We start from the raw sequence: 57,671 nt of genomic DNA on the forward strand, positions 1-57,671 counted from the left end.
GCCGCGACGGTCTTGACCGCCGCGGCGGCGGGTCCGGGCACCGGCGCGACCGAACCGCGTGAGGGGGCGGGTCCGGCGGCCGACACGGCGGCGATGGTCCCGGCGGCGACGAAGGCCGCGAACGCCAGCACGGGCGGGGCCCACGCCCAGCGCCGTCCGGCCAGATACAGCAGCGGTAGCGCCACGGCGACCGGTCCGGCGGCCACGGCGAGGACGACGGTGCCGCCGACGACGACGGCCCACGGGCCCCACGGCTCGGCCGCGCTCGATGGCTCGAGCCCGTCCCAGCGCCGGATGCCGCCGGCGAGCATGGCGAACCCGGCCAGCAGGGCGGCTACGGCGATGCCGAGAAGCAGCGTCAGCCGGTAGCCGGTGGCCGGTGTGTAGGTCAGGGTGACCAGGCCTCCGGCGCCGGCCGGGATCAGATAGCCCTGCTGCCAGCCGTCGAGCCGTACCGGCGTGAGCCGGTGGCCGTCCAGGCTCGCGGTCCAGCCCTTCGCCTGGTTCTCATGGACTTCGAGGTACGCGGCGTCGCCGGGACCGACGTCGAGGGTCCGCCGCTCCGCGTCCCAGGAGGCGATGTCTACGCTGCGCGGCTGGGCGCCCGTGGCCGGCGTCGAGGTGGCCGGCTCGGCCCCGGCGGCGGTCGTGGAGAGCGTCAGGTCACTGACCGCCAGCGATCCCCCGAACCCGGGTGCGGCGATCCGGTGCGTGCCCGCGCCCAGCTTCAGGGAGGCGTTGTCAGTGCACAGACGCACAGTCACGGGAGTCCGGTAAAGCAGGTCACCCAGTGTGCCGGACGCGGACGTGGGGTAGTCCCGGCCGTCGATCGTGATGGCCGGCCCCTGACCGCACGGCAGCTGGAAGGGCATGGACACGTCCGTCGGCGCCAAGCGCAGATCCGACAGCGCGGGGATGTAGATCTCTGACAGGCCGAGGGGCAGGTTCCGGTCGGCGCCGGCCACGGGGTCATAGAGCTGCACGTTCGCGATGGACGGGAAGGTGATGTCGATCCGGTCGGTCCGCAGGGCCGGGAACGTCACCGTGCCGTCCGGGCCGACCTGCGCGTCCCGGGTCCCCGCAGGGCTTTCGATATGCACGCTCAGCGGCGGCGCGGCATATCCCGCCGGGCTGATCAGCGTCATCTTGTCCAGAGTGCGCTCGTCCGGCCACGCCAGGTGGACCGCGGGGTGGTCGTCTCCGGCCAGCCATCCGGTCAGGTAGGAGCCGTCGGCGAGGTTCTCGGGCCGGAACGCCGGCAGGTCGCCGAGCGCCGGGCTGGTGGTGATGCGCAGGCCTGGGCTGCTGGCGAGCCCGAGCCTCGTGGTCCCGTCCAGGAACGCGTCCAGCGCCGGCCCGGCCGCCGAGACCGCGGCCAGCGACGTGCTGAACGTCGCCGGCGCGTCGAGGGTGAACTGCCGGTACAGCCCGGTCTCCGGATCGCCGGCGGAGTACAGCGTCTGGCCGATCGTCTGCCGGTGGAACGACAAAGTGAGGTCCCGTCCGGCCGTGGTGGTGTCGTGCGGCGCCTGGATGTACCGCGTGACGTGCACGCCGGGGACAGTGAGGTCGGTGATGCCCGCGCCGAAGCCGCCGGGGACGCCGCCGCGCGCGGCGTCGATCGTCACGCGCAGCCTCGTGGTCCGGCCCGGCGGGACGGCCAGCGGCTGGCTGTCGGGGGTCGCGGTCACGTCGTCGGTGACAGACCCCTGATCCGTGGTGACCCGCAGCCGGGTGGCGATCGGGCGCAGGACGCTGTCGTCGAGGAGCCGCACCCCGATCGGGGCCGACAGGTCGATCGGATGGTCGAAGGTGATCTGGAGCCACTGGCCGTCCGGCGTGCTCGGATCGCCTTCGGCCCAGGCGGTCCCCGGATCCGCGTCGAAGGCGTTGACCGGGTCGTACTGCGGGGATTGGAGCAGCCACGAACCGAACGTCGACGCCTGCACGGACGCCGCCCCGTCGAGCACGGCGGTGCTCTGATGGTCGATTCCGGAGAACGGCAGGATCTGCCGTGGCGGTTTGCCGGCGCTGCCGTCCTGACGGCCCGGCGGACTGGTCTCGGTGGCGGTGTAGGTGTAGGAGATGTTGTCGCGGGCCAGGCCGAACGTCGTGTCGGCCCGCCTCAGGCCGTCGGTGACCAGCAGCGGGGCCTGTGCACCGAGCGGGTCGGCCCCGGTCACGTCGCCGGTGAACCGGACCGCGCGGCCGTCGATCAGGCCGCTGTCCGCGGTCTGGAGCAACGATTCCGGTCCGCCGCTGGCCTGGACGGTGGCCGCCACCGGGAGCAGGCGCGCCGGCTGCGCCGGCCGGGCGGCCGGATCGGCGGCCTGGTAGATCTCGACCGCGTAGAACCGCTCGACGGTGGCGGCGACGCCCAGCGGCGTCCCCGGCTGGATCGGCGCGGCCGGCAGCACCGGGCCGAAGTGCGCCACTTGCACGAAGCCCGACAAGTCGAGCGTGCGGTGGATCAGGACCGGCGAGATGTAGTCGAACTGCTTCTGGTCGAGGTCGGAGCGGACCACGACGTACCGGATGCCGGCCCGGGCCAGGTAGGCGGGCAGCCCGGCGATCCTCTCGGCCGAGGCGAAGGAAGCCTCCAGCCCGTCGAGCATCCGCTGCCCGCCGGGGCTGCCGATCGGCGCGATATAGCGGTGCACCCAGGGCGAACGGCCCAGCGGCTCCAGCGGCTCGTCGATCGGCGAGCCCCAGCTGTAGAAGCCGTGCGAGGCCGCGGGTTCCAGGAGCGCGTCGGTGCGGGGGCTGTTCGCGGCGAGGAAGTCAGCGGTCTGTTTCCAGTAGTCCGGCACCGCCTTGAACGAACCGGATTCCAGGACCCGGCCGGACAGATACGGCAGTGCCGTCCCGCACAGCGCGGCCGCCGCGACAAGGGCGGCCACCAGCGACATCCAGGGGCGTACGCGGGGCGTTTCGACAGCGGCGAGCACATGAGCCGCGCCAAGGGTGAGCACCAGGCCGATCAGCGGCTCGAACTTGTAGACGTTGCGGAAGGGCGCGGCGGGGCCGTCGAGCAGACGCTGGAAGGCCCCGTGGAAGGGGCCGCCGAACGATCCCGCGTAACCGGCCAGCGCGACCAGCGCCGCGACCGCGAGGCAGGACCGCAGCCACCGGGCCTCCGGCAGATCGCCCCGCGCCACGCCCGCCAGCCCGGCCGCGGAGACCACCGCGGCGCCCAGGATCGCCGCCCACGAGGCCACCATCACCCAGCCGGCGATCAGGAACGGCGATCCGAAGTGCAGATAGGCGGTCCAGTTGCCCGCGCCGCGCAAAGCCGCCGTGGCCGACATGGTCCGGGTCGAGGTGCGTGCGGTCTCGATGTAGGGCAGGAAGTTGAATCCGTAGCGGCCCATGTAGAGCAGCGGGGCGAGCCACCACAGCACCGCGGCTCCGACGCAGGGGATCCACCAGATGATGAGGACCCTGCGACGTCGTCCCGGGGTGCGCGTCACGAGGAACAGGAACGGGGCGATCAACGCCAGCAGCGTGATCACACCGTTCACGCCGCCCATGCCCAGCACCGCCAGAGCCGAGCGCGCCGCGGCGGCGACCGGGTTTCCGCCTTGTGAGCCCTTGACCAGCGGAAGGACGGCCCACGGCACCAAAGCCACCGGGAGTACCGCCGCCGAGGTGGAACCGATCAGGATCGTGAACGTCGGCCACAGCGCATAGCAGACTCCTGCCACAAGCCGACCGCGCGGTGCGCCGATGCCGAGGGCCTCGGCGAGCCGCACCAGGCCCCAGAAGGCGGCGGCCAGGATGAGCGACATCCACAGCCGCTCGGTGATCCAGACCGGAAGGCGGATGAGCCGGGCCAGGCCGTAGAACGGCGCCATCGGGAAGGCGTAGCCGACGTACTGGTCGTCGAGCCGGCCCATCGACTCCAGCGGGTTCCACAGATGCCACAGCCGCCCGAGGAAGCCGGCCGGGTCGATGTCCACACCGAGCTTGGTGTCGAACACCATCCGGCCCGGCGCTTCGGCGAGCAGGGCGACGAGGGCGGACAACCAGGCGGCGAGCAGCCAGCGGCGGCCGGCCGGGCGGTCGCCCGGGTCCGGGGTGGCCGCACTGCCCGGCCGGGACAGGACCGTGCCGCTCGCGACGCTCATGCTCGTTCCTCTCGTAAGGACCGCGCCTGGAGACGCTATTGTCGTGTTGACACTTCGTCAATACGCTCGCTCGTATGAGTGCTGCGAAAGTTTCAGGGGCCCGGAGCACCCTGATCCGGCTGGCCCTCGCCGCTGTGGCCGGCTCCGCCGCGGCCTGGGGCGCCGCCGTGCTGATCGTCGCGGCCGGCGACCCGCGGCCGCAGGACCACCACGACCCGTTGTTCAGCTACCAAGCCCCCCGGTGAACCGTCTCGAGGACCGCGGCGGCGATGGCGTCCGGGCGGTCGATGGGCATCAAGTGGGCCGAGTCCGCGATCTCGCGGTGCTCGGCGGTCAGAAGCGCCGCCAGGTCGCGCTGGTGACGCCGCCAGGCGTGCACCGCTGTGGGATCGCTGCGCGGACCGGTCGCCGACAGAACATACGTCGGCACATCCGGCATCGGATGGGTCCGGCGCAGGCGGCCGAGTTCGGCGGACATGTCATAGCAGGTGACGCGTTCGATCATCGCCGCGGTGACCGTGGCGCCGTGGCAGAAGGCACCGTGGGCGTGCGCGGCATCGGCGGTCTCGACGCCGCGCCGGGACTGGGTCCGCACGCCGAGTTCCCTGAGCGTCGGGCCGAGGAACTGGCTCGCGCCGACGCGCTGTGCGATCGCGCCGCACGTCCGCGCGGCGCGCAGCTTCAGCTCGCGGTGCCGCCCGAACTCCTCGACCGGCTCACAGGCGGACTCCGTGAGCACGAGCCCTGCGGTGAGCTCGGGATACAGCCGGGCGAACGCCTCGCCGAACAACCCGCCGAGCGAGTGTCCGACCAGGATGTACGGTCCCGGCAGGCCGAGCCCGCGCAGCAGCGACCGCATCCGGTACGCCTCGCGCGCGGCGGTCGGCGCCCTCGGGTCGGGCGCGCTCCACCCGAGCCCCGGCCGGTCGAAGCGCACGACATGGCAGCGGCCGGCGAGCAGCGGCGTCACCGTGTCCCAGCTCAGCCACGCGCCGCCGAGTCCGGAGCACATCACGACGATCGGGCCGTCGACCGGGCCGGAGCGCACCACGTGCAGCACGACGCCGTCGATCCTGATGAACTCGCCCGGCGGCCGCGGCGGCCGGACCGGCTCCGCCGACACCTTCAACAGAAACGCGAGCATGGCCAGCAGTGTGACGGCATTATTGACGAATCGTCAACAGCGTCGTACGTTTCCCACCACTGTTCAGCGCAGTAGGACCGCCACCGACCGCACCGACCGCCCACCGGGAGTTCCCGTGCGCCGCCGATCCTTCGCCATCACAGCCGCCACGGCGATCGCAGCATTCTCCTTCACCCTCGTGCCGCTGCTGCGAATCTGGGTGCTGCCGCGGGTGGAACTGGCGCCGCTGGACATCGACTCCACCGATGTCAGCGTCGGAACCGGCACGTATCTGGACCCCGCGACCGGCAAGGAGGCCGGTCCGGCGCAGATCACGATCACCCGGCACGTCCTCGGCGACGTCGCCGACGGCGAGCACACCGGCTACGCGGTCTGGGACGTGGCCACCCGCACCGACACCCCGGCCACGATCTCCGCACCCGATCCCCGGCAGGCCTTCAGCTTCAGCGTGGACCGCTGGGTCTTCGACCGGCACACCGACGCCCCGAAGCCCTGCTGCGCCGATACTGTGCCGATCCCTGACCTCCCGGCTGCCGGGACCGCCTACCTGAAGTTCCCCTTCGAACTCGGCAAACATGACTACGAGGTCTGGGACGCCACCGCCAAGCAGTACTACGTCGCCCACTTCGACGGCACACAGACCGTCGACGGGCGCCTGCTGTACCGGTTCGCCGGCACGGTGCCCGCGGTCCGGATCGGCTCGATCTCCGTACCCGGCGGCGTCGTCGGCCTGACCACCTCGGACGTCGTGGCCGCCGACGAGTACTACGCGAATCCCCGCGAGATCACCCTCGTCGACCCCATGACCGGTGCGCCCATCGAGGGCAGCAGCCATCTGCGCGTCACCCTGCGCGCGCCGGGCGGGACCGCCGACGCGGCCGTCGCCCTCGACGTCGACGTCTCCTCCACCGCCGCCACGATCGCGGCCACCTCCGACCGCGCGGACCGGGACGACGCCAGGCTCGCCCTGGTCACCACGACCCTTCCGCTCGCCGCGTCCGGACTGGGCACCGCGGCCGTACTGACCGGCGTCGGGATGGCCGTGCGCGGCCGCTCCCGCCGACCGGACCCGCTTCCCGAACCCGTCGAAGGACTCGTCACGCCATGACGATCACCACCCGGGCGCCGGTCGCCCCCGCCCCGCCGCCCCCGGCCGTCGACCGCGTCACCCGCGCCGTCGCGACCCGCATCGCCGCCGCCGCGACCGGCCCCCTCACCCGGGTCCTGGTCGTCGGCGCGGGCGGACGCGCGGCCGTCGAAGCCCTGCGCGCCGGCGGCCGGGACAGCCGGGTCCTCGAACTGGCCCTGCGCCACGACGGCGGCCCGCAGCACGCGCCCGACGTGCTGGCGGACGGCTGCTGGCTGCCGCTGCCGGACCGCGTCGTCGACCTCTGCGTCTCCCGAACCCGGCTGGCGGCCGGCCCGGACCCGCTCGGCTATCTCGCGGAACTGATCCGAGTGACGCGGCCCGGCGGCCTGGTGGCCGTGATCGGCGATCCCGACGAGGCCAAGAGTCTGGGACGGCACCTGAAGACCCGCGACGACGTCGTCCGGATCCCCGGCCGCGGCCACGGCGCCCACCTGCTGCGCAGGCTGACATGAGGATCGCCTTCACTCCCGTCGACGAACTGGGCCGGGTCTTCGAACGGCGCGCCGAACCGAACACCATCCACTTCGAGGTCCAGGTCCCCGGCTCGATCGACGCCGACCGGCTGCGCCGCGCCGTGCGGGAGGTGCTGGCCGCCCACCCGCTGCTGCGCGCACGGCGTCATCCGGCCGGGCCGGCGCGCCGCTCCTACTGGGAGATCGCCGAGCACGCCGACCTCGATCCGCTGGCCGTGTGCGGCGGGAGCATCGACGCCGAGCGGGAGCGGTTGTTCGCCGAGCCGGTCGACCTCCGAAACAGCCCTCTGATGCGGCTGCGGCTGATCAAGACACCGGAGCGGGACGCCGTGCTGCTTGGCGCGCACCACGCACTGTTCGACGGCGTCTCGTGTCTGAGGCTGATGCGCTCCATCGTCGCCGCCTACTCCGGGGAACCCGATCCCGTGCCGCCGATCGACCCGCTGACCGTCCGCACCGCCACTGCCCCGCACGAGCAGCAGGCCGGTAAGCCCTCGCACACCCCGGTGGCCCCGCACCGGACGGCGAGGATCGCCGGCGACACACACTCCCCCGGCCCCGGCTACGGCTTCGCCCTGCGCGTTCTCGACCCTGAGCCGACCGCGGCCCTGAGCGCCGCGCGATGGCACGGGGCGTCGGTGAACGACGTGCTGCTCGCCGCGCTCTTCGAGACGGTCGCGGCTTGGAACCGGCGCCACGCGTCCGCCCACGACCGGATGACGATCACGATGCCGCTCAACGCCCGGCCGGCTCAGCATCGCCTGGAGTTCCTCGGCAACCTGTCGCGGATCGTGTCGATCGGCGTGACGGACGCCGACCGAACCGACTCGCGGCGCCTGCTCGATGCCATCACTCGACAGACCGATGAGGCGAAGCGGCACGCGAACCCGCGTCCAGCCGGGCTGGTCGGCGCGGTACTCGGCGCGGGCCGGCTGCCGTACACCCTCCGGCGCGCGCTACTGGCGGCGGGCCGGGTCGCCGCCGGTGCCGTCACCGACACGACCTGTCTGTCGAACATCGGGCGCATCCCCGGCTCCTTCTGTTTCCAGGGCGCCGGCGAGATCGATCGGCTGTGGGCCTCGCCGCCGGCGCCGATGCCACGCGGCCTTTCGGTCGGCGCGACCACGTACGGCGGTCGGCTCCACCTGACAGTCCGCCACCGTCACGCTCTCCTCGACACGTCCGCGGCCGACGAGTTCGCGACGCTGCTCGTCAGCAAGGTCCACAGTCTCGCCGCCGAGATCGCCGCCGTCACCGAAGCCACCGGAACGACCGGAGCCGTCGCATGACCATGACCACCCTGCGCGCCCTGTATGAGGACCCTGCGACCACCATCGCCTCAGGCCGGGATCGCACCGTTCGGCAGATCAGCATGCTGACCGAGATCGTCCGCGCCACCGGCCGCCCGATGCGGATCCTCGACGTCGGCTGCGGCGACGGAGCAGCCACCGCACAGGCCGCACGGGCCTGCCCCGGTCACGAGGTGATCGGGATGGACTGGTCCGCCGAGGCCGTGAAGCGGGCCCGCTCCCTCGGGCTCACCGTCATCCAGGGCTCGGTGGACGCCCCCGGCCTGCCGCTCGCCGACGCGTCGGTCGACGTGGTCGTGTTCAGCGAGATCATCGAGCATCTGATCGACACCGACGCCGCCCTCACCGAGCTCCTGAGGGTCCTGCGACCGGGCGGCACCCTCCTGCTGTCCACCCCCAACCTGGCCGCGTGGTTCAACAGGAGCCTGCTCCTCCTCGGCATCCAGCCACTGTTCAGCGAGGTGAGCCTGCGCGCCATCCACGGCCGCCCCGGCAGCGAAGTGGTCGGCCACCTCCACCTGTTCACCCGCCGCGCCCTGACCAGCCTCCTCACCACCAACGGCTTCCACGTGAACCGCATCGACGGCGCCACCTACCACGACGTGCCGCGCGGCTTGAAGACGCTCGACCGCATGTTCCGGCGCCGGGCGTCCACAGCCGCGATCCTGCTCATCGCCGCGACCAAGCCGCACCGCCCGGCCGACCCGCTCAAGTCCGGCCACCGCTAGACGACGGATAGGTGCCCCATGCCCCTGGACCCCGACCTGCTAGCCCTCCTCTCCTGCCCGATCGACAAAGGCCCACTGCTCTACGTGGAATCAGATACAGCCCTCTACAACCCGCGTCTGCGCCGCCGTTACCGCATCGTGAACGACGTTCCGGTCCTCCTGCCCGACCAGGCGCTCCCGGTCGACGACGCCGAACACGCTCGCTTGATGCGAGGTAGCAGCCTCAGGTGACCAGTCCAGGTGACCGCACTACAGTCCCGACGTGCCGTCAAAGCCGTCCCCGGGCATGAGCCCAGTGCGATTCAGCCCTCTTCGGCAACGAGCACGTCCAACATCGTGGCCACCTCATCCATCCACACCAGCACGCGATGTTCGGCCCAGGTAGCTGCGCAAGTTGTCGCGGCTGGTGGAGGCACCGAAGGCAAGCGTCGGCAACAGCGGGTAGCGAATCTGCGGACCAAAGCCTGTCGCGTAACCCCAGGGCGACGCATCGCCTGACCAGGAGGATCGCGATCGACACCGAACGGACCGCACTCCCGAGGACACGATATGCTGATCACATTGAGCACATGTGCCGCCGCAACAGACTCCTGACGCTCGCGTGGACGGCAACGACGCGAAAGGCCAGGCTATGGCCCGGGGGGACAGGCAGCCGCGCGGCCTGCGGGAACCGTCCAGCTGCACTGCGACAGGCTCTACTGGGTCAGAAGACGAATCCGACCAGCACATCGTCCTTCGGTTCGCGGAGGAGAACTTCCCAGATTGCTTCGCGCTTTATGGGAACCTCCTGTCCTGGGACACCGCATGGAAAACGGTCCTGGAACCCGGCTCGGAGTACTGGACATGGTTTGCCGGGGGCCAGCTCAATGTCTCTTTCAACTGTGTGGACCGCCATCTGGCACACGACCGGAACAAGGCCGCGTTCATTTGGGTGCCGGAGCCCGAGAGCGACGGCCCACGCGCGATGACGTACCAGGTGCTATTCCGGAAGGTCAATGAGTTCGCCGCGCTCTTGCGCGACACGTTCGGGGTGACCGCCGGCGACCGCGTCGCGATCCACCTGCCGACGGTTCCGGAACTACCGGTCAGCATGCTCGCCTGCGCGCGGCTCGGTGCGATCCATTGTGTCATCGATCCTGAAACGGATCCCGAGGGGTGCGCGACGCAGATCACCGATTCAGGCAGTCGCGTGGTGGTCACCATGGACGGCAAGTACCGGGCGGGCGAGCTGTGCGATCACAAGGCAGTCACCGACGATGCTCTCCGCATTGCGCGCACGCGTGGTCACGCGGTAGAGAGTGTGCTGGTCTGGCGGCGCTGGCCGCGGGAGTACAGCTCACGTGCAGACATGGTCGAAGGTCGCGACTTCTTTTGCAATGACGCAGTGACAGACCATCGTGGCAAGACCGTCGAGCCCGTCCCGATGCCTGCAGAAGCGCCGTTGTTCCTGCTGTATGCCGACACGGTCGCTGGACCGAGCGGGTATCAGTACAGCACGGCGGGCTACCTCGCGTATGCGGCAGGGATCTGCAAGTACTACTACGACATACACATACCCGACACGCACTGGTGCGCAGCCGACCCAGGTGGCCTGACCGGTCATACGGCATTGATATACGGGCCATTGGCTCTCGGCGCGACCAGCGTGCTCTATGAGGGGTCTCTCACCTATCCCGACGCCGGTCGACCCTGGCGGATCGCCGAACGGCATGGAATAACAGCCTTCCATGCGGATGCCGACGCGGTCGAGCTTCTCCGACGACTCGGACCCGCGGAGCCGGCAAGGTACAGACACGATTTCAAGCACATCGGAGTCTTCGGCACGCAACTGGCGCCAGATACCCGGCGTTGGTTCGACGAGACCGTCGGCCGGCGCCGTGCCGCACTGACCGAAACGTGGTGGGAGCACGAGGCAGGCGGCCTCCTCGGCGGTGTGGCGCCCGCGTTGCATCCGGTCTCTCCCGAGGACCATTGGCCTCTGGCTCTCGGCCTGTACGGCGCCGTCTACGACGACCAGGGACGGATGATGGAACCGGGCTCCGGCCTGGTCGGCGACATCTATATCCGTAGGCCGTGGCCGGGCATGCCGCAGACCATCTGGGGCCGACCAGAACGGTTCCGGCAGATGCACCTCGGCGGTGAGCGCCACGAGCGGTTCTTCACGGGACGCCGCGGCACGCAGGATTCGGGCGGCTGCTATCGCATCGTCCCAGAGTGAAGGCTACGACCTTGGGATACACACCTGATGAGAACCGTTACCGACGGAGTCACTATCGACGTTGCGGCGCTTCCGGCCTGAAGCTTCCGGCGCTGTCGCTCGGACTCTGGTACAGCTTCGGCGACGACTTCGCACTGGACAACCAGCGCAGCATCATCTGCCGCGCGTTCGACCTCGGCATCAACCATTTCGACCTCGCCGACAAGTACGGCAGGCCGGACGGCTCGGCCGAGGAGAGTTTCGGTCGCATTCTGCGGACAGAACTCGCCGCGCACCGTGACGAACTCCTGATCTCCACCAAGGCGGGGTACCCGATGTGGCCTGGCCCCTACGGCGGTGGAGCATCACGAAAGCATCTCCTCGCCGGCCTCGATCAGAGTCTGCGCCGACTGGGCGTGGACCACGTCGACGTCTTCTACTCTCATCGCCCGGATCCGGACACCCCGATCGAAGAGACGATGCTCGCGTTGTCCACCGCGGCGCGTCAGGGGAAGATCCGCTACCCAGCGATCTCGTCCTACTCGCCGGAGGGCACCCGCCATGCGGCGCAGATCCTGCACGAGCTGGGTACGCCTCTGCTGCTGCACCAGCCCGAGTACTCCATGCTCAATCGCGGGATCGAGCGCGATCTCCTTGACACAGTCGCCGAGCTGAACATCGGCTGTGCGACGTTCTCTCCGCTCGCCCAAGGCGTCCTGACTGGCAAATACGGCGACGGAGTACCCGATGGGTCTCGTGCCGGGCAAGGCAGGTCGCTGTCGCTGCAGAAAGTCGGCGATGAGACGCTGGCCCGCGTTCGTGCTCTGCGCCACGTCGCGTCGCGTCGTGGGCAGAGCCTGGCACAGCTGGCGTTGTCGTGGGCCCTTCGTGACGACCGAATAACAAGCGTGATCATGGGCGTCAGCAGCGTGCAGCAGCTCGACGAGAACTTCGCAGCGCAGAAACGGGCTGAGTTCACCGATTTGGAGCTGAAGGAGATCGACGACTGTCTGAGCGCTCCGTCATGAGCGAGGCTTGCGCAGAGTCTGGATGACAAGCCGGTTCTCGATCGTCCGAACGTCGTGCTGGCGCAGGAAGTCGGCGGCCTCGGCACCGTAGACGAAACCGAACACCCGGGCGGCCTCGTCCCCGTCGGGGAACTTCCAGTCGGCACGGATGGGAGTCGAGACGAATCCGAATTCGTCGCTCATCCAGCGGATGAAACGCAGTTTGCCCCGGCTCCACTCGGCTCCGTCCGCTCCGAGAACGATCTCGCTGAGCTCACCACCGTAGTTGTCAGGCGCGGGGGTGAGCGAGAACAGCCATCCACCCGGTCGCAGCACCCGCAGCAATTCGGTGACTGCGAGAGCGCGCTCGGCGAACCTGCTCTCCGACACGTCGGCGGAAGCGTGTCCAGGCGTGCTGAAGTCACGCGCGGCGATCGCCGAGATCGAATGCGCGGCGAGGACGACATCGACAGTCGCATCGCCCAGAGGGACCTTCTGCGCTTCGGCCTGACCGGTAACGATGTTGGTGGCGCCGAGTTCGCGAGCACGGCGTTCCGCGACCTCGATGAGAGGCAGGCAGGGATCGAGGCAGTGGACGAGTGCGGCTTCGGGGGCGAGGCAACGCGCGTACTTTCCGGAGCCGCCACCGATGTCGAGAACGACCTTTCCGGCGAGATCGACGTGGCCGCTTACATGAGCCATCGTATCTGTGGGGTCCTGAGCCTCGGCGAATTCGTCATATCGCTCAGGAAACTCATTATAGAGGCGATTCCAGTCACGCTCGATCGTCGTCACGTTCTCGATCGGCATCATGCCCTCCAATGTCATGGTTGTCGACGGTCATCCGGCTGGCTGTTCCGCCGCCGGATGCCGCTCGAGATGGTCGAAGGCTTCGGCCGCCGACGCGGCCCAGGAGAGGACGTTCATCGACGCGGTGCGGGAGAACCCCAGGTCGACCAGGCGGACGACGAAGTCACGCAAGGGTGCGAAAACTCCCTCGGCGTCCACAACCGCGATCGGCTTGTAGTGAGTGCCCAGCGTGCGCCCGCTCCACACTTCCAGTAATTCCGTGAGAGTACCCAGACCACCGGGCAGGACCAAGAACGCATCCGCGCGGCGGCCTATCTCCCGCTTCCACTCCCAGATGTCGTCTGTCACGAGTGCGTCATCCGGCAAGTCGTCGAGGCAGCTCCGCTCCATGATGACGCGGGGAACGATCACGTCCACGTGCGCACCACAGTGTCGTGCCGCCTCGGCGACGGCGCCCATGCAGGAAACCAGCCCACCGCCGACAATGACGGAGTACCCGCGTAGGGCGGCCTCCCGACCGACACTTGCGGCCTGCCGGAGATGGCGATCCCCGATGCCGACGTTCGAGCCACAGAACACACCGACAGTGGGCATCCTCCGGCGCCCCCTCTCTCCTGAGCGAATCTTGTGTCACCTGCGGGCGATTCCGCGCCAGACTCGTTTGAACGCCTGGCCCGTATCCGGGTCCAGGATCTCGACAAGCGCCAGCTCCACGTCTGCCCAATCCGACAGCAGCTCGCGCAGGTAAGCTTGCGAGAAGAAGCGGACGGTCTGTCCGGATTGCTCCAGCACGTAATTCTCCTCGAGCTCGCGCGCCACCGGCCGCCGGGCTTCGCGCAGTTGACGGTCTTCGACGGCATTCACATGGAACAGGAACAACCCGCCTGGTCGGGTCACTCGGCGCACTTCGGCGAAAATGGCACGAGTCACCTCGTCGCCGAACATGTGCAGCGCGACGTTGGACATCACCGCATCGAACTCGTCGCCGACAAAAGGAAGACCGCCAGAGATGTCCATGGCCATGAAGTCGACCATCGAGCCGTATCGTTCCCTCGCCCACCCGATCGCCTCGGTGGAGAGGTCGACTGCCGTCACAGCGATGTCGTGCTGTGCGATCCGCATCGCGTCGTTGCCGCTACCACAACCGAGCTCAAGCAGGCGGCGAACATCGTGGTCGCTCAAGGGGGCGATGAACGGCGCGACCCACTCCTCGCCCCAGTCCAGATCATCGCCCGCTTGTCGCAGCTCTCGAAAATACGAGTTCCAATAATCAACCCCTGCATGTGTCATGCCGATACCCTACCGTGACGGCGAAGACGCCCTCCGGCCGAGGACATCCACGCGTGGGTGAAGTCCACAGATAAGTGTCCTGCGCCGGAAATCCGCTGCGGAAATCGACTCCAGGAACGACCTTGGCGGCGCCGGTGCCTCGACCGCCGCGCGGCCAAGCTGAACAGCCACGACCAACCAGGTCGAGGCAGTTCATCCGACTTGCCAGGCCCGCCCCTGAAGCCGATTTCCATCACCTTCACACCACAAGCTCGCCTCAGCCGTCGGGCACCGGATTTCCGGCGCAGGACGCTAGAGCAGGTATCCACGATTTGCCGCAAGCAGCTTTGGCATCGCGTCATTCACGAATCCCTCGATGAACTCACGTCGCCTCAGCGACTCTGTTTCGGACAGGACGGGACCGTTGCGCCTGTCCAGCAAGGCCATGCTGGCATCCCGCAGAGGTGGCAAACTGGCGCTGCCCACATCGCCGAGCAGCCTGAATTGCATGACCACAAACGGGCGGTCTTTCTCTGATGGGCTGGAGCACAACGCGATGGAGTAGTCGAGTCCCGCCAGTGTCAAATGCCGCGCGGCCGCCACCGCGTCCGAACGGAAGAGCAGCATGTCCGCTTCGGATACGTCACGCAGGCGCGATACGAGTTCGTGCACGAGCCGACGAGTATCGCTTCCCAGCCATGCGATCCGGCCGAGGCTTTCCCAGATGGCCGCCGGATCGAGCAGCTTCTCGCGCTTCCACTCGCTAGGGACGTGAGGCCGGCCTGTCACGGCCGTGTAGATGGCCTTGTACGCGTCCTCCGCCGACGTGTGCAGCCGCCGAAGCAGCCTGTCGAAGCGGGCCTCGCCAAGCGAATGCCATCCGTCGAGGCGCACCTTGAGTCCGGGCGGCAGCCGCCTGTCGATGTCGAAGCCGACATCGACAGGCATGACCTTGTAGCCGTCGGCCTCCGCTCCCAGGCGATCGCGCATGATGCGCGGTCCCAAGTAGGCCAGAGGATCGAGCATTCTGCGGCGCGTGTAGACATCTGCTATCGACCCGAGGGGCACCGGCTCGATGCCGGCCAGATCACTACCCGGCCAGCAGTTCATGTGGAGATGAAACCGCTTGTCATAGAACTGTCCGTTCTCGCGGTCCACCGTGTCCCTCGAATAGTTGAAGACCTGGTGGACCTCGGCTTCGGCGAGCTGGAAGCGGTGACTGATCTCGGGTCTTGCGATGTACTCGCGGAACGATGAAGCCAAAGCCCAGACGACGCCCGAAGTCTGGTCGTCCAGATCGGCGCAGGAACCGCGGACCTCGTCGTTGGCCACCAGGAGCATGATGTCGAACCGGCTGTGCGGAAAGGCCTTGTCGATGATCGCGACCGTCTCGTCCGTGCCGCGCACTCGGATCCGCGCCACTACCCGGTTCGTGTAGTAGCTCGCCACCGTCCTGCGGTTGAGTTCGCGCACGGGTGGGTCCGGGACGCGCGGCACGGGAAAGCGCGGAACCACCGGCAGCGCCTCGACTCCGAGCGGATGAACCGACGAGAATGTGTCCGGCAAGGCATCTACCTCCTATGGGTTATGACCTGGACGTCCCTGGCCGATTCCTGTGAGCTGAGAAGCGTCGTCAAACCCGAGATCATGGTCGAGAACTGGATGCCGGTGACGTGACCGGCCTGGGCCTGCAGATCTAGATGAACACCGCCGCCGGCGGCGGACTGGCGCACATCGAGCACAACGGGGAACTTGGGCACCGGCGCCGGATCGACGAGCGGCGGGAAGACCTCACTGCCCAGCCGCAGCACGGGCAGTCGTCCCACTGCCAGCATCGCATCCGGCGGCTGCCGGTCGGTGGTGGCAGTGGCACGGAGATGACGGACAACCGAGCGCAACGAGGGCGCTGACGGGCCCAGCCACCGGCCCAGCCAGCGCATTGCATCCCGGGCTGTCGCCAGGACATCGCCTGGATCGCCGACATGGAGTCGCAAGAGTGCCGTGTCGATGCCGTACCCGCTGACACGGAAGTCCTCGGGTCCCAGCCTCCGGGATCGTGGTAAACCGATGATAGGAGCCTGGCCGGGCCAGCACTGGTCGAGGATGATCGCGAGCACTGCGGCGTACATCGCCACGTCGGTCACGCCCTCCCGCCTCCACCAGGCCGTCTGTCGGTGGTGATCGGCGGCGGGAATGTCCAGCAGCGCCCGATGGTGTGATCCGACGTCGTCGACGTCAGGCCCCCACATCGTCGGCAGACCGCCCTCGGCCAGTTCCGTCGCGAAGGAGCGCGCCGCTGCCGCGGATTCGGCCGTACGATCGGCGACCGTCAGGTCAACGGCCAGGTCGCAGAAGGTGCGGCCGCCATAGCCCGCCGCCGTGTCCGGGGTGGCACCGGCGAACGCCGACTCGACGTCGGCCAGGAAGAGCTCGACCGAAACGTCGTCAACCACCAAATGGTGCCAGGCGAGCACGAGGAACAGTCCCTCAGCTGCGCAATCGACGATGCGCATCTCACACAGCGGTGCCCCTGGCGCGGCGAGCCGCAGCTTGACTTCGTCGATCGAGGTCCGCAGAGTCCGGCCGGTCATGGGCAGGATGGGCACCGGATGTGCGGCAAGGATGATGTCCGGGCCGGCCTCACCCATCTCAAGACGCGCACCGAAGACCGGGTGCGCAGCTGCAGCGGCGTGGAGTGAGGCGACAAGCCGCTCGCGGTTCACATCAGAGGGTAGAGCGAAGCACACCACCTCCAGGTACATGCCGCGATCGCCCGTGATCTGCTCGTGCGCCCAGATACCCATCTGACCGGGGTGCAGCGTGGAGCGCATCGCACCTGGCTTGGTGTAGTGCGCAGGCACGTCAGCCATTCGCAAGCCGACGAGATCGTCGACCCCCGCCGCGCTCAACACGTCGGCGGCGGTGATGCTGAGGCGGGTCTCAGCCCGAATCAAACTTGCCAGCTTCATCGCGTCCAGAGACGTCCCGCCCGCGGCGACGAAGCCGAGTCCGTCATGGCCGGGGCCGAGAACGTCGCACCAATGCCGAGTGATGATCTGCGCAATGCCCTCTCCCGGCCGTGGCAGCTGTCCCGTCCGGCGGGACGCAAGATGGGCAAGCGCGGTACGCCGCAGCCCCTCTTCGTCGATCTTCCCGGCATCGGTCTGAGGCATGTCCGTCAGCGTGATGATCCGGGCAGGGATCGCATACGGCGGGAGGCGGTCGGCCAATGCCTCCCGCACTGAGGCCTCGTCGAACTGAGCCGCCGGAACCACGAACGCCACAAGCACCGTTCCGGTGGGGTCGGCAACCGCCATGACGTGCGCGCCGGTGAGCCCCGCGACCCGATGCAGAGTCGTCTCCACCTCGGCGGGCTCGAGCCGATAGCCGCGGATCTTGATCTGCCGATCTCGCCGACCGACGAACATCAGGTTCCCGTCCGGGTCGCGGACCACGACGTCCCCTGTGCGGTATGCCGGGCGCCCCGCCCACTCTGTGAATCCGCCCAGTTCACCGTTCAGGTATCCACGCGCCACCCCACGGCCGACGACAACGAGTTCGCCCGCCACGCCGTCGGCTACCGGCAAGTCGTCCTCGTCGACGACGAGAAGCTCGCTGCCGGCGATCGCGGTACCGATAGGCGTGCGCTCTCCGGGATCAGGCGACCAGGCCGCCGTGACCAGAAACAGACTGCAGCATACGGTGGCCTCCGTCGGTCCATAACCGTTGATCACTGCGAGCTGTGGCCGCGCCTTCACCAGGGACGCCAACAGGCGACCATCGATGGGCTCCACGCCGACCAGAGCCCGTCGCAGTCCCTCAGGAAAGACGAGGCCGTCGACCGCCCGGTCAGCAAGCGTGCCGACGAACGCCGCAGGAACGAATGCGCTCGTGACTCCCACCTGGGCGAGGTGGTCGAGGAATGCATCAGCGTCCAGCCGGGCGCGATCTGGCACCACCGCGACACAGCTGCCACCGGCGATTGCGCTCCAAACCTCCCAAACGGAGACGTCGAACCGCGGGCTCGTCCACCAACTCGACACAAGTGGGCGTGGACGGCCCGCACGCTCGTCGACGGCGTCAAGGAGGTTGAGGATCGCCGTGTGTGTCACCTCGACGGCCTTCGGCATCCCAGTACTGCCCGACGTGAAGGCCGCATACGCGACATCATCGGCCCCTGAAGCCCTCGCGCGATCGATGCCGGACAGACATGACGGTGAGAGATGGTCGGTCTCGCCGGGAACGTCGACGTACACCGCGAGCCCTTCCGTGACGCCTTCCGCATCAGCCGCGACGACGACGGCGGCCGGCCGACACAGTTCCACCAACAACCGTCGGCGTCCAGGAGGATCGGCAGGGTCGATATGGACGTAGGCCGCGCCGCACGCCATGGCCGCCAGGTAGTACGTCACAGCATCGGCACATCGCGACAGGATGACGGCAACCCGGTCACCGGAGCCGACGCCACTGTTTGCCAAGCGTTCGGCGCGGACCGCCGCCGCCGCGCTCACCTGGGCATAGGTGAGTGTGCGACCGCCCTCACGGACGGCCGGGGCGTGCGGCTGGCACGCAACCTGAATGAGGAACCTGTTAAGAAGTGTGTTCGAAACATGACAGGGCTCGTCCATCGATCCTCCCCGTTCCTGCGCGTGTCCCCGCGCACGGATGCTCGTGACTTCGGGGGCGAGAATTTCAAGATCGATCTCCGGGAGTATACATCGCTGCGTCGTACGACCGGCCCGCAGCCGACCCGACCACCACGGTGATGACAGCGCACTGACAGTAACGGCACTGCCCCGCAATAGGACTTGATCGCCTGCCGTGCGCTGCCTAGACTCAGATGGCTGTTTCAGCGGTGTGCGTCAACACAGTTGGCTGCGACCGCAGGAGCCGGGGGGAGTGGAGCAGGCGCGATCGACAGGCCCGGCCATATGCAGCGACGTTGACCACGACGGCAGGCATACGGGAACCGGACGGATCGCCATGGCATCTCTGCTGGACAACCATCCCGCACACTTCCGCACCGGTATGTCCATGAGAGCCGTTGCTCTGGAGTTCCTCGGCCTCGACGACGGCCGGAGTTTCGATGCGCTCCTCGCTTCGATCCCGGGGCATCGAGTCCGCCGCCTAGACCTGCTCGACCGACGGATCGGCAGTCCTCACGCCAGTCTCCGAGACCGGGCTCGGGCGCTCATGCCGCACATGGACGGTGATGGGCGGGTACTCATCATGGCGTACTGCAGCGGAGCCGGCCTTGCCCTCACCCTTGCCGACGAGCTGGGCGCGGACCTGCTGGCCGGAGTCATGCTCATCGACCCACAGGCCGTCACACTCGACGACGTCACCTCGGCATCGGCCAATCTGGCGATCAAGCTGGGCGCGGCCGACGCGCCGGAAGTCTCCGTGGGCGACTTCGAACCCTGGCTCGACTCGCTGATCGCGCAGTACTGCGATTTCCACGACCTTCGTGACGACGAGCGCGATCTGGTGGCCACGGAGCTGCGCAGCCTGTACGTATCCTGGCTCGGGTTCCTGTCGTCCTCCGTAGCGCCTCAGACCATTGCGCTCGCTGCGCCGGTACACGTTGTACATACTCGCGATGACGTCGACCTCAGTTCTCTGTTGGATCCCGGAACACCGGTCATCCGCCATTTCCAGCCCCCCGACCCACGCGGCCCGATGGGCGGTGACGTCGTCCGAAAGGTGCTTCGAGAAGCCGTGGATGCGGCAGACCTCCACACCGGCGATTCGGGCGCGGCATGACCGTTCCAGCCCCCATCAGCCGTCCAGCGGCGCGCGACCTCGCTGAGCAGATCACCGCCGCGTACTTGACGGATCGATGGGTCGAGCAGACCCCCGACGCCGTGGCAGTGGTCGCGGACGGGGCGACGATGACCTACCGAGAGCTGGACGCACGTGCCAACCGGCTTGCCCGGTTCCTGCGCGACCACTCCGGCGTACGCCGCGGCGATGCGGTGGGCATCGCCGTATCCACCGGTCTGGGGGTGCCGGTGGCGATACTGGCTGTGCTTCGCGCCGGTGGGTTCTACGTGCCGTTGGACCCCGTCTATCCCCGTGACCGGTTGAACTTCATGCTCGCTGACAGCCGCTGTCGGGCTGTGCTGGCGCAAGACACCGGTCTTGACTGGATCGACCCGAGTTCGGCACGGGTGATCCCCATCGACGCTCCCACTGTCGCCACGTGTTCCGCCGAACGACTGCCGGAAGTCGCTGAGGCCGACGACCTCGCCTACGTCATCTACACCTCCGGGTCCACGGGAATCCCCAAAGCGGTGGCAATTACGCACCGCAACCTCGTCTACTCGACGGCCGCCCGCGTCGAATATTACGGCTCTGGACCGCGTACCCTCGCCATGACCAGCTCGATCGCGTTCGACTCCTCGGTGGCCGGGATTTTCTGGACCCTCGCCGAAGGCGGCGCGCTCTTCCTCCCTCCGCGCAGGCCCACATCGATCCCCCACTGGTTGGATGTCGGCGTAACCGGGCTTGCGGTCACCGATCTGATCGCTGTCCCCTCCGCCTATCGGATTCTGCTGGACGGCGCACCGGAGGCGGCACTAGGCGAGCTCCGTCGGGTGATCGTGGCTGGTGAGCCGTGCCCGCCGCGACTCGTCGCCGATCACTATCGCGTGACCGCGCAATCAGACCTCTACAACGAGTACGGACCCACCGAAGCCACCGTCTGGGCGACAGTCCACCTCTGTACGCCTGCGGCGCCGGATCCCACTCCGATCGGCCGCCCCATTCCAGGCACGACGGTTCATGTGCTCGACAGCGAGCTGCGCCCTGTCCCTGAGGGCGCCATCGGAGAGCTTTTCATCAGTGGCCCCGGGCTGGCCCAGGGCTATCTGCACCGTACGGAACTCACCGCCGAACGCTTCTTGGACGCCCTCGGCGAATCTGCCGCAAGCGTTCGCACCCGGCTCTACCGCACCGGTGACCTCGTCCGAGAGCGAGGTGGTGAGCTGGAGTTCGTCGGTCGTGCCGATCACCAGGTGAAGATCTCGGGATACCGGGTCGAACTCGACGAGATCGCCGCGGTCGTCGCCCGAGAGCTCGCTGTGGACGAGACCGTCGCCGTCCTGGTGCATGACAGCGAGGTCGTCTGTTTCGTTCGTGGAGCCGGCCCTGTGCCGGCTGACATCCGTCAGGCCCTTTCTGAACAGCTGCCCGGCTACATGGTTCCATCGCGCCTGGAGTTCCTCCCCGACCTTCCTCACCTGCCCAACGGCAAGACCGACCGCGCGGCACTGAGCCGACTGGCCTCCACCCTCCCGGCGCCGCCAAGCGCGATCGACATCCCTTCGACGCTGAGGGACATCTGGACGGACATCCTCGGCGCCGCACCTGACGCCGGCTCGGACTTCTTCGGATGCGGAGGCGATTCGATCGACGCGATCCGCTTCTGCGCCCGGGCGCAGGCGTCAGGCATCGCGCTCAGCCCCCGCGACGTCTTCCGCCACCGGACGCTGAGGGCGCTGTCTGCAGCGGCCGTCGCGGAATCATCTGTAGAGGAGGCCGGTCTGTGAACGAAACGGGGGAACCAACAAGTGATCAGCTCGAGGCCGGTCTGAGGCGACTCTGGCAAAGGGTTCTCGGCGTGCCCCGAGTGGGAGCCGATGACAACTTCTTCAGCCTCGGCGACTCGCTCGTCGCTGTGCGCATGATCGCGGCTGCGCGCCGAGAGCTGAACCTGCCTGTCAGCTTGGAGCTTCTGCTGGAGAATCCCACGGTTCGTGGGCTCGTGCACTCTCTGCGTGTTCAGAAGTCGATAGCCTCCACCGGCTGTCTGATCCCTCTGCGCGCATCCGGCCGTTTGAACGCCGTCTACTGCTTCCATGCGGTTGCCGGCACTCTGACGCGCTACTCGGTGCTCGCCGAGCACCTCAGCGACCGCTTCGATGTATACGGACTGCAGGCCCGAGGGCTCAGAGAGGGCGAGTCTCCGCAGAAGACCATCGAGAGTATGGGTGCCGCTTACCTGGAAGCCATCCAGGCGAGCGGCGGCATCGAGAAGGCGGTACTCGTCGGCTATTCGCTGGGCGGACTACTCGCCTATGAGGTCGCACGGCAGTCGGGACATCAGGGTCCTCTCTTCCTGATCGATGCCGACGCCGGCGTCGAACTCCAGACAGATTTCGGCTACCCGGTCCGCAGCCTGGTCCGAAACGCGCTCCGGCTCGACCTCGACATCGACATGCTGCTGAGGATGACGACCGACGACCGAGCGCAGGCGATCTGGAGCGCCGCGGTGGACTCCGGAGCTCTGCCACAGGAGACCGGTCCGGACCAGGTCCACCGAATGCTGCGCATGTACGACGTGATGCTCGACGCGGCTCGGAACTACGTCGTGGCCCCGTCATCCGTCGACGTCGTCGTCCTCCGCGCCGCGGCCGAGGAGGGACTGGCCGCTGATCTCGGATGGACCGGCCTGGCTCGGACCGTGACCGTTCACGACGTTCCGGCCGATCATTACCACATCACGGGTGAGCCGCACGCCGCCACCATCGCCGACGTCATCAAGACCACTGTTGACCGGCATGGCCGAACCGGCGTCCTCACGTGAGCTCCTGACGCGGCGCAGACCATCTCGACCGGCGCGGATAGCGCCAAACAGGAGTGTCATTTCAGCATCCGTGGAAAGGCTGGTGGATCGGTGACCGTCCCGGCACAGGACCGTCCCAGGCTTCTGCGACGGACTCTTCCGCCCCCAGGGGCGGCGCGGCTGCTCGCGCTCGCCACGCTGGCCAACGCCATCGGATTCGGCGCCTTCACGACCAGTACCGCGCTGTTCCTCGTACGTTCGGCGGGGCTGACCGCGGAACAGGTGGGAACGGGCCTCGCTGTTGCGGGAGCGACCGGGCTGATCAGCTCGATCGGCATAGGCCGGCTCGCCGACCGATCCGGAGCCCGCAAGCTGTCGATCATCCTGTCCCTGTCGCAGGCGGGGCTGCTCGCCTCCTACGCTTTGATCCACTCGTTCGTCGCATTCCTACCGCTCGTGGCGCTCCTCGGCGTCACCGAACGCGGCGGCGTCGTCGCCCGGAACACGCTCATCGCCCACCTGATGGGACGGGAGGGACGGGTACGGATCAAGGCGTACAACCGGTCGGTGTTCAATGCCGGTGCCGCATTCGGCACGCTGCTGGCAGCGGGCCCGCTCCAGATGGACAACCGTGTCGGCTATCTGATGCTGTTGTTCGCCGTCGTCAGTGCCGCACTCGTCACGGCGCTGGTCACGGCGCGGCTACCTCGTGACCACCCGGTCGACGCCCCAGTCGACGCCGGACGATGGGCGGCGCTGCGAGACCGTAGGTTCATCACAGTCGGAGCGCTGTGTGGACTACTCCTGATCAACCACAGCATGCTGACCATCGGTCTGCCGCTATGGATCACCGTCCACACGGGGGCACCGCGCTCCCTGGTGGCGCTCTTGTTCTTCCTCAACACGGTGATGGCCATCGCCCTGCAGGTCCCCGCAAGCCGCGGTATCAACACCGTACGTGCGGCGAGCCGCGCCATGCTGCGGGCGAGCCTGATCCTCATACCGGCGTGCGTGCTGATCGGGTGGGCAGGCGGCCGCGGTGCGGTCGCCGCGAGCTTGGCCCTCGGCCTCGGAGTCGTACTGCTGACCTGCTGCGAGCTGTGGTCCTCGGCGGCAATGTGGACGTTCGGTTTCGAGCTGGCACCCGCGCATGCCCAGGGCCAGTATCAAGGCGTCTTCGCCATGTGCACCGCCTTGGAGACACTCATCGGACCCGTCGTGGTGACCGATCTGATCCTCCCGCACGGATTCGCCGGATGGGTCGTCGCCGGACTCGCTTTCCCGATCATCGCCGCTGTGATCCCCGTGGTCAGTGCCGGCGCCGCCGTTACCCTCGCCGATCGACCTTCTCCTCAGGAGTGACTGATGTCCGCTGGAATAGACCGTCGTAAAGCCCTGCTAATGCTGGCCGGCTCGGCAGCCGGTCCCCTGCTGTCCGGTTGCAGCAGTGCCAAATCCAGTCCAGCCGGTTCCACAGCGCTGCCAGTGGTGCGCTGGGGATTCTTCCGCAACTTCCAGCCGGTCTATGTCGGAGTCGAAAAGGGATTCTTTCGCGAGGCCGGGGTGGACGTGCAGCTCACCGGCTCCTTCAACAGCGGTCCCGCCGTCGTGCAAGCGGCGGGGACGGGACAACTCGACGCTGGGCACTCAGCCATCACCGGAATAGCTGAAGCCGCAGCGGCCGGAGTGAAGGTGGCAGGTGTGGCCGACTCGCAAACCGAGTTCGGCGACGCTCCCCTGCAGCAATGGTTCGTCCGCAACGACAGCCCTATCAAGACGGCCGCGGATCTGCGAGGTAAGAAGATCGGCACGAACGCGCTGTCGGGCTCATTCTACTACACCGCTCTGATCGCTCTGGGCAAAGCAGGTCTGACGAAGGACGACGTACAGTTCGTGTTACTGCCGCACGAACGACAGGGCCAGGCCCTTTTGTCCCGACAGATCGACGTGGCGGGAATCATCGACCCTTATTCAGTGCAACTCGCCAAGGACAGCTCCGCGCGCCTCCTGTTCACTGGCGCGACGGTGCTCGGTGAGAGGCAGTTCTCGCTGGTGTTCTTCACCCGTGACTTCATTCAGAAGAGCCCGAAGGCAGTACGCGGCTTTCTCACCGGCTACCGCAAGACCATTCAGTTCATGCATGACAACCCGGCAGAGGCGACCACGATCATGGCCTCCCGGCTGGGTCTCCAACCCAGCGACATGGTATCGCACCGCTACACCACTGACGCTCTTGTACGCCCGGCCGACGTCCAGTTCTGGGTGGACACGATGCGCGAGTACGGAGAACTCAAAACAGCACCCCATCTGTCCGCTGCAGACATTCTCGACCTCACGTTCAATGCCTGACGCCACGCGTACGCCGGCGCCCGGCCGTCAGTGGCTGCTGGGTGTCCTGGGAGTGGCCATGGCCGGCGGTTGCTGGGAAGCAGCCGCAAGGCTCGGCCTCGTCGATTCAACATACTTGCCGCCACCGAGTGCAGTGTTTCGGGCGCTCCCCGGTCTGTTGATCCACGGCCCTCTGGCCGGCGACTTGCTGGCGAGTCTCATCGCCATCACGTACGGTGTCGTCCTAGCTCACCTGGTATCACTGCCGCTCGCGGCGGCCACATTCAGGTTCAAATGGCTACGAGAGTTCATCTCCCCACTAGTGGAACTCGTCCGCGGCATCGCCCCGCTGGCCCTGCTGCCTGCGTTCCTGCTGCTTTTCGGGATCGGGCGGGCCAGCGCCGTAGCGATCATCGTCTGGTGCGCGTGGGTGCCGATCTTCCTCAACCTCCTGGAGGGCCTGGACGCGGTGGACCCGACTCTTGTCCGTTCGGCCCGCGCGACCGGTGCCGGCCGACTCAAGGTCGCAACCAGCGTGCTCGTGCCGGCGAGTATGGGCCATTACTTGACGGGGCTACGGCTGGCGATCGGTTCGGCATGGCTCGCTGTGGTCGCCGCCGAGATGCTCGGATCCAACTCAGGGCTGGGGTTCCGCATCCTGGAATGGTCACAGGTCTTCCGGATCACCGACATGTACGCTGCGATCGTCGTCATCGGAGCGGCCGGCCTCATCATGAACTCCATCGTCGCCGCGACGCAGCGCCGGCTTCTGCGGTGGCGGTCGGCGTGAGCGGATCAGCCCTCTTGCGAGCAGAGCGACTCCAGAAGACCTATCCGGGTTCCGGGCTCGTACTTCGCTCCTTCGATCTCACCGTGCACCGGCAAGAGGTACTCGCGATTGTCGGACCCAGCGGCGTCGGCAAGACGACACTGTTACAGATCCTCGCCGGCTTGATTCCCGCGGACAGCGGCGAGATCTGGTTCGACGGCAGCCGGCTGGTACGACCGTCCCAGCGCATCTCCGTGGTGTTCCAGGAGTACGGCCTCTTTCCTTGGCGGTCGACGCGCCGCAACGTCGACTTTCCCTTGGAGGTGGCCCGAGTACCGCGACGTGAGCGGCGTGAGCGCACTCAACAGGCCCTGGATGCGGTCGGTCTGACGGACGCCGCAGACCGATATCCGCACCAGCTCTCCGGTGGCATGCGCCAGCGAGCAGCGATCGCACGCGCACTCGTGGTCCGTCCCGACCTCCTGCTGCTCGACGAACCCATGTCCGCCCTCGATGTCATGACCAAACGCAAGGTGCGGCAGCAACTCGCTGATCTCGTACGCCGGACCCAGCTGACCACTGTGATCGTCACCCATGACCTCGGCGACGCCGCACATCTGGCCGATCGCGTCGTGGTCCTTGCAGGTCACCCCGCAGAGCCCCTGGCGGAACACATACTGGACCGGCACCTCGCCGAACATGAGCAGCTCGACCGACTGGTCGCCTTCGTCGAACGACATGCGGATACCGGGTCATGGAGCCATCAACTTCTCGTGGATGCCGATGGCCGTCGTGAATGAAGCCGGCCTCGCCACTCGCTGCCGGCCGACGCTTCCAGCCCGGCGACACACCGGCCACCCGGCCGACCGGCGGGACATTCACCGTGGGGCCTCCAAGCACAGCTGCCCCAAAAACGCTGCGCGCTACGACCCGGACACTCCGTTCCAGGACGCCGTCGCCCCCTCGGAGAGCATCGTGCCGCGCGCCTCCCTTGGCAGCAGGTCACGGAGAAGGTCCTGACCTGCTGTCAAAGTACCTGCTCTGGCGTGAACTCACGGCTCTTCAGCGGTCTGCAACTGACAGATTGCCCGCCGTCAGACCTTGGCCTTACCCAGTTCCACGACTTCCGCCAGGTCAGCTCGAGCCGTCTTCCGCGCCCGGCCTCCGGGCATCCACCAGTTGGCCCGGCCGCACAGTTCCATCACAGCCGGGACGAGCAGCATCCGGACGACGGTGGCGTCGATGAGCACGGCGACGGCCATGCCCAGGCCGACCTGTTTGATCGAGACGTCGGGGCCGAGCAGGGAGGTGGTGAAGACGGAGATCATGATGGCGGCCGCGGCGGTGATGATCTTCGCGGTTCGTGCCAGCCCCCGGGTGACGGCGGCGCGGGTGTCGCCGGTGCGCTCGTACTCTTCGCGGACTCGTGAAATCAAGAAGACCTCGTAGTCCATCGACAGGCCGAACAGGACTGGGAACATCGTCAGCGGGACCCAGGTCGTGATCGGCATCGCGGTGGTGAACCCGAGGGCGGAGCCGAGCCAGCCCCACTGCACGATCGCGACCAGGACGCCGTACGCGGCGCCGATCGACAGCAGGTTCATCACGGCGGCCTGCAGTGCGATGGTGACCGATCGGACCAGCGCGACCAGCAGTACCAGTGACAGCGCGATGACGACCGTGATCATCAGGGGCAGGCGGGAGGCGGTCTGCTGGGAGTAGTCGACGGCGGCGGCGTTCGGGCCGCCGATGAAGACGTCGCCACCGACGTTCGTCTTGGGCAGCACGTCGTCGCGAAGGTGGTGGACCAGGTCGGTGGTGGCCTCGTCCTGGAATCCGGTCTCGGGGAAGGCGGTGAAGGTGGCGGCCTGTCCATCGCCGCTGGTCTGGGGCGGCGTGACGGAGGCGATGCCGTCGGTGTCGGCCACCGCTTGCACGACGGGGCCCAGCCCCTGCCGGGAACCGGCCTCGGTGGCGAAGATCAGGGGCGCGCCGTAGCCGGGGCCGAACCCCTCGGAAAGGATCTTGTAGGACGTGTAGCTGCTCCGATCGTGGGGCTGCACGCTGGCATCGGGCAAGCTGAGGCGCATCGACAGCGCGGGGGCGGCCAGCAGCAGCAGGCCGGCGCCGGCGAGGACCGCGGCGAGCAACGGCCTGCGCTGCACGGCACCGGCCCAGCGCTCGGCGGGGGTGCGGCGTGCGGGCGCCGGGCCGTCGGCGGACCCGTGCCGACGCGACACGCGGCGCGGGAGCCGCACCGAGTTGATCGTGTAGCCGGTGAAGCCCAGGAGGGCGGGCAACAGGGTCACGGCCGCGATCATGGTCACCACCACGGTCACCGAGGCACCGATGGCGACCCCGGTCATCAGCCTCTGCCCCATGGTGATCAGACCGAGCATCGCGATGACCACGGTCGTGCCGGCGAACAGCACCGCGCGGCCCGCGGTGGCGACGGCCTCGACCGTGGCGCTCTCGGGATCGCCGCCGGCCTGGAGGCCGTCCTTGTAGCGGGTGACGATGAACAGCGCGTAGTCGATACCGACCCCGAGCCCGATCAGCGCGGCGAAGATCACCGTGAAGTCCGGTGCGGGCACGAGGTGCCCCGACAGCTTCGTCAGGGCGATGCCGCCGAGGATCGCCAGCAGTGCGGTCGCCAGCGGCAGGCCCATCGCCACCAGCGAACCGAAGGCGATGAACAAGATCACCGCGGCCGCCAGAACGCCCACGCTGTCCCCCGGCCCCTGCTTGGGCGTCTCCGCCTTCTCCGCCTGCTGCCCGCCGAGGCCGAGCGACACGCCGTCTCCAGAGGCCTGTTCGACGGTGTCCACCAGCACCTTGACGTCAGCCTTCTTCACGTCCTCGACGGTCAGCGGAACGATCGTGCGGGCGATCCGGCGGTCCTTGGTCACCAGGCTCGCGTCCTGATACGGCGAGGTCACCGGCCCGGTGACCGGTGAGGCGTCCAGAGCGGCGAGGACCTTCTCGATCCTGCTCCGGGCGGCTGGGGCGTCGATGCCCTCGTCCGCCTTGATCGCGAGGGTGAGGGTGTCCCCTTGCCGTTCAGGGAAGTGCTTCTCGATGACCGCCTGCGCCTTGGCGGACCCGGAACCGCCGCCGGACATGGCGTTGTCGGGGGTGGCGCTGAAACCGAAGCCGGCGACCGCGACGGCGACGACGCCGACGATCCAGGCCGGCAGGACCAAGCGGCGCCGCCGGTGACAGAACCGGGCCAGTCGCGCCAAAGCCCCGTCCGTGCGGGGAACCTCGGTTGTCATCGTCTTCTCCTCAAGTCATTCGTCACGACTTGATCGTGGGGTCGACTGCGGACCACCCGCGTCCCACAGGGGGCGCGCTTCCCAGCTCATCCGGGCGGAGTACGTCAGCCTCACGCGGTAGACCGGTGCACCGAGGGTGGTACGTCGGAGCACCTCCGGCAGCGGATGCGTATGACCGGCGGAGAACGACAGAATGTCCCGCGATGCAGACGCCAAAGATGGTCAGCACCGTGCGCCAGGCCGCACCGGGTCGTATCGACGCCGTTCTCGGCCTCGGCGTGGCCTTGGGGGTGCTGCTGTCGGCCGGAGTGAAACCGCGGTGGATCGACGACCCCCGCCCGCTGGACGCCGTGGCGGTCGGGCTGGTCGCCGTGGCGGCCGGTGCCGTGATGCTGCGCCGCCGGTACCCGGTGTCGGCGCTGACCGTCCTCAACGCGACCGCCCTGGCCTGGGCCGCCGGCCACTATCCCAGCCCTTTGATCCCGCTGATCCCGCTGATCGGCTGTTACACCCTCGCGGCCCTGCACGGGTGGCGCTGGGGGCTGGCCGGCGCGGGGATGACCGCGGTCACCGCGCTGGCGGCGATCCACGTGGCCTTCGACGGCGCCGTGCCGGCCGGGATCAGCGGCAACGCCGTGTGGATGACCTTCACCGCCGGCGCGGCCGGCACCGCGGTCGGGTACAACCGGGCGCTGCTGGTCGCCACCCGCGCTCAGCTCGCCCGCGAGACCCAGGCCCGCGAGGAGCAGTCCCGCCGGCGCGTCGTCGAGGAGCGCCTGCGCATCGCCCGCGAACTGCACGACGTCATCGGCCACACCATGGCCGGCATCAGCGTGCAGGCCGGAGTCGGCATCCACCTCATCAGCACCCGGCCCGCTCAGGCGGTGGAGGCGTTGAGCACGATCAAGAAGATCAGCGACCAGGGACTGACCGACGTCAAGACCATCCTGGGCATCCTGCGCGCCGACGACGACGAGCCCGACCAGCCCCGGGCCCCGCGCAGCGGCCTCGACCAGCTCGACACGCTGTTGGCCCCGGTCCGGGCGGCCGGCGTCCAGCCCACGCTGACCGTCCCCCACGACGCCCGGCCGTTGCCCGCGGCCGTCGATCTCGCCGCCTACCGGATCATCCAGGAGGCGCTGACCAACGTCGTGCGCCATGCCCGCGCCCGCACCGTCCAGCTCGACCTCTGCTACGAACCCGCGCAGTTGGTCATCCAGATCCGCGACGACGGGAAGGGCGCCGACCCGGCACGCCGCGACGACGGCGGCGGGGACGGCAGCAGCGGCCGGGACGGCCATGGCATGACCGGCATGCGGGAGCGGGCCCTGGCACTGTCGGGCCGGTTCACCGCCGGCCCGCACCCCGACGGCGGGTTCCAGGTACGGTGCGTGATCCCCACTGGAGAACAGACGTGACAGAACCGATCCGGGTCCTCATCGCCGACGACGAGACCCTGGTCCGCGCCGGGTTCCGGGCCCTCATCGACGCCGAACCGGGGATGCTCGTGGTGGGTGAGGCCGCGGACGGCGCCGCCGCGGTCGACCTGGCCCGGGACACCCGCCCCGACGTCGTCCTCATGGACATCCGCATGCCGGGGGTCGACGGGCTGGACGCCACCCGGCGGATCGCCGAGGATCCCGGGCTCGCCGGCGTGCACGTGCTGATCCTCACGACGTTCGACCACGACGAATACGTCATCGAGGCACTGGACGCGGGCGCCGGCGGCTTCCTCATCAAGAACACCGACCCCGGCCAGCTGCTACAGGGCATCCGGGTGGTCGCGGGCGGCGAGTCGCTGCTGTCGCCGGGCCTGACCCGCCGGCTGATCGCCCGGCTCGTCGCCCGCACTCCCGCCCGCCGGATCAACTCCGAAGCGCTGGCCCAGCTCACCGAGCGGGAACGAGAGGTCGCCGGGCTCGCGGCGCACGGCCTGAGCAACGACGAGATCGCCGCCGCCCTGGTCATCAGCCGGGCCACGGCCAAAACCCACATCAGCCGGGCCATGGTCAAACTCGGAGCCCGAGACCGGGCACAGCTGGTCGCGGTGGCCTATCAACACCGCCTGGTCGAACCGCCCGACCCGATGCCGCCGAAGGGCCCGTTCCGCTGACGACGGTTCGGCTCGCCCTCTCACCGCACATCGGACGTCGCCACGACGCCCACGTCATCCCCTCGTGAGCCTCTGGACGCGATCCGGCGGGCCCGGCTTCGAACTGCGGGGGCGGGCAAAGGGCGATAGACAATGAGAGGAGACCCTCAGGTTCGGTCGTCGACGTGGATGGAGATCTGCCGTGTCCGCGCCCGCAGAGCAGCCGTATCGGCGGGGAGGTGACGGATCCGCCGAAGAGGCGTTCACGCAGTGCCCGATGCCGGTGGCCATCTTCGACCGGACGCTTCAGATAGTGCTGGCGAGCAGCGGTATGGCCAAGGAATCCGGTCTCGCCGAGGACGAGATCCGCGGCCGCCATGGTGTGGGCATGCTGCTCGGCCCCGCCGGCGCGGAGGTGGAACAGGGCATTCGGCGGGTGTTCGACTCCGGCGAGGCGGAGACGTCGGATGTATGGGTGGACGGCGGCAGGGGTGAGGGGCAGCGGGTGTGGTCCGTCACGCTGTCCCCCTTGCGGGACTCCGCCGAGGCGGTCCACCGGGTGCAGCTCACCGCGGTGGAGGTCACCGAGCTGCACCGGGCCCGGGACCGTCTCGCGGCGCTGAGCGAGGTCAGCGTACGAGTCGGCACCACCTTGGACGTGTCCACCACGACGCAGGAGATGGCCGACATGATGGTCGGCCGCCTGGCCGACTTCGTGACCGTCGACCTGCTGGACTCGCTGTTCCGGGGTGTGGAGCCGAAGCCGTCCGCCGAAGGGGTGGCTTTGCGCCGCGCCGCGCATTCATCCGTCCTGCCCGGGGTTCCGGAGTCGCTGATCCGCGTGGGAGACGTCGACCAGTACCCGGAGTACTCACCGCCCGCCAAGTGCCTGGCCACCGGACAGTCCTCGCTGCACAACGTCCCGGACGCGGCGATCACGAGGTGGCAGGCCATGGATCCCCGGCGGGCGGAGGTGCTCCACGCCCACAGCATCCACTCGGTCATGGTCGTGCCGCTGCGCGCCCGCGGCATCATCCTCGGCGTCTCCCTGCTCGTGCGGCACCGGAACCCGGATCCTTTCGGCGCCGACGACCTTCTGCTCGCCGAGGAGATCGCGGCACGCGCCGCGGTGGCCGTGGACAACGCCCGCCGCTTCACCCGCGAACGCACCACGGCGCTGGCCCTGCAGCGGAGCCTGCTGCCGCAGCGGCTGCCGGGCCAGGAGTCGGTCGAGGTCGTCTCCCGCTATCTGCCCGCGGACTCCCGGGCCGGCATCGGCGGCGACTGGTTCGACGTGATCCCGTTGTCCGGCGCGCGGGTCGCGCTGGTCGTCGGCGACGTGGTGGGCCATGGTCTGCAGGCGTCGGCCACGATGGGCCGGCTGCGGACCGCGGTACGCGCCCTGTCCGACGTCGACATCCCCCCCGACGAGCTCCTGGCGCTCCTCGACGACCTGGTCGTCCACCTCGCGGCCACGGACGATGCGGTGGCCGGCCCGGACCTGGAAACCGTCTCCGACTACGTCGCCACCTGTCTGTACGTCGTCTACGACCCGATCGCGCGCTGCTGCACCGTCGCCAGCGCGGGCCACCTCCCCCCGTTCGTGGTCACGCCCGGCGGCACCGTCGAGCTCGTCGACGTCGACCCCGGCCCGCCGCTGGGCGTCGGCGGCCTGCCCTTCGAAGCCGTGACCCGAAGTCGGGGGCCAAGCGGTCTTAGGAAGACAAAAGGATCATCCAACTCCTTGGCTCACAGAACGACATGGCTACGATCCGACTTCCGCCGAAGTCTCGAACGGCCCCCCGCCACGCTGGAGGACACCTGCCAGGCGGTCCTGCACGCCCTCCTGCCCGCCGCCCCCTCGGACGACGTCGCCCTGCTCATCGCCCGCACCCGCGTCCTCGACGCGCACCATGTCGCGACGTGGGACGTGCCTTGCGACCCCGCCATCGTGGCCGCGACGCGCGCCTGGGCCGGCCGTCAACTGGCCGACTGGGGAATGCAGGAGGTCGCCTTCACCGTCGAGCTGGTCGTCAGCGAGCTGGTCACCAACGCCATCCGCCACGGTGCGCCACCCGTCCAGCTGCGCCTGATCCGCGGTACGGCGCTCTTGTGCGAGGTCTCGGACGGCAGCAACACCTCGCCGCACCTCCGGCGGGCCCAGATCTTCGACGAAGGCGGGCGCGGCCTGCTGCTCGTGGCACAACTCGCGCAACGTTGGGGCACCCGCCACCGTGCCGTCGGCAAGACCATCTGGGCGGAATTCGGCCTGCCCGAAAGACCGGCGTGACCTGCGGGTGCCGAACCAGGGCCGACCGCCTCGGCCGCTGGTGAGCCCGGCTCGCCGGACGGATTCCCGACGAGCCCCCTCCGCCGCAGGCCCCCCGACCACGGGCGAGAAGCCTTGACGGAGGGGAAACATGCCGCTAACTTCCCCTCGACACTATGAGCGGTTAAGTTGAAGCCTCACCTGCTTCAGCGCACGGCCGACGCAGATATGAGCACCATTTACTTAACTGTTCATCACCTCCGACGCAGGAGAGTTCGATGAGAGTACGTTCCAGATCCGTGACCGGATCGCTGGCCGCGCTGGCAGCCGCCCTGCTCGTCGCGACCGCCTGGTTCGCCGCGGTGGCGCCGCGGGCGAAGGCGGCCGGCCCCGGCTTCGTCCAGCGGTGCGGGATCCATTTCTGCGTGAACGGGCAGACGGTGTACTTCGCCGGTGCGAACTCCTACGACTTGTTCACATACGGCAGCGGTTCGGGTGACACCGAGACGCAGTACATGGACAAGGCCGGGATCGACGCGCAGATGGCGAACATGGCCGCCGACGGGGTGACCGTGGTGCGCACATGGATGTTCTCGCACGAGTCCTGGCACGGCTTCGAGCCGTCGAAGGGCCAGATGAACGAGCAGGAGTGGTCGGAGTTCGACTACATCCTGTACTCGGCGGCCCAGCACGGGCTGCGCGTCATACCGACGATCGAGAACTACTGGTCGGCGTATGGCGGCATCGGGCAGCTGCTCAACTGGGAGGGTCTGTCCAGCGGCGATCCCGCGAACGGCCAGTTCTTCGACGCGAGCAAATGCGCCGGCTGCCTGGCCGACTACGAGTACGAGGTCGACTACGCGCTCAACCGCGTGAACCACTACACCGGCGTGGCGTACAAGAACGATCCCACGATCTTCTCGTGGGAATTGATGAACGAGCCCCGGCACCAGAACCAGACCCCGAACGACGACACCACCGGAACCGTGTTCCGGCAGTGGGAGGACGCGGTCGGCGCGCACATCAAGAGCATCGACGGCAACCACATGGTCGACAACGGGATCGAGGGCCAGGGCACGTCCTACGGCTACGGCTCCGACAACGGCGTGCCGTACGTCTACGAGTGCCAGTCGCCGTACATCGACTTCTGCTCGGCGCACGTCTATCCCACCGAGTCCTGGGCGAACCTGTCGGTCTCGGCGACCCAGAGCCTGATCGCGAAGTACATCACCGACGCTCACAATTCCGCCGGCAAGCCGATGTTCCTCGGCGAGTTCAACACCAGCAGCAGCACCAGAAGCACGTACTGGCCGGCGATCTACAGCACCATCGAGACCGACGGCGGCGACGCCGACGCCTTCTGGTGGTACGAGAACAGCAGCAAGGACGGGACGTACGGCGTGCTGCACGGTGACCCCGTGCTGGCCACCTTCACCGCGCACTCGAACGCGGACAAGGCGAAGAGCGGGAGCGGCGGACCCACGACGACGCCGTCCACGACGCCTTCGACCACGCCTTCCACGACGCCTTCCACCACGCCTTCCACCACGCCCTCGACGACCCCGTCGACCACGCCGAGCACCACCCCGTCGACCACGCCCTCGACACCGCCGTCCGGCTCCTGCCGCGTCGCCTACCAGCTCAGCGACTGGGGCACGACCTTCAACGGCAGCGTCACGATGTACAACACCGGCGCCACGGCGATCAACGGCTGGACCCTGAAGTTCGCCTTCCCCGGCCCGCAGACCATCACCAACGCCTGGAACGCGGTGACCACACAGAACGGCCAGCAGGTCACGGCGGTCAACCCCGCCTCCTACGACATCACCATCCCGGCCGGCGGCAGTCTGAACTTCGGCTTCAGCGCCACCTCGACCCCCGGCACGAACGGTGTCCCGGCGACGTTCACGCTCAACGGGATGGTCTGTTCGCAGTAATCCCCTTCCGCGCCGGTGCCGCGCTGACGCAGAGCGCGGCACCGGCTTCCACCACAATGCCAGCCTGGAACACCAAAAGCTCGCCCCGGACCGGATACCGGCCGGGGCGAGCCTGCTATGTAATAAGAGATCAGGAGGAAAGCAGCTGGTTCGCGCTCCTCAGCACCAAGGGGGACGCGAAGGCCTCCGGGTCCACCTCCGCAGCCGTCGCGATCGTGAAGACGGCCGTCCGGCCTGGTAGCAGGGTGAGAAGCATGTCGTCCACGACCGCGTCCGGCGCGACGCGGTCAGCGAGAACGGCGAGGTCGCGGACGACAACCGCTCCCGCCGTGACGGTGACCTGATACCCGCCGGCGACCGCCTCGGCCTTCACCGCGAGATCGGCCGCCGGCAGCCGAGACTCGACGTCCTCCGCGTAGAACCAGAACGCCTCTTCTCCCCCACCCTCCGCGACCAGCAACTCATCACGGACCTCGCCGGCCACGGCGACGTCGTGGGGTATCGGCAGCTCGACGGTCGAACGAGCCGCGACATTCATACTCAGCGCCGCCGAGTCCAGCACCGACCCGTCGAAACCCCGGCGTGTCACCATGACCCCGCCCGTCCACGCCTCGTCACTGTCATTCACCGCCACCAACGCCAACCCTCCGGCGCGTGGCTGGAACGTCAGCAGGCGATCGGCGAAGCTGCGCCGCATGGCGTACCACAGGGGTTTGCGACGTCCGTCGCCGTCGATCGCGGCCCAGGACGTCACCGGCCACATGTCGTTGAGCTGCCACAGCACTGTGCCGCTGCACAGGGCGCCGAGGGAGCGGAAGTGGTCGATCCCGAGGGAGATGGCACGAGCCTGGTTCAGGGAGGTCGCCCAGTGCCAGTCCTCGAACGTCCGCGGCCGCGGCAGGTGCGGGGCCAGGCCGCGCTCCAGCTTGCCGTTGCCGTCCTCGGCCTTCTGGTGAACCAGCATCGCCGGGGAGTCGGGACGGCGCGGTTCGTCGTGGATGGCCCGCGTCAGGGTCGCCCACGTAGGCGGGCCCTGGAAGCCGAACTCGGAGACGAAGCGCGGACGATAGTCGCGGTAGGTCGTGTAGTCCTCGCGGTTCCACACCTCCCAGATGTGCATGGTCCCGTGCGCGGGGTCGTTGGGGTGCACACCCGGGGTGAAGGAGTACGGGCTGCCCGCGCTGTAGGGCCGGGTCGGGTCCAACTCGGCGACGATCGCCGGCAGGATCTCGGTGTAGTAGCCCCAGCCCCAGGTCCGGTCGCCGATCAGCGGTTTCCAGTCCCAGTCCTCGTAGCCCCAGATGTTCTCGTTGCAGCCGTTCCACAGGATCAGGCTCGGATGCGGCGTCAGTCGGGTGACGGCCTCCCGCGCCTCGGCGATCACCTCACCGCGCAGCGGCTCCTCCTCGGCATAGCCGCCGCACGCGAACAGGAAGTCCTGCCAGACCAGCAGTCCCAGTCGGTCGCAGAGGTCGTAGAAGTCCTCGCTCTCATAGATGCCGCCGCCCCAGATCCGGACCAGGTTGACGTTGGCGTCTCGGGCCTGCGTCAAGCGCTCGGCCAGGCGGGCGCGCGTGATCCGCGACGGGAACGCGTCGTCCGGGATCCAGTTCACACCGCGCGCGAAGACCGGCCGGCCGTTGACCGACAGCGTGAACGGCGTGCCGTCGGCATCGGGCTCGACGTCCAGCGCGACGGTGCGGAACCCGACGCGCCCGGCCCACGTATCAAGACTCTGCGCGGCATCGGACAAGGTCACCTCCACGTCGTACAGCGGCTGCTCTCCATAGCCGACCGGCCACCACAGGCGGACGTCCGGTACCCGCAGCTTCACCACCGCCGACGTCTCCCCCGCCGGAATCGTTACCGGAAGTGAGACCCCGGCGGCCTCGGCCAGGACGGTCAGCTCGGAGTCCGAGCCCGATGCGCGCTGGACGTCGACGTGGACGGTCAGCGTCCCCACGTTCCCGTCGACGGCAACCAGCGGCCGGACCGCGGCGATCCGTGCCCCGTTCCACGCCTCCAGCTCCAGCGGCCGCCAGATCCCCGACGTCGCCACATCCGGTCCCCAGTCCCAGCCATAGCTGCACGCCATCTTCCGGATCGCGTTGAACGGGTGGGTGTTGACCTGTGGCAGCTCACCGAGTTCGGCGCTGAACCGCTCGGCGGCCGGCACCGGCGCGGCGAAGGTGACGGCCAGTTCGTTCCGGCCCGGCCGCACGACGCCGGCCACGGGGATCCGGTACGACCGGTGCATGTTGCGCGTAGCCGCGACCACACGCCCGTTGACCTCGATCTCCGCGACAGTGTCCAGTCCGTGCGCGACCAGGTCGAGTTCACCGGCGACCTCGCCGTCGACGTGGAACTCCGCCTCATAGCGCCAGTCGGTGCGCCCGATCCAGTGCAGGAGGGCCTCGTTCGCGTCGAGGTACGGGTCCGGAATCAGGTCCGCGGCCAGCAGATCCAGGTGGACGCACCCGGGCACGGTCGCCGGCACGCGTCGCGCGGCGAGGTGCGGTGGCGCGTCACCGCCGACGGCGCGAACGGTCCACCCGGCGGGCGTGGTGACGTGCATGAGAGCTCGAACCTTCCATTGATCTGTATCTGTCGGCTGATTCGCGGGCGTCACTTGGTGGCGCCGGAGGTGAAGCCGTTGTAGATGAAGCGCTGGAGGAACAAGAAGATCAGGAGCGTCGGGACGATGACCAGAACCGCGCCGGCCGAGATGTCCTCCCAGTGCGCCCCGAACGGGCCCTTGAACCGGAACAGCGACGTCGAGATCGTGCCCATGTTCTCCGAGGGCATGTAGAGGAACGGCGTGTAGAAGTCGTTGTAGACGGCGACGCCCTTGACGATCACGACCGTGGCGATCGCGGGCCGCAGCAGCGGCAGGATCACCGTCCAGTAGATCCGCAGCGACGAGGCTCCGTCGAGCCGGGCCGCCTCGTCCAGCGAGGTCGGGATGCCGCGGATGAACTGCAGGAAGATGTAGATCGCGATGATGTCGGTGCCCATGAACAAGGCGACCGGCGCCCACCGCGTGTCGAACAGCCCCAGGTTGTTGACCACCTGGAACGTCGCGACCTGGGTGGTGACGCTGGGCACCAGGGTGGCGACCAGGAACATCACCACCACGGCCTTCTTGAGCCGGAACTGGAAACGGTCGATGGCGTAGGCGGCCATCGAGCCGATCAGGACCGTCCCGGCCACGGAGAACACCAAGATGAAGGCGGTGTTGAACAGCGCCTGCAGCATGTGCCCGTCGGAGAAGGCGGTTCCGAAGTTCTTGAGATTGAGCGGGTTGTGCGGCAACGACAACGGGCTGCCGGTGGCGACTTCCTTGTCCGTCTTCAACGACGTGAACAGAATCGCGACCAGCGGCAGCAGCATCAGCACGCTGGCAGCGATCAGCGAGGCGTACTTGCCCGTGCTCAGCGCCAGGCCCAGGCGGCTGCGACGACGGCGCGGGCCGCGCGCGCCGACAGTGGTGCCGTGCCGGGACACGGCGGGACGGACACGATGCGTGGACAGGCTCATACCAGGTCGACCTTGTCGCTCGGGAGGAGGGCACGCTGGATCCAGGTGATGATCAGGATGAGCACCAGCAGGACCACCGCTGAGGCCGACGCGAGTCCGACCTTGTTGAAGTTGAAGGCGAGTTTGATGGTCTGGATCACGAAGGTCTTCGTGTCACCGGCGCCGCCGGTCATGATGAACGGGATCTCGAACACCGCCAGCGAACCGGAGATCGCCAGAATCAGGCTCAGCCCGAGGATCGGGCGGATCCCGGGCACGATCAGATGCCGGAACTGGTGCCAGCGGTTCGCGCCGTCCAGCTCGGCGGCCTCGTACAGCTCGCCGGGTATGGACTGGATCGCCCCGAGGAAGAGCACGAAGTTCAGGCCCATGTAGCGCCACACCGACACCGACGCCAGCGACCAGTTCGCCAGCTTCGGATCGCCGAGCCACAGGTGTCTGCCGTGCGAACCGAAGGCCTGCACCACATGGTCCAGGACTCCGTCGGGCTGGAAGAAGTAGAGGAAGACGAAGCCGATCGCGACGCCGTTGATGAGGTAGGGGAAGAACAGGATCCCCTTGAAGAGGTTCCTGAACCTCGTGCTGAAGCTGAGGATCGTCGCGAAGTACAGCGCCAGCGCCATCTGCACCAGCGAGGCGGCCATGTAGTACAGGCTGACGTAGAAGACGTGGAACAACTCCGGCCGCTCGAACAGCTCCGTGTAGTTCTTCGTTCCGACCCACTGCTTGTCGGGGCCGAAGCCGTCCCAGTTCGTGAAGCTGTAGTAGACCAGGTTCACCACCGGGACGAAGGTGAAGGTGATCAGGAAGGCCAACGGGACGGCCAGGAACAGCCAGGGCGTCAGCCGCGGGACCACCGAGGCGGTCCACCGGCGGCGGTTCCCGGTCGGGCCCGTCCGGCGGGTCGGGCCGTACCGCGGCCGGCGACCCGCGGCCGGGGCGGCACTGCGCTCATCGATCATGATCGTCCTCTTGTCCCGTCGACTTTGCTGGGGTGCTGCACAGGTGTCCCGCGGACGGACGGCGCCGGTCGCGCCGTCCGCCGCGCGGGCTGCGTGGTGCCGGTCAGGAGCCCGCGGTCTTCACCGCTTCGCTCCACTTCTTGTTCAGGTCGGCGAAGTCGGACTCCAGCGAGCCCGAGGCCGCTCCGCGGGCCAGGTCGATGATGTGCTGCCGGTAGTCCGGCTTCGTCAGGCCGATCTCGGAGGCGTCGTCGATGGTGTTCACCGTGGCGGTCTTCGCCTGCGACAACTCGATCATGTTGACTCCGGCGTTCTGGAACGGCTGGAGCGCGGCGGGGAGGGCCGCGGACTTCAGGGTCGGGACGTCACCCTGGTCCTGGGCGTAGGTGGACTTGTCCACGAACCAGTCGACCCAGGCCCGGGCGGCGTCCTTGTGCGCGGAGTGGATGCTGACCGCGAGCTGGTAGTCCGGGCCGGCCACCGTGCAGAACTTGCCGTTGGGCTGGGCGGGGAACGGCATGAAGCCGATGTCGTCCGCCTTCCCGCCGGCGGCCGTGGCCGCGGCCTGCATCTGCGAGACGGCCCAGGAACCCAGCCACATCGTGCCGATCTGGCCGGTGCCGAGCAGGGACTTGCTCTTCTCCCAGTTGGTGGTGGTCGGGTCGGCCTCGGAGTAGCCGCGCTTGACCACGTCGTACATCAGCGTGTCGATGGTGTTCAGTTCGGTGCCGGCCGCCCACGGCGCCTGGCTGGACGCCAGAGCGTCGCCGGCGTCGACATCGCACGAGGCGGCACCGAGCGCGTCCTGCCACTTGGTGATCGGCCAGCCGTCCTTGTAGTTCGTGTAGTACGGAATGGCGCCGGTCTTGGCCTTGATCTGGCCCAGGTCGGCCAGGAACTCGTCGGGGCTCTTCGGCCAGTCGGTGATCCCGGCCTTGGCCCACACCGCCTTGTTGTAGACGAAGCCGACGGCGTTGCCGTTCTGCGCCAGGCCGTAGACCTCGCCGTTCACCGTGGCCTTGGAGACGAAGCGGTACTTCTGCCCCAGCGCGGTGGCCGAGCCCAGGTCGGCGAAGAACCGGGGGTACTCGGCCTGGCCCAGCGCGTTGGGGATCAGCAGGACGTCGCCGTAGTCCGACGAGCTCATGCGGATCTTGACGTCGCCCTCGTAGTCCGTGTGCCCCTCGAACTTGACCGTCACGTTCGGGTAGACCTGGTTGAACTGGTCCGCGTACTTCTTGAGCGTGCCGTCCTTGACCAGGTCCGTGCGGTTGGTCAGCACGGTGATGGTGCCGCTGACCTTGGCCGGGTCCGCCGGTGCCGCGGCCGCGCCGCCGGAGCCGCCGGACGGCGAGTGGCTCGTCGCGTTCGAGCAGCCGGCCGCCGCGAGGACCAGCCCCGCCGCCAGCATGCCCGTCCATCGCTTGGTGTTCATCGTCGTTCTCTCCCGCCTCGGGGATGGACCTCACAGGGAAACGAAACGTGCCAGCAACCCCGCGTTCAGTTACCCGGTTAAGTTGATGGCTCTCGGTAGATTAGGGTCCGGCCCGGAGTCGGTCAATGCCCCCGTGAAGCGCCGATACGGTTTCGTTACGCCCCGGAAACCAGCGGGACCGCGTAGCCGGAACCTCCGACGCCCTCATCTGCCTCGAAGGTAACAGGAGGCGGATCAGGCGCAAAGATCGAGGAAGGCCGTGCACCTGGCGGACGCCGCGGTGGACCGAGAAGTGAACGCACTGAACTCGTTCAGGCAGCCCGGGACGCCAAGAAGGCCGGAGGGCATCGACCCGCGCATGTGTCAGGCGGGCTTGCGTCGTTGACAGGCAGGAACCACGTCCCTACAGTGAGGCCGCTTACCCGATTCACCCACTGTCCTCGAGCCCCGGCCGACCGCCGGACCCGGCTCGGGGCCGGAGTAGATCGCCCCGTCGCCCTTCGGGAGCCTCCCCGCAACGATGGCGCCTTTTGGCGTGCGCGACCGCAGCAGGACTGGCCCGCGCGCCGTCCCAAGCCCGAACAACCGGCGTCGACCTGAACGGCGTGCGGTCCGGCGGATCCGCGTTCCACCGCTTGCGGGGCCGCGTCCGCCGTCGGACGCGGCCCCGCTCGCCGGGCCCCGGACGAACCCCTCAATCCGTCCGGGGCCCGGCGGTCACGCGACGACGGCGTGGTGCTCCCGCGTCGCGGCCTCCAGTCCGAGCGCGGCCGCGCCGAGCAGACCGGCCTCGGCACCCAGCGTGCTGGCCCGGACCCGGACCCGCCGGATGAACTCCAGTCCGGCGATCGCGGCCATCCCGGCGCGGATCGGATCCAGCAGCAGGTCGGCGGCACCGTTGACGACGCCGCCGCCGAGCACCACCTCGTCGAGTTCGACCAGCGCCGCCGCGCAGACGATGGCCGCGGCGACCGCCCGGGCACCGCGCTCGAAGGCCGCGCGGGCCACCGGGTCGCCGGCGCGGGCGTCGGTGGCCAGGCCGGCGCCGTCCGCGCCGGATCCGGGCGTCCACCCCTGCTCGCGGGCCCACCGGACCATGGACGGTCCACTCGCGTAGACCTCGACACAGCCCCGGCCCCCACACGGGCAGCGCGGCCCGTCGGGGTCCACGGTGATGTGGCCGATGTGTCCGGCGCTGCCCGTCGGGCCGGTCTGGACACGTCCGTCCAGGACGACGCCGCCACCGACACCGGTGGAGACGACCATGCCGAGCAGTGCGCGGACCTCCCCCTCGCCTCGCCAGTACTCCCCCAGCGCCATGCACTGGCCGTCGCCCGCGAGCGCCACCGGGACGCCGGGAACCGCTGCTCGGAGCGTCGCGACGATCGGGTAGCCCCGCCAGGCCGGGATGTTCACCGGGCTGACGGTGCCGGCGACCACGTCCAGCGGGCCCGCCGATCCGATCCCGACCGCGGCGACACCGCCGGCGGCGTCCAGGTCGGCGACCGCGCGCACGACAGCGTCGGCGACCAGGTCCGCGTCCCGGCCGCCGGGGGTCGGCACGGAGGACCCGCGCAGGATCCGGCCGTCCTCCGCGACCAGCGCGGCCGCGATCTTGGTCCCGCCCACGTCGACCGCCAGCACCGGCCTGGTGCCGCCGCCTACCGCCCCGAAGCGGCGGAAGGCGGCGGCACCAGGGGAAGCAGACCGACTCACCGCACACTCCTCACGTCACTGAACCGGGTAAGCAAGCTCGACCCTAGGCAGGCCCCCGACCGGTGTCAACAGCCGGCGCCCGAAGCTTCGGCCTGTCCCACCACCTGGGATAGAGTCGAGTACATACCTTGCTCGGCCGTGGTGAGGACCGGGTATGGTGTCCCATGCCTGCCGTGGACCGCGTCGGCCAGGTTCCCGCTTAACCGGATGAGGCCAATCGCGGCACCAGTCGAGGGAGTGGGGAGGAGCGCCGGTGAAGCGACCCACGATGGCGGACATCGCGCGACGCGCGGGAGTGTCGAAGGTGGCGGTCTCCTACGCCCTGAACGGGCAGAGCGGTGTCTCCGACGCCACCCGGCAGCGGATCATGGCCATCGCCGAGGAGATCGGCTGGAACCCGAACTCCGCCGCCCGCGCCCTGTCCGGAGCCCCGACCCACACCATCGGCATGGCCCTGCGCAGGCCGGCCCGCACTCTGGGCGCCGAGCCCTTCTTCATGGAGCTGATCAGCGGAGTGGAGGCGGAGCTGGCCTCCCGCTCCTACGCGCTGACCCTGCAGGTCGTCGCCGACCAGGACGCCGAGATCGCGGTCTACAAGCGCTGGTGGAGCGAGCGGCGCGTGGACGGCGTCCTGGTCTGCGATCTGCGCCTGGACGACCCCCGGATCCCCGTGCTGGAGGAACTCGGCCTGGCCGCGGTCGTGATCGGCGCGAGCGAGGGCTCCGGCAGCCTGCCGAGCGTCTGGTCCAGCGACGCCTCGGCGATCGAGGAAGCCGTCGAGTACCTGGCCGCCCTCGGCCACCGCGGCATCGCCCGCGTGAGCGGCATGCCCGAACTCCTCCACACCGCGGTCCGCACCGAAGCCTTCGACGCCGTGTGCCGGCGACTCGACCTCGAACCGGCGGTCACCGTCCCGACCGACTACTCCGGCGAAGACAGCGCCCGCGCCACCCGCCGCCTCCTCATGACCCGCAACCGCCCCACAGCGATCCTCTACGACAACGACGTCATGGCCATCGCGGGCCTGGCCGTCGCGGGCGAGATGGGCTTCTCCGTCCCCGAAGACCTCTCCATCGTCGCCTGGGACGACTCGGTCCTGAGCCAGCTGGTCCGCCCCGCCCTGACCGCGATGTCCCGCGACATCCCCGCCTACGGCGGCCACGCCGCCCGCATGCTCCTCGACATCGTCAACGGCGAACCGGCCGATTCCCTGGAAGACGAACCCGCCCACCTGATCCCCCGCGGCAGCACCGCGCGCCCGAAGACTGTCGGCCGGTGACCTGCCGCCGGTGACCTGCCGGGCGCTTCTCCAGGGCGAAGGACCGGGAGCAGCCAAGCCTGGGCCGGCTGTTCGACGATCGCGGGCCTGACCGCTTCGGCCGCGTGCCGTGACTCCCGGGTCAGGCGGCCGCCTCCCGGGCGGAGCCTCCGGCCGAACCCGCGGTCAGCGCCCGGCCCAGCATCGACCGCAGCCCCGCCATGGCCGGCGGTACGGCCGCCGGGCGGCGATGGACCACGGCCACTTCCCGCGCCAGGCGGGTGCCGGTCAGGGGCAGCAGCACGACCGATCGCGGCCGGGGCATCATGCCGATCATGCCCGGGACGACGGCGACGCCGACGCCCGCGGCGACCAGGCCGAGCATCGCCTGGTAGTCGTTGGTCTCGGACACCACACGCGGCCGGAAACGGGCTCGGCGGCAGGCCTCCTGCAGTGCGTCCCGGCACATGGAGGGGCCGGGAACGATCCAGTCCTCCGCCGCCAGCCGGGCCAGCGGGAGAGAGCCGGTCGCCGTCGCGAGCGGGCTGTCCGCGCGGACGGCGGCCGCCATGGCGTCCAGGCCCAGAGATTCCCAGCCGAGGCGGGAGTCGCGGGGCAGCCCGAGCAGGGGATAGTCGTAGACGACCGCGAGGTCCACGTCGCCGGCGAGCAGGCGTGGCACCCCGACCGGAGGGTCGGCTTCGGACATCGCGACGCTGACACCCGGGTACGTGGTCCGGAACTCGCCGATGGCGGACGGGGCGAAGGTCGCGGCGGCGCTGGGGAAGACCACCATGCGCACTTGGCCGGAGGCCGAGGTCGCGAGGGCGGTCAGCTCTCGGCGGGCGTCGTCCAGTCCGGTCAGCAGGGTGTCCACGTGGCGGAGGAACACCTCGCCGGCGGCGGTGAGGCGCACCTGCCGGGAGGTCCGTTCCAGAAGCGGGAAGCCCAGCTCCTTCTCCAGCCTGGCCACGTGCTGCGACACGGCGGGCTGGCTGATGTTCAGCAACGTCGCCGCCTGGGTGAACGAACGCTTGCCGGCCACCTCGCGGAAAACCTTCAGGCGGGTGGTGTCGATGCCTGCGATCACATTGTCACCGTAGTAGGGGACGCGCCCTGCGACCAGGGCGCGTCACAGTGTTCTGTGAGTCGTAAGATCCGTTTACAGGGCGGCGAAGTACTGGTTGGAGCCGCCGTTGTAGTACCAGACGTCGATGCTCGCTCCCGCCCACGGGCTGGCGCCGTTGACGTCCAGGTAGAGGCCGCTCCACGGGTTGGCGATGGTCCAGGCCGAGACCGAGGACGGGTTCAGCCCGGTGGTCCAGCGCTGCCCCAGTCCGCCGTTGCAGGGCAGCTGCACGACCGGGTCGCCCGCGACCCCGTCGGTGGTCAGGCACTGGCCGCTGTTGCCGTTGACGATCTCGTAGGTGTTGCCTCCGAACGAGTAGAAGCTCCACACCTGGTTCGCGCCGCCGTTGGCGTACCACTGGATCACGCCGGCGCCGGGGCTCTGGCTGGCGCCGTTGACGTCCAGCAGAAGCCCGAAGCTGGAGTTGGGCGTGATGTGGATCGTGAAGTTGGTGTCAGCCGACGCACTTCCAGCGCTGGTGGCCACCAGGCCCGCGGTCGCGGCCAAGGCCGCCGCGGCGCCGATGACGCGACGGGTGCGGGCGCGGCGGGTCTTGGTCTGGCTCATGTCTGGCTCCCGAAGGTTATTGCGGTCCCCCCTGTGGTGACTGCAATAACATGAGCCGGCAGTCGGCACTGTCGTACCGATAAGTTCGCGCTTATGATCACGGGCCGCGCCAGCCCGTCAGCTCCCGCCAAGGGCTGGGTCAGGCCAGGGACAGGAACAGCTTCTCCATCTTGGCCAGATCCGCCGCCCGTTCCTCGCCTTCGCCGGACAGGCACTGCTCCAGACCGCTGGCGATGACCTTGAACCCGGCCTTGTCCAGGGCCCGGGACACGGCGGCGAGCTGAGTGACCACATCGGCGCAGTCCCGGCCGGCCTCCAGCATGGCGATCACCCCGCGGATCTGACCCTCGGCGCGGCGCAGCCGCTTGACCACGTCGCTGACGGCGTCTTCCTGTACCTGCATGGCTTCCTCTTCAGTCGATTCCAGATGGCCGGGCGGCTCAGACGATGTCGATGTCCACCGAAGGCGGCTGGTGCAGGCTGTTGTGAACCGTGCACTTGGACACGACGGCCTCCAGCGCGGCCCGGCGTTCGGCCGGAAGGCTCGGCGCGGTGACGGTCAGCCGTACCGAGCTGACGCGGGCCGGACGCGCGGTCGCCATGGTGAACTCGGCGGCCACCCCCAGGCCGGTGCGGTCGAGGTGGTGCCGGTCCAGATACCGCCCGGCGTAGAAGGCGACACAGGACGCCAGAGACGCGACGAAGAGCTCCGTCGGAGTAGGCGCGGTGTCGCTCCCGCCGGCCTCGGTCGGCTGGTCCACCAGGACCGTGTGGCCGCGCACGCCGATCGCGTAACGCTCGCCGTCCAGGTAGTCCACCGTCATCGCCTGCGGCGGACCGGCCGGATCGCCGCCGTCGGCGTGGACTCGGGTGTTCGGGGTGGCCGAGGTGGTCATGGCGTCCTCCAGGAAACCGGTACCGGTAGGGGTATCCATGAGAACACTCGGCAGGTCGCGCTTCTTCCTTCCTCACACGCCGGTACTCGCCGGTCGCGGGCCGATGCCGCCGAGCAGGTACGACGCTTCGACGCGGAGCGAAGGCGCGAGACGGATCTCCGCGACGTCTTGGTCCATCAGCGCGCCGGCGCCCGCTCACCGGCCCGTGGTGCCGGGATGATCCCGGCTCCGGCCAGGTGGGCATGGGCGAACGCGATGGCCTCCGGCGTGGTGGTGAACACGTGTCCGGCCTCACGCAGCTCGTCGAGCGTGCCGAGGGCGTCCAGCGGACGGCGGTGCTCGGGCCGTACGCCTGATACGAGCACCAGTACGCCACGCTTGGTGAGTCTGTCGACGGCATCGGCCAGGACGCGGGCCCCGGAGGAGTCGATGACGCTGATCCGCGACATGCGCAGGATCACCACCTTCACCTCGGCGGCCTCGGTGAGCTCGAGCAGGAACCGGTGCGCGGCGGCGAACAGCAGCGGGCCGTCCAGGCGGTAGGCGACGATGTGCTCGCCGAGCAGTGCCTGTTCTTCGGCGTGGTGGTCGGCCGGAGGCAGGTCGGCGTGCAGCGGCACCTGTTCCAGCCGGGCCGCGGTCGACACCTTCGCCACGGCGACGGCCGCCGCGACCACCATGCCCACGATCACGGCGTTGACCAGGGTGGAGACCAGGGTGACGGTCGCGGTCAGCACGAGCGTCAGGGTCTCGCCGCGGCCGGACTCGGCCAGGGCCCTGATGGATCCGACCTCGACCATGCGGACCGCGGTGGCGATCAGCACGCCGGCCAGGGCGGCGCGCGGGATGTGGGCCACCAGCGGCGCGGCGGCGAACACGATCAGCGCCAGGATCGCGGCGTGCACGAGCGCGGCCAGCCGGGAGGCGGCACCGGTGCGGACGTTGACGGCGGTGCGGGCGATCGCGCCGGTTGCGGCGACACCGCCGAACAGCGGAGCGGCGATGTTGGCCAGGCCCTGGCCGAACAGCTCCCGGTCGGAGTCGTGGCGCTCGGAGACGCTCATCGCGTCGGCGGCCGAGGCCGACATCAGCGACTCCAACGCGGCCAGGGCCGCCACCGCCAGCGCGGACGGCAGCAGCGCGCCCACGTGGGAGACCTCGAAGAACCCTGTCGAGGGAGCCGAGAGGCCCGAGGGCAGGTGCCCGATGGTCGCCGTCGACAGACCGAGCCCCCACACCGCCGCGGTCGCGGCGACCACGGCGAGCAGCGAGAACGGGATGGTCGGGCGCAGCCGGGATCCGAGCAGCATGACACCGGCGACGCCGACGGCGACCGCGATCGACGTGACGTGTGGGTGCCCGGCGAAGTCCCCGACGGCTTTCGCGGCGACCACCGCCGGGTTGCCCCCGGAGGCCGCCTTCACCCCCAGCGCGCCGGGGATCTGCTGCAGGCCGATGACCCCGGCGATGCCCAAGGTGAAACCCTCGATCACCGGCACCGGGACGTAGGACATGGCACGGCCGGCCCGTAGCAGGGACAGAGCGACGAGGACGACGCCGGCCATCAGCCCGACGGTCATGACCCCGTCGATGCCGTAGCTGTGCACGATGGGGACCAGCACCACCGTCATCGCCCCGGTGGGCCCGGTGACCTGGAGGTTGGAGCCGCCGAAGACCGCGGCCAGAGCGCCGGCGATCACGGCGGTGACCAGCCCGGCCTGGGCCCCGGCCCCGGAGGTGATGCCGAAGCCGAGCGCCAGCGGCAGGGCGACGACCGCGACGGTGAGGCCGGAGACGAGGTCGCGTCGCGGGGAGCGGCGCATCGTGCCGAGCGTCTCGGCACTGGGCAGGACGGCCTTGACCCTGCCCACGGCGACGTGGGCCAGGGACGCGGTGCTCACTTCGTGCCGCTCGTCGTCAAGTCGGCCTCACGCAGGTCCGCCAACAGATCCTGCTGGCCGGTGATCAGCTCGGTGAGGATCCGGCGGGCGGCCCGCAGCAGCTCGGCGACGTCCGGCCCGGCCAGGGAGTACACGACCGTATCGGCTTCCCGCACCGAGACGACGATCCCGGAGCGACGCAGCACCGCCAGCTGCTGGGACAGGTTGGACCGCTCGACCTCGATCTGGGCCAGCAGCTCCCGCACCGGCATCGGCCCGTCGGACAGCAGCTCCAGCACCCGAATGCGCACCGGGTGCCCGAGCATGCGGAAGAACTCCGCCTTGGCCTGGTACAAGGGCACCGTCACCGGCTTCACGAATTCGCCTCTTCCCTCTGCGAGCCGGCCCGCGGGATCACGACACCGGATTGGCGAGCCGCGTCGTACGCGGACTCCAGCTCATCCAGCGCCGCGGCTATACCCGGCAGATCGGCGGTGTCGGCGGCCCGGGCCAGACGCACCCGGGCATGCCCGACCCGAGCGATCAGCTCCTCGGCGAACTCCTGCGCCACTGCCACGACCAACCCTCATCTCAGTTGCCACTGCGCTGGCGCCGGCCCAGCCCCCGACAGGCGCGGCCGACCGCGAACACCGGAGCCGGGCACCCTCATCACCAGCCGTCGGGAGGCGAACCCGGTATCCGCACCGACCATCATGCCGTTACTTGAAGAAATCTTCAATTCGCCATATGACGCCGCCGCAAGACAGTCCGGGTGAACGCCTCACCCCTGTGGCTGAGATGGACCCGACCTCTAGGATCGGGCCTGCTCGGTGGGCCGGATGAGCAGCTCCGCGACGGCCACATGCCGGGGACGGGTCACGATGTAGCCGACCGTGTCGGCGACATCGTGGCTCTCGAGCCGGTCGATGTCGCCGAGCCGCGCGGCGAGCTGCTGCTGGATGACCGCCGGGTTGTGGCCGCGCAGTTCGGTGTCGACGCTGCCGGGCTCGACGACGGACACGCGGACGTGCCGGCCGGCCAGCTCCTGGCGCAGCGCCTCGCTGAAGGCGCCGACGCCGAACTTGGTGGCGCAGTACACAGCGGACATCCCGAAGGCGGTGCGGCCGGCGAGCGCGCCGATGTTCACGATGTCGGCGACTCGACGGGGCTGGTCGGAGGCTGCCTTGGCCAGGTGCGGGATCGCCGCGTGGGTGCAGAACATCAGGCCCAGCAGGTTGGTGTCGACCATCCGGCGCCAGTCGTCCAGGTCGGCGCCGGGAACCGGTCCGAGCAGCATCAGACCGGCGTTGTTGACCAGGATGTCCAGGCGCCCCAACTGCTCGACGGTCCGCTCGACGGCTTCCGCGGCGGCCCGGGCGTCGCTGACATCGGCGGGCAGGACCAGGGCCTTCCCGCCGATGTCCAAGATCTGTGCCGCCAGAGCCGTGAGCCGTTCCTCACGCCGGCCGACCAGCGCCAAGGACGCACCCCTGCGGACCAGCTCGGTGGCGGTGGCGCGGCCTATGCCGCTGGACGCCCCCGTGACCAGGGCGACGGTCCCTGCGAGTTGGGTCATGGTCCAAGTCTTCCCACGAGCGGTCCTGCGAGTCCGACGAGGCGGCCGACCCCACGGCCGTGTGGGTGGCCGGGCCGGGCCCGCGTCCGGCCCGGCCTGGGCCGGGCCACCCCGCGGGAGCGGTGACGGCGGCCTCAATCGGCCCGCTCAGCCGCCGCTCCCCAGGCGATGAGGTCCGACCTGCGGTGAAATGGCTCCATCGGCACATCGGCCCACGACCGTGAAGCGAAGGTGATGACCATGAAAGCGATGGTCGGCGACCGCATCATCGTCCAGTCCCGCCACCTGGACGAGCCCCAGCGCGACGGCGAGATCATCGAGGTCCACGGCCCGGACGGCGCCCCGCCCTACGTGGTCCGCTGGTCAGAGGACGGCCACACCGCCCTGCTGTTCCCCGGACCCGACGCGCAGATCTCCGGCCACACACCGGAGAAGGTCATCCACCACCGCGGCAAGGCCTGGCACGCGAACGTCGTGCTCACCGAGGAGGACGGGCACACCGTCGCCGAGGCCAGCCTGAACACCGGCAGTCATGTCCTGCACGGCCGGGGCGAGGCCCAGCGCAACCCCGCCGACCAGGACGTCCCCGAGATCGGTGACGAACTCGCCGCCGCCCGCGCCCTCGTCGAGCTCAGCAAGCGCCTCGTCGAGACGACGGCCGCGGACATCAGCGCCATCGAAGGCCAGCCGATCCACCTGACCGGATGACATACGCCCAGGCGATCGCTCCATCGGCGGGATCCCTGGACGGAGGAACAGCGAGCCGCGATCCGGCGTCCGCGTTCGCGGCAGCAGGTCTGGACACGCGAAGATGAAACGGACGAACCCGGAGATACGGGCGCGATGCCGCTCCGCTACCGACGGTACGACCAGGGAGGCCGGCCATGTCGCATGCTTGGGTCCAGTCCGCGGAAGGTGACCTGCTGCGCGCCGACGAGGTGCGCCATCTCAGCGTGGTGGAAGGGCTGCAGGCAGCCCTCGTCGGAGGCGATCGGTTCCTCGTGGCGGACATCGGCGATCGAGACGTCTGCGCGGCTCTGGCCCGGGATCTGGCCGCCGCGATGGCGGAGGCGCATCCGTCGGAGACGGCCGTGGCCGTCGGCGTCCGCGAAAGCGCGGACGGGTGGAGCGTGGTGACGGTTCCGTTGCGGGTCGGCGGTCCCCACAAGCGATAGAAACTGCGATGACGGCCCACACGACACCTCCGCCTGCGCCCTCCGGCATCGGGATTCCCGACGAAGTCCACACGCGGTTGGGTACGTTGCGGTTCGTCGACGGATTCCCCGACGACGCGACCACCTGGACGCTCTTCGACAACCTGGACTTCCAGCGCGCCGTACAGGCATACCTGCTGGGCCTCCCGCCCGTGGACATGGCGGCGATGCGCGCGGCGCTCCTGCATTGGGGACCGGCCAACACGACGATGGCGATCTGGGAGGATCTGGTCCACCCGTGGTTCATCGGTCTCGCCTACAACACGAGCACCTCGTACTGCTATTCGTGGCTGGACCTCCACGACGGTCCGCTCGTCCTGGAGGTCCCACCCGGGGTCTACGGCGGTATCGGGGACCACTGGTGCCGTTATGTCATCGACCTCGGTCAGACCGGTCCGGACCAGGGCCGGGGCGGGAAATACCTGCTCGTGCCATCCGGCTACGACGGCGAGGTCCCCGCCGATCACATCGTGGTCCGGACGCCCACCTACGGCAACTGGCTCGTGTACCGAGGGTTCCTCGACGAGGACGGTGATCCTCACCCCGAGGTCGAAAAGATCAAGGCACGGGCCCGGTGCCACCCGCTCTCGCAGGCCGCCGATCCACCGCCGATGCGATTCGTCAACGCCTCCCCCGAGACGGCCGTCGCGGTCCCCCCAGCCGACTATCGGTTCTGGGAACTGCTCAACGAAGTCGTCCAGTCCGAACCGCCTGAATCAGCCGATCCACTCACTCTCGGCATGTTCGCTTCGATCGGCATCCAGCACGGAAAGCCGTTCACCCCGGACGCCCGGATGCAGGCGATCCTCACCGAGGCGGCGACGGTCGGGGACGGGACGGCCCGCGCGCTCACCTACAGGTTCCGCCAGCGGGAGGCCTACTACTACCCGGGCAGCGCCTGGCGCTACGGCTTCCTCGGTGGCTACCGGTTCCAGGCAGACGGAACCGGGCTTCTCGACTCTGCTGTTCAGCTCTATTTCTGGGGCGGCGCCACCAACCCGGGGATGGCGGCGAAGATGATCGGACGCGGCTCGCAGTACGCGCTCGCCTTCGTCGATGCCGGCGGCGAGCCGTTCGACGGCGGCGTGGACTATCGGCTGCATGTTCCACCGAACGTGCCGGTCAACAACTTCTGGTCCGTCCTCGTCTACGACACGCAGACCCGGTCCATGCTCCAGACGGGGCAGGAGTGGCCGTCCGTGACGAGCCAGGACAGGGAACTGGTCGTGAACGACGACGGCTCCGTCGACGTGGACTTCGGACCCGAAGCGCCGGCCGGTCAGCGCAACTGGATCCAGACCGTGCCCGGCAAACGCTGGTTCACGATCTTCCGCCTCTACGGACCGCTGGAACCGTGGTTCGACAAGACCTGGAGGCTCCCGGACATCGAACCGGCGCGCGGATGACCCGACCCTGACGAGCGTGCTCATCTGGTCGCGTAGTCGAAGCTGCTGCCGGGGTCGGATGCCTTCGAGCAGGTGGGCTGGTGCGGAAAACGACCTGGGGTCGGCGCCGTAGGCGTCGGCCCCAGGTCGTTTTCCGCGTACTGCAGGGCAGGGGGGCGGCGCGCTGCCCAGGCTCGGTGACAGGGCCGTGGCCACGGCAGTAGTCAAGCTCTTCCATGCCTTCAGAGGCTGATGGCGCCGTACGACACTTCTCCGCGGCGACGCCCAGCGCCGCCAGGACCGACGTCCGGAGGCGGACGCGCCGACTCAATCCTCGAGTACTGGCATGAGTACGGCCCCCGCACAGAGGCCGATTGACAGACCTCTGAGATGTCCCGACAATCACCTATGCCGGTAATGGCACGCCCCACCCCTGTACGACCGCCACCTTCGCGCACGCTCGGATCTCCATGACAGGAGGGCCCTTCGCGCCACCCCGCGCTGTCAGGGCTCTGCTATCCACGCCATGCCGCCCACCGGTCCCCCGGCCACCGCCGCGCCGGACCGCCGTCGGCGGCCGAAGGGAGAACAGAACCGTGTCGATCAGGTCGAACACCGCGTCCCCGTCCCCCACCCTTCGCAGATTCCTGTTCCGCCTGTCCGCCGGCTTCGGCGCGCTGGCCGTGACCGCCGCGCTCGGTGTGACCACGGCCTCGGCGACCTCCGCGGCCCCGTCCGGCGGCACCGCCGCCCACCTGCTCGTCTCCCGCTCGGCGAGCGCCACGCCGGCCGCGTCGAGCAATCTGATCAACCACGGCGGGCCGGTGGAGAACGCGCCCAAGGTGTACGTGGTCTACTGGGGATGGCAGTCGGACCCGAGCGGCGAGCAGGCCTATCTGAACAACTTCCTGTCCTCCGTGGGCGGCACGCAGTGGCTGTCCACCGTCAACCAGTACGGCGGCGGCTCGCAGTCCGGGCTGCTGGCCGGCACCTGGTCGGACTCCGCCTCGGTACCCAGCCACCCGAGCGACTCGGCGATCCAGTCCGAGGCCGCGAAGGCCGCCGGCCACTTCGGCGCCGGCACCTCCGCGAACGTCGAGATCGTCGTCGCCACCCCGACCGGGCACAGCACCCGCGGCTTCGGCACGCAGTGGTGCGCCTACCACGGCGCGGTCAGTTCCAGCCCGAACATCACGTACACCGACCTGCCCTACATGACCGACGCGGGCTCCTCCTGCGGCGCGAACTCGGTCCGCAGCGCGCTGGACGGCGTCAGCATCGTCGAAGGCCACGAACTCGCCGAGACCATCACCGACCCCCTGCTCAACGCCTGGTATGACAGCAGCGGCGCGGAGATCGGCGACAAGTGCGCCTGGATCAACCTCTCGACCATCTCCACATCCAAGGGCACCTTCGCCGTCCAACCGTTGTGGAGCAACTCCGCCGGCGGTTGCGTGCAGTAGTACGACCACCTGGGTGCAGGTCCGGTGCACAAGCGCCGGGCCTGCACCCACTCACGTCTCCAGCCCCGCTCCCCCGTGCGACACGCGCACGCACCCGCGCCCGGGCCTCCGCGAATTCCCACGCATCCGAACCCGCCGTCACTGCATCTGTACAAATGACTGCGCCGTCAAGCTTTCAGCAGACGAGGGGGGCATGGGTTGGATGCCAAGGAGGAGTTCACGGAGTACGCGACCGCCTCGGTCAAGCGGCTCCGGGACATCGCCTATCTGATGTGCCGCGACTGGCACCAGGCCCAAGACCTGACCCAGGCGGCGTTGGCGAAGGTCTACGTGGCCTGGCCCCGCATCTCCCGCCGGGAGAACGTCGACGCCTACGCACGGCAGGTGCTGCTGCGCGAGTTCCTCAGCGGCCGGCGCCGGCTCAGCTCCACCGAGCAGCCCATCGCCCACGTCCCCGAGCGTGCCGACCGCGGTGACCAGGCCGACCTGCGACTGACTCTGCTCGACGGGCTGGCGGCGCTTCCCCCCAACCAGCGTGCGGCCCTGGTGCTGCGCTACTGGGAGGACCACAGCGTCGAGCACGTCGCCCGGATCATGCAGACCTCCCCCGGCGCGGTGAAGAGCCTGTGTTTCCGCGGTCTTCAGGAGCTACGCAGCTCGCTCGGCGCGGAGTTCCTCGCCGACCGGTGAGCTCGGCTCCCCGACTTCCTTATTCACACCCTGGAGGATCACATGCGCGAAGAGGACTTCCGTACCCGGCTCGACGCCGAACTCGAGGACGAGGCCGGTCCCCCGATCGGCGCTCTGGTGGCGGCGGCGACACTGAGCGGCGAGCGTCAGCGCCGTCACCGGCGGGTCCTGCAGCTCACCACGGGCGCCTTCGGCGTGGCCGCCGTCATGGCCGGCGCGACCCTCGCCGCCGGATACGTCGGACAGGACGCCCGGCCGGCGGCGTCGACGAGCCCGGTGGGCGCGCCGGCGAGCCCGCCGGCCACGACGGCCGCCCCGGCCACCCCGCCGACGTCCGCGACCACGACCGCCGGTCCGGTGACCATCACCTCCGGCAGCCTCCCGACCGAGCGATCGGACACGTCCGAGCACAGGACGCTGCCACCGGTGCCTCCGGGGCAGGACCGCACCACCGCGCAGTCGATGCTTCTGGTGCTGGAACAGGAAGTCACCAAGGTCGGCGGCGCGGGCGATTTCACCCACCTGACCGGCTACGCGCCCGACGGGGACCCCCGGCAGACGCAGACGAGCACGTTCATGGGCGACCTGTACTGGAACCATTCGACCATCGCCGTCCGCTACACGCTGCCGCCCGCCGACCCCGACCCCAAGGCGGCCAAGAATCCCGACGGTGATGTCTTCCGGTGGGACACCCCCGGTGTGGCCGGCACCTCGGAGGTGAAGCTGGCCAAGAGCGAGCGCGGCGTCGAACTGACGCGCGCCGACGGATCGAAGGTCGTGGTCCTGGAGATCAACGGCCCGGAACTGGGCGGCGCCGGCCCCGACCGCGCCGACCTGCCCCTGACCAGTGACCAGTTGCTGGCCATCGCCCGCGACCCACGCTGGGGTCCGACGATGGACAAGGCGTTCGTCGCCGAGGCGGCGGCCACGATTCAGCTCGAGCCGAGGCCGTGAGCGGGCTGCGCCGACGTTGACGGGGGTGGGCCGGGCATCCCTGCCGGCCGTCATTCCAGCCGGATCTCCGGGAGGATCCGCCGCAGGAACTTCGGCAGCCACCAGTTCGCCCTTCCTCCGGCGACCTTCATGATCGCCGGCACCAACAGCAGCCGGACGATCGTGGCGTCCAGGATCACGGCCACGGCGAGCGCGAAGCCGAACTCCTTGAGTTCGAGGACGTCCGCGACGAGGAAGCAGCCGAAGACCGACGCCATGATCGCCGCCGCCGCGGTGATCGCCCGGCCGGTGTGGGCCACCCCGGTCACCACCGCGTCGTCGTTGTCGTGGGTGAGCAGCCATTCTTCCTGGATGCGGCCCATCAAGAACACTTCGTAGTCCATCGACAAGCCGAACAAGAGGACGAAGACCATGATGGGCAGATAGGTCTGGATGAAACCGACGCTGGTGAAGCCGAACAGCCCGCTGAGATGATCGTCCTGGAAGACCCAGGTCACCAGGCCGAAGGCGGCCGCCGTGGCGAGGAGGTTCATCACCACGGCCTTCGCCGGAACCAGCAGGCTCCGGAAGATCACCATCAGGTAGCAGAACGACAGCGCCAGCACCAGCGTCATGACGACGGGCAGCTTGCCCAGTGTCTCGTTGGACAGGTCGACGAACTGCGCGGTCTCTCCGCCGACCAGCATCGAGGGGCCGGCGGAGGCCGTGGCCGAGGGGATCAGGTCCTTGCGGAGATCATGAACCAGGTCGGTGGCCTCCGTGGTGTCGACAGCCGCCTTCGACACGACGGTGATGATGGTCTGGTTCGAGCCGGTGGCGGTGTTGACCGTCTGGGCCAGAAGCGGCGCGGCAGCCGGATCCTGCTGCAGACGTTCCAGTGCCTGAGGAGACACCTCGCCCTCGGTCTGCGCGAGGATCTCCGAGATCGAGTAGACGTCGGCCACCCGGGGATCCTTCGACAGCTGCGTCGTGAAGTCCTCGATGGTCTTCAAGTCGGCGGCGCTCAGCGGCCCGGAGCCCTGGTGCGTGGCCAGGATCTGGATCGGGGACAGCACTCCGGGGCTGAAGGAGCGGACCAGGACGGTTTCCGCCTTGCCGGAAGGCGTGTCGGAGATCGCGGACAGGCCCAGGTCGATACCCAGCTTGATCCCGAAGGTGGGAAGGGCGAACAGGATCAGCAGAGCGGCACCCGGGATGGCCAGCCACGGGTGGGCCAGGACGGTTCGCGCCCATCGGGCCCAGCCGCTGTCGCGGCTCGTCTTGGGCCCGCCGCCTTCGGGAGGACGCATGCGACGCGGCAAGCCCCAGCGGTTGACCCGGTCACCGAGTGCTGCGAGCAGGGCCGGCAGCATCGTCCACGCGACGAGCAGGGTGCAGACGACCACGAGAACGGCCCCCACCGCGATGCCCTGGAAGATCGGGGCCTTCACCACGAACAGCGAGAACAGCGCGATCACGACGATCGTGCCGGAGAACAGGATGGTCTTCCCGCTGGTCCGCATCGCGGTGCCGACGGCGGACGGGACCGGGTCGGGCACCCCTTCGTCCCGGCCGCGGG

47 protein-coding genes (1 of these 47 running past the window's edge) are annotated in these 57,671 nt (G+C 68.9%); 25 read left to right on the plus strand and 22 right to left on the minus strand.

The window, feature by feature from the left end; translation table 11 throughout:
- On the minus strand, nt 1–4,127 hold a 4,127-nt coding region (locus ABD466_RS29005), incomplete at its 3' end, for an alpha-(1->3)-arabinofuranosyltransferase domain-containing protein (RefSeq protein ID WP_344660374.1).
- Nucleotides 4,128–4,201: 74 nt separating this feature from the next.
- Here ABD466_RS29005 and ABD466_RS29010 point away from each other — a divergent pair.
- A complete protein-coding gene (locus tag ABD466_RS29010) occupies nt 4,202–4,372 on the plus strand; it encodes a hypothetical protein (protein WP_344660375.1) in 171 nt (56 codons plus the stop codon).
- Here ABD466_RS29010 and ABD466_RS29015 read toward each other — a convergent pair.
- Nucleotides 4,354–5,271, minus strand: a complete 918-nt coding sequence (locus ABD466_RS29015; RefSeq protein ID WP_344660376.1) for an alpha/beta fold hydrolase — start codon at nt 5,269–5,271, stop codon at nt 4,354–4,356. The two genes, ABD466_RS29010 and ABD466_RS29015, sit on opposite strands and share 19 nt — an antisense overlap.
- Before the next feature lie 115 nt (nt 5,272–5,386).
- Here ABD466_RS29015 and pgfA point away from each other — a divergent pair, with 115 nt between their 5' ends.
- From pgfA to ABD466_RS29050, 7 genes are all read left to right on the plus strand, one after another.
- On the plus strand, nt 5,387–6,379 hold the full coding sequence (gene pgfA, locus ABD466_RS29020) for a cell envelope lipid trafficking protein PgfA (protein ID WP_344660377.1): 993 nt from the start codon (nt 5,387–5,389) through the stop codon (nt 6,377–6,379).
- A complete protein-coding gene (locus ABD466_RS29025) occupies nt 6,376–6,873 on the plus strand; it encodes a class I SAM-dependent methyltransferase (RefSeq protein ID WP_344660378.1) in 498 nt (165 codons plus the stop codon). Before pgfA ends, ABD466_RS29025 begins: the two co-directional genes overlap by 4 nt.
- A complete protein-coding gene (locus ABD466_RS29030; protein WP_344660379.1) occupies nt 6,870–8,183 on the plus strand; it encodes a condensation domain-containing protein in 1,314 nt (437 codons plus the stop codon). The genes ABD466_RS29025 and ABD466_RS29030 overlap by 4 nt, the downstream gene beginning before the upstream one ends.
- Nucleotides 8,180–8,932 (plus strand): class I SAM-dependent methyltransferase, encoded by a 753-nt coding sequence (locus tag ABD466_RS29035; protein WP_344660380.1) that lies wholly within the window; start codon nt 8,180–8,182, stop codon nt 8,930–8,932. The genes ABD466_RS29030 and ABD466_RS29035 overlap by 4 nt, the downstream gene beginning before the upstream one ends.
- Nucleotides 8,933–8,950: 18 nt before the next feature.
- Nucleotides 8,951–9,163, plus strand: coding sequence for a Trm112 family protein (locus tag ABD466_RS29040; protein WP_344660381.1), 213 nt, complete (start codon nt 8,951–8,953; stop codon nt 9,161–9,163).
- Nucleotides 9,164–9,533: 370 nt separating this feature from the next.
- Nucleotides 9,534–11,150: an AMP-binding protein gene (locus ABD466_RS29045; RefSeq protein WP_344660382.1), complete on the plus strand. Its 1,617-nt coding sequence runs from the start codon at nt 9,534–9,536 to the stop codon at nt 11,148–11,150.
- Nucleotides 11,147–12,157, plus strand: coding sequence for an aldo/keto reductase (locus ABD466_RS29050; protein WP_344660383.1), 1,011 nt, complete (start codon nt 11,147–11,149; stop codon nt 12,155–12,157). Before ABD466_RS29045 ends, ABD466_RS29050 begins: the two co-directional genes overlap by 4 nt.
- Here the strand turns inward: ABD466_RS29050 and ABD466_RS29055 are convergent.
- The 5 genes from ABD466_RS29055 to ABD466_RS29075 all read right to left on the minus strand — a co-directional run bounded on the left by ABD466_RS29055 (nt 12,152) and on the right by ABD466_RS29075 (nt 18,843).
- Nucleotides 12,152–12,949 carry a class I SAM-dependent methyltransferase gene (locus tag ABD466_RS29055; protein WP_344660384.1) on the minus strand — a complete coding sequence of 266 codons (798 nt, stop codon included), beginning with the start codon at nt 12,947–12,949 and terminating at the stop codon, nt 12,152–12,154. The genes ABD466_RS29050 and ABD466_RS29055 overlap by 6 nt on opposite strands.
- Before the next feature lie 27 nt (nt 12,950–12,976).
- Nucleotides 12,977–13,540, minus strand: coding sequence for an LOG family protein (locus ABD466_RS29060; RefSeq protein WP_344660385.1), 564 nt, complete (start codon nt 13,538–13,540; stop codon nt 12,977–12,979).
- Nucleotides 13,541–13,576: 36 nt separating this feature from the next.
- Nucleotides 13,577–14,236: a class I SAM-dependent methyltransferase gene (locus ABD466_RS29065; protein ID WP_344660386.1), complete on the minus strand. Its 660-nt coding sequence runs from the start codon at nt 14,234–14,236 to the stop codon at nt 13,577–13,579.
- Between the two features lie 291 nt (nt 14,237–14,527).
- Nucleotides 14,528–15,781: a hypothetical protein gene (locus ABD466_RS29070; RefSeq protein ID WP_344660387.1), complete on the minus strand. Its 1,254-nt coding sequence runs from the start codon at nt 15,779–15,781 to the stop codon at nt 14,528–14,530.
- A gap of 5 nt (nt 15,782–15,786) precedes the next feature.
- The gene (locus ABD466_RS29075) at nt 15,787–18,843 is read right to left on the minus strand and encodes an AMP-binding protein (RefSeq protein ID WP_344660388.1); all 3,057 of its coding nucleotides are present in this window, start codon (nt 18,841–18,843) and stop codon (nt 15,787–15,789) included.
- Nucleotides 18,844–19,198: 355 nt separating this feature from the next.
- Between ABD466_RS29075 and ABD466_RS29080 the strand changes: the two genes are divergently transcribed.
- From ABD466_RS29080 to ABD466_RS29110, 7 genes are all read left to right on the plus strand, one after another.
- Nucleotides 19,199–19,978 (plus strand): hypothetical protein, encoded by a 780-nt coding sequence (locus tag ABD466_RS29080; protein ID WP_344660389.1) that lies wholly within the window; start codon nt 19,199–19,201, stop codon nt 19,976–19,978.
- Nucleotides 19,975–21,765: a non-ribosomal peptide synthetase gene (locus ABD466_RS29085; protein WP_344660390.1), complete on the plus strand. Its 1,791-nt coding sequence runs from the start codon at nt 19,975–19,977 to the stop codon at nt 21,763–21,765. Before ABD466_RS29080 ends, ABD466_RS29085 begins: the two co-directional genes overlap by 4 nt.
- Complete coding sequence (locus ABD466_RS29090; RefSeq protein ID WP_344660391.1) at nt 21,762–22,802, plus strand: thioesterase domain-containing protein; 1,041 nt, start codon at nt 21,762–21,764, stop codon at nt 22,800–22,802. Before ABD466_RS29085 ends, ABD466_RS29090 begins: the two co-directional genes overlap by 4 nt.
- A gap of 90 nt (nt 22,803–22,892) precedes the next feature.
- Entirely contained in the window at nt 22,893–24,143 is a 1,251-nt protein-coding gene (locus tag ABD466_RS29095) for an MFS transporter (protein WP_344660392.1), read from the plus strand.
- Between the two features lie 3 nt (nt 24,144–24,146).
- On the plus strand, nt 24,147–25,130 hold the full coding sequence (locus tag ABD466_RS29100) for an ABC transporter substrate-binding protein (RefSeq protein WP_344660393.1): 984 nt from the start codon (nt 24,147–24,149) through the stop codon (nt 25,128–25,130).
- A complete protein-coding gene (locus ABD466_RS29105) occupies nt 25,123–25,899 on the plus strand; it encodes an ABC transporter permease (RefSeq protein WP_344660394.1) in 777 nt (258 codons plus the stop codon). Before ABD466_RS29100 ends, ABD466_RS29105 begins: the two co-directional genes overlap by 8 nt.
- Nucleotides 25,884–26,678, plus strand: a complete 795-nt coding sequence (locus ABD466_RS29110) for an ABC transporter ATP-binding protein (protein WP_344660395.1) — start codon at nt 25,884–25,886, stop codon at nt 26,676–26,678. The genes ABD466_RS29105 and ABD466_RS29110 overlap by 16 nt, the downstream gene beginning before the upstream one ends.
- A gap of 294 nt (nt 26,679–26,972) precedes the next feature.
- Here the strand turns inward: ABD466_RS29110 and ABD466_RS29115 are convergent, their stop codons facing one another.
- On the minus strand, nt 26,973–29,153 hold the full coding sequence (locus ABD466_RS29115; RefSeq protein ID WP_344660396.1) for an MMPL family transporter: 2,181 nt from the start codon (nt 29,151–29,153) through the stop codon (nt 26,973–26,975).
- A gap of 203 nt (nt 29,154–29,356) precedes the next feature.
- On the opposite strand from ABD466_RS29115, the gene ABD466_RS29120 reads away from it, so the two are divergent.
- The 3 genes from ABD466_RS29120 to ABD466_RS29135 all read left to right on the plus strand — a co-directional run bounded on the left by ABD466_RS29120 (nt 29,357) and on the right by ABD466_RS29135 (nt 35,451).
- Complete coding sequence (locus tag ABD466_RS29120; protein ID WP_344660397.1) at nt 29,357–30,571, plus strand: sensor histidine kinase; 1,215 nt, start codon at nt 29,357–29,359, stop codon at nt 30,569–30,571.
- Nucleotides 30,568–31,266: a response regulator gene (locus ABD466_RS29125; RefSeq protein ID WP_344660398.1), complete on the plus strand. Its 699-nt coding sequence runs from the start codon at nt 30,568–30,570 to the stop codon at nt 31,264–31,266. The genes ABD466_RS29120 and ABD466_RS29125 overlap by 4 nt, the downstream gene beginning before the upstream one ends.
- A gap of 2,547 nt (nt 31,267–33,813) precedes the next feature.
- A complete protein-coding gene (locus tag ABD466_RS29135; protein ID WP_344660400.1) occupies nt 33,814–35,451 on the plus strand; it encodes a cellulose binding domain-containing protein in 1,638 nt (545 codons plus the stop codon).
- Between the two features lie 130 nt (nt 35,452–35,581).
- On the opposite strand, the gene ABD466_RS29140 is transcribed toward ABD466_RS29135, so the two are convergent.
- The 5 genes from ABD466_RS29140 to ABD466_RS29160 form a co-directional block, all read right to left on the minus strand.
- On the minus strand, nt 35,582–38,026 hold the full coding sequence (locus tag ABD466_RS29140; protein WP_344660401.1) for a glycoside hydrolase family 2 protein: 2,445 nt from the start codon (nt 38,024–38,026) through the stop codon (nt 35,582–35,584).
- Nucleotides 38,027–38,076: 50 nt separating this feature from the next.
- A complete protein-coding gene (locus ABD466_RS29145; RefSeq protein WP_425558771.1) occupies nt 38,077–38,988 on the minus strand; it encodes a carbohydrate ABC transporter permease in 912 nt (303 codons plus the stop codon).
- Nucleotides 38,985–39,950 (minus strand): carbohydrate ABC transporter permease, encoded by a 966-nt coding sequence (locus tag ABD466_RS29150; protein WP_344660402.1) that lies wholly within the window; start codon nt 39,948–39,950, stop codon nt 38,985–38,987. The genes ABD466_RS29145 and ABD466_RS29150 overlap by 4 nt, the downstream gene beginning before the upstream one ends.
- A gap of 103 nt (nt 39,951–40,053) precedes the next feature.
- On the minus strand, nt 40,054–41,385 hold the full coding sequence (locus ABD466_RS29155) for an ABC transporter substrate-binding protein (protein ID WP_344660403.1): 1,332 nt from the start codon (nt 41,383–41,385) through the stop codon (nt 40,054–40,056).
- 717 nt (nt 41,386–42,102) lie between these two features.
- Nucleotides 42,103–43,101, minus strand: a complete 999-nt coding sequence (locus ABD466_RS29160; protein WP_344660404.1) for an ROK family protein — start codon at nt 43,099–43,101, stop codon at nt 42,103–42,105.
- 268 nt (nt 43,102–43,369) lie between these two features.
- On the opposite strand from ABD466_RS29160, the gene ABD466_RS29165 reads away from it, so the two are divergent.
- Nucleotides 43,370–44,380 carry a LacI family DNA-binding transcriptional regulator gene (locus ABD466_RS29165; RefSeq protein ID WP_344660449.1) on the plus strand — a complete coding sequence of 337 codons (1,011 nt, stop codon included), beginning with the start codon at nt 43,370–43,372 and terminating at the stop codon, nt 44,378–44,380.
- Nucleotides 44,381–44,501: 121 nt separating this feature from the next.
- Here ABD466_RS29165 and ABD466_RS29170 read toward each other — a convergent pair whose 3' ends face one another.
- From ABD466_RS29170 to ABD466_RS29205, 8 genes are all read right to left on the minus strand, one after another.
- On the minus strand, nt 44,502–45,449 hold the full coding sequence (locus ABD466_RS29170; RefSeq protein ID WP_344660405.1) for a LysR family transcriptional regulator: 948 nt from the start codon (nt 45,447–45,449) through the stop codon (nt 44,502–44,504).
- A 72-nt stretch (nt 45,450–45,521) separates the two neighbouring features.
- Complete coding sequence (locus ABD466_RS29175) at nt 45,522–46,055, minus strand: RICIN domain-containing protein (protein ID WP_344660406.1); 534 nt, start codon at nt 46,053–46,055, stop codon at nt 45,522–45,524.
- 139 nt (nt 46,056–46,194) lie between these two features.
- Entirely contained in the window at nt 46,195–46,458 is a 264-nt protein-coding gene (locus ABD466_RS29180) for a metal-sensitive transcriptional regulator (RefSeq protein WP_344660407.1), read from the minus strand.
- A 37-nt stretch (nt 46,459–46,495) separates the two neighbouring features.
- Complete coding sequence (locus tag ABD466_RS29185) at nt 46,496–46,879, minus strand: OsmC family protein (protein WP_344660450.1); 384 nt, start codon at nt 46,877–46,879, stop codon at nt 46,496–46,498.
- Nucleotides 46,880–47,127: 248 nt separating this feature from the next.
- Complete coding sequence (locus ABD466_RS29190; RefSeq protein WP_344660451.1) at nt 47,128–48,774, minus strand: SulP family inorganic anion transporter; 1,647 nt, start codon at nt 48,772–48,774, stop codon at nt 47,128–47,130.
- A 74-nt stretch (nt 48,775–48,848) separates the two neighbouring features.
- A complete protein-coding gene (locus ABD466_RS29195) occupies nt 48,849–49,199 on the minus strand; it encodes an ArsR/SmtB family transcription factor (protein ID WP_344660452.1) in 351 nt (116 codons plus the stop codon).
- A 5-nt stretch (nt 49,200–49,204) separates the two neighbouring features.
- Nucleotides 49,205–49,408: a hypothetical protein gene (locus tag ABD466_RS29200; protein WP_344660408.1), complete on the minus strand. Its 204-nt coding sequence runs from the start codon at nt 49,406–49,408 to the stop codon at nt 49,205–49,207.
- A 234-nt stretch (nt 49,409–49,642) separates the two neighbouring features.
- The gene (locus tag ABD466_RS29205; RefSeq protein WP_344660409.1) at nt 49,643–50,407 is read right to left on the minus strand and encodes an SDR family NAD(P)-dependent oxidoreductase; all 765 of its coding nucleotides are present in this window, start codon (nt 50,405–50,407) and stop codon (nt 49,643–49,645) included.
- A 240-nt stretch (nt 50,408–50,647) separates the two neighbouring features.
- On the opposite strand from ABD466_RS29205, the gene ABD466_RS29210 reads away from it, so the two are divergent.
- The 6 genes from ABD466_RS29210 (at nt 50,648) to ABD466_RS29235 (ending at nt 56,113) form a co-directional block, all read left to right on the plus strand.
- Nucleotides 50,648–51,115, plus strand: a complete 468-nt coding sequence (locus ABD466_RS29210; protein ID WP_344660410.1) for a DUF1918 domain-containing protein — start codon at nt 50,648–50,650, stop codon at nt 51,113–51,115.
- Between the two features lie 176 nt (nt 51,116–51,291).
- The gene (locus tag ABD466_RS29215) at nt 51,292–51,582 is read left to right on the plus strand and encodes a hypothetical protein (RefSeq protein ID WP_344660411.1); all 291 of its coding nucleotides are present in this window, start codon (nt 51,292–51,294) and stop codon (nt 51,580–51,582) included.
- An 8-nt stretch (nt 51,583–51,590) separates the two neighbouring features.
- A complete protein-coding gene (locus ABD466_RS29220; protein WP_344660412.1) occupies nt 51,591–53,027 on the plus strand; it encodes a DUF1254 domain-containing protein in 1,437 nt (478 codons plus the stop codon).
- A 575-nt stretch (nt 53,028–53,602) separates the two neighbouring features.
- Complete coding sequence (locus ABD466_RS29225) at nt 53,603–54,469, plus strand: hypothetical protein (protein ID WP_344660413.1); 867 nt, start codon at nt 53,603–53,605, stop codon at nt 54,467–54,469.
- A 198-nt stretch (nt 54,470–54,667) separates the two neighbouring features.
- Nucleotides 54,668–55,159: a SigE family RNA polymerase sigma factor gene (locus tag ABD466_RS29230; RefSeq protein WP_344660414.1), complete on the plus strand. Its 492-nt coding sequence runs from the start codon at nt 54,668–54,670 to the stop codon at nt 55,157–55,159.
- A 42-nt stretch (nt 55,160–55,201) separates the two neighbouring features.
- Nucleotides 55,202–56,113: a hypothetical protein gene (locus tag ABD466_RS29235; RefSeq protein ID WP_344660415.1), complete on the plus strand. Its 912-nt coding sequence runs from the start codon at nt 55,202–55,204 to the stop codon at nt 56,111–56,113.
- Nucleotides 56,114–56,163: 50 nt separating this feature from the next.
- Here ABD466_RS29235 and ABD466_RS29240 read toward each other — a convergent pair whose 3' ends face one another.
- A protein-coding gene (locus ABD466_RS29240; RefSeq protein ID WP_344660416.1) for an MMPL family transporter crosses the window boundary here: on the minus strand, nt 56,164–57,671 show its 3' portion. The gene runs 763 nt beyond the window's last position; the window shows 1,508 of its 2,271 coding nt (coding positions 764–2,271); its start codon lies off the right edge, out of view — the gene reads right to left on this strand; its stop codon occupies nt 56,164–56,166.

The organism is Catenulispora subtropica (genome assembly GCF_039531675.1).
In the GTDB taxonomy this organism is placed as follows: domain Bacteria; phylum Actinomycetota; class Actinomycetes; order Streptomycetales; family Catenulisporaceae; genus Catenulispora; species Catenulispora subtropica.

Coding starts and splice junctions, on each gene's coding strand:
- ABD466_RS29085 (WP_344660390.1), top strand. CDS start 19,975: ATGACCGTTCCAGCCCCCATCAGCCGTCCAGCGGCGCGCGACCTCGCT.
- ABD466_RS29145 (WP_425558771.1), bottom strand. CDS start 38,988: ATGAGCCTGTCCACGCATCGTGTCCGTCCCGCCGTGTCCCGGCACGGC.
- ABD466_RS29190 (WP_344660451.1), bottom strand. CDS start 48,774: ATGCGCCGCTCCCCGCGACGCGACCTCGTCTCCGGCCTCACCGTCGCG.
- ABD466_RS29155 (WP_344660403.1), bottom strand. CDS start 41,385: ATGAACACCAAGCGATGGACGGGCATGCTGGCGGCGGGGCTGGTCCTC.
- ABD466_RS29105 (WP_344660394.1), top strand. CDS start 25,123: ATGCCTGACGCCACGCGTACGCCGGCGCCCGGCCGTCAGTGGCTGCTG.
- ABD466_RS29080 (WP_344660389.1), top strand. CDS start 19,199: ATGGCATCTCTGCTGGACAACCATCCCGCACACTTCCGCACCGGTATG.
- ABD466_RS29210 (WP_344660410.1), top strand. CDS start 50,648: ATGAAAGCGATGGTCGGCGACCGCATCATCGTCCAGTCCCGCCACCTG.
- ABD466_RS29015 (WP_344660376.1), bottom strand. CDS start 5,271: ATGCTCGCGTTTCTGTTGAAGGTGTCGGCGGAGCCGGTCCGGCCGCCG.
- ABD466_RS29220 (WP_344660412.1), top strand. CDS start 51,591: ATGACGGCCCACACGACACCTCCGCCTGCGCCCTCCGGCATCGGGATT.
- ABD466_RS29140 (WP_344660401.1), bottom strand. CDS start 38,026: ATGCACGTCACCACGCCCGCCGGGTGGACCGTTCGCGCCGTCGGCGGT.
- ABD466_RS29040 (WP_344660381.1), top strand. CDS start 8,951: ATGCCCCTGGACCCCGACCTGCTAGCCCTCCTCTCCTGCCCGATCGAC.
- ABD466_RS29065 (WP_344660386.1), bottom strand. CDS start 14,236: ATGACACATGCAGGGGTTGATTATTGGAACTCGTATTTTCGAGAGCTG.
- ABD466_RS29035 (WP_344660380.1), top strand. CDS start 8,180: ATGACCATGACCACCCTGCGCGCCCTGTATGAGGACCCTGCGACCACC.
- ABD466_RS29180 (WP_344660407.1), bottom strand. CDS start 46,458: ATGCAGGTACAGGAAGACGCCGTCAGCGACGTGGTCAAGCGGCTGCGC.
- ABD466_RS29055 (WP_344660384.1), bottom strand. CDS start 12,949: ATGATGCCGATCGAGAACGTGACGACGATCGAGCGTGACTGGAATCGC.
- ABD466_RS29215 (WP_344660411.1), top strand. CDS start 51,292: ATGTCGCATGCTTGGGTCCAGTCCGCGGAAGGTGACCTGCTGCGCGCC.
- ABD466_RS29075 (WP_344660388.1), bottom strand. CDS start 18,843: ATGGACGAGCCCTGTCATGTTTCGAACACACTTCTTAACAGGTTCCTC.
- ABD466_RS29175 (WP_344660406.1), bottom strand. CDS start 46,055: ATGAGCCAGACCAAGACCCGCCGCGCCCGCACCCGTCGCGTCATCGGC.
- ABD466_RS29120 (WP_344660397.1), top strand. CDS start 29,357: ATGCAGACGCCAAAGATGGTCAGCACCGTGCGCCAGGCCGCACCGGGT.
- ABD466_RS29010 (WP_344660375.1), top strand. CDS start 4,202: ATGAGTGCTGCGAAAGTTTCAGGGGCCCGGAGCACCCTGATCCGGCTG.
- ABD466_RS29235 (WP_344660415.1), top strand. CDS start 55,202: ATGCGCGAAGAGGACTTCCGTACCCGGCTCGACGCCGAACTCGAGGAC.
- ABD466_RS29025 (WP_344660378.1), top strand. CDS start 6,376: ATGACGATCACCACCCGGGCGCCGGTCGCCCCCGCCCCGCCGCCCCCG.
- ABD466_RS29165 (WP_344660449.1), top strand. CDS start 43,370: ATGGCGGACATCGCGCGACGCGCGGGAGTGTCGAAGGTGGCGGTCTCC.
- ABD466_RS29150 (WP_344660402.1), bottom strand. CDS start 39,950: ATGATCGATGAGCGCAGTGCCGCCCCGGCCGCGGGTCGCCGGCCGCGG.
- ABD466_RS29185 (WP_344660450.1), bottom strand. CDS start 46,879: ATGACGGTGGACTACCTGGACGGCGAGCGTTACGCGATCGGCGTGCGC.
- ABD466_RS29205 (WP_344660409.1), bottom strand. CDS start 50,407: ATGACCCAACTCGCAGGGACCGTCGCCCTGGTCACGGGGGCGTCCAGC.
- ABD466_RS29060 (WP_344660385.1), bottom strand. CDS start 13,540: ATGCCCACTGTCGGTGTGTTCTGTGGCTCGAACGTCGGCATCGGGGAT.
- ABD466_RS29100 (WP_344660393.1), top strand. CDS start 24,147: ATGTCCGCTGGAATAGACCGTCGTAAAGCCCTGCTAATGCTGGCCGGC.
- ABD466_RS29115 (WP_344660396.1), bottom strand. CDS start 29,153: ATGACAACCGAGGTTCCCCGCACGGACGGGGCTTTGGCGCGACTGGCC.
- ABD466_RS29030 (WP_344660379.1), top strand. CDS start 6,870: ATGAGGATCGCCTTCACTCCCGTCGACGAACTGGGCCGGGTCTTCGAA.